Source organism: Cuspidothrix issatschenkoi CHARLIE-1 (genome assembly GCF_002934005.1).
Taxonomy (GTDB): Bacteria; Cyanobacteriota; Cyanobacteriia; order Cyanobacteriales; family Nostocaceae; genus Cuspidothrix; species Cuspidothrix issatschenkoi.
Genome location: NZ_PGEM01000029.1, coordinates 5,593 through 50,049 on the forward strand (window position 1 = coordinate 5,593; position 44,457 = coordinate 50,049).

37 protein-coding genes and 1 pseudogene are annotated in these 44,457 nt (G+C 36.5%); 24 read left to right on the plus strand and 14 right to left on the minus strand.

Annotated features, from left to right (window positions below):
* Positions 1-114 precede the first annotated feature (114 nt).
* The 5 genes from CUN59_RS05065 to CUN59_RS05085 all read left to right on the plus strand — a co-directional run bounded on the left by CUN59_RS05065 (position 115) and on the right by CUN59_RS05085 (position 4,034).
* The gene (locus tag CUN59_RS05065; protein ID WP_207765367.1) at positions 115-738 is read left to right on the plus strand and encodes a TRAP transporter small permease subunit; all 624 of its coding nucleotides are present in this window, start codon (positions 115-117) and stop codon (positions 736-738) included.
* Positions 739-746: 8 nt separating this feature from the next.
* Positions 747-2,081: a TRAP transporter large permease gene (locus CUN59_RS05070; RefSeq protein WP_104386814.1), complete on the plus strand. Its 1,335-nt coding sequence runs from the start codon at positions 747-749 to the stop codon at positions 2,079-2,081.
* Between the two features lie 115 nt (positions 2,082-2,196).
* The gene (locus tag CUN59_RS05075; RefSeq protein ID WP_104386815.1) at positions 2,197-2,562 is read left to right on the plus strand and encodes a Lin0512 family protein; all 366 of its coding nucleotides are present in this window, start codon (positions 2,197-2,199) and stop codon (positions 2,560-2,562) included.
* A 205-nt stretch (positions 2,563-2,767) separates the two neighbouring features.
* Positions 2,768-3,301, plus strand: a complete 534-nt coding sequence (locus tag CUN59_RS05080) for a PM0630 family protein (protein ID WP_104386816.1) — start codon at positions 2,768-2,770, stop codon at positions 3,299-3,301.
* Between the two features lie 52 nt (positions 3,302-3,353).
* Entirely contained in the window at positions 3,354-4,034 is a 681-nt protein-coding gene (locus tag CUN59_RS05085; protein ID WP_104386817.1) for an SDR family oxidoreductase, read from the plus strand.
* A gap of 232 nt (positions 4,035-4,266) precedes the next feature.
* Here CUN59_RS05085 and ptsP read toward each other — a convergent pair whose 3' ends face one another.
* The gene (gene ptsP / locus CUN59_RS05090) at positions 4,267-6,765 is read right to left on the minus strand and encodes a phosphoenolpyruvate--protein phosphotransferase (protein WP_104386818.1); all 2,499 of its coding nucleotides are present in this window, start codon (positions 6,763-6,765) and stop codon (positions 4,267-4,269) included.
* 235 nt (positions 6,766-7,000) lie between these two features.
* Positions 7,001-9,181, minus strand: a complete 2,181-nt coding sequence (locus tag CUN59_RS05095; protein WP_104386819.1) for a lytic transglycosylase domain-containing protein — start codon at positions 9,179-9,181, stop codon at positions 7,001-7,003.
* Between the two features lie 554 nt (positions 9,182-9,735).
* Between CUN59_RS05095 and CUN59_RS05100 the strand changes: the two genes are divergently transcribed.
* Together CUN59_RS05100 and CUN59_RS05105 are read left to right on the plus strand one after the other, a co-directional pair.
* The gene (locus tag CUN59_RS05100) at positions 9,736-10,029 is read left to right on the plus strand and encodes a hypothetical protein (protein WP_104386820.1); all 294 of its coding nucleotides are present in this window, start codon (positions 9,736-9,738) and stop codon (positions 10,027-10,029) included.
* On the plus strand, positions 10,010-10,384 hold the full coding sequence (locus CUN59_RS05105) for a type II toxin-antitoxin system PemK/MazF family toxin (protein ID WP_438501800.1): 375 nt from the start codon (positions 10,010-10,012) through the stop codon (positions 10,382-10,384). Before CUN59_RS05100 ends, CUN59_RS05105 begins: the two co-directional genes overlap by 20 nt.
* A gap of 286 nt (positions 10,385-10,670) precedes the next feature.
* Here CUN59_RS05105 and polA read toward each other — a convergent pair whose 3' ends face one another.
* Positions 10,671-13,622 (minus strand): DNA polymerase I, encoded by a 2,952-nt coding sequence (gene polA / locus CUN59_RS05110; RefSeq protein WP_165790157.1) that lies wholly within the window; start codon positions 13,620-13,622, stop codon positions 10,671-10,673.
* A gap of 113 nt (positions 13,623-13,735) precedes the next feature.
* Between polA and CUN59_RS05115 the strand changes: the two genes are divergently transcribed.
* Positions 13,736-14,581, plus strand: coding sequence for a Cof-type HAD-IIB family hydrolase (locus CUN59_RS05115; RefSeq protein WP_104386822.1), 846 nt, complete (start codon positions 13,736-13,738; stop codon positions 14,579-14,581).
* A 131-nt stretch (positions 14,582-14,712) separates the two neighbouring features.
* Here CUN59_RS05115 and CUN59_RS05120 read toward each other — a convergent pair whose 3' ends face one another.
* A complete protein-coding gene (locus tag CUN59_RS05120; RefSeq protein ID WP_104386823.1) occupies positions 14,713-15,570 on the minus strand; it encodes a DALR anticodon-binding domain-containing protein in 858 nt (285 codons plus the stop codon).
* Positions 15,571-15,882: 312 nt separating this feature from the next.
* Between CUN59_RS05120 and CUN59_RS05125 the strand changes: the two genes are divergently transcribed.
* Complete coding sequence (locus CUN59_RS05125) at positions 15,883-16,602, plus strand: Crp/Fnr family transcriptional regulator (protein ID WP_011318554.1); 720 nt, start codon at positions 15,883-15,885, stop codon at positions 16,600-16,602.
* A gap of 336 nt (positions 16,603-16,938) precedes the next feature.
* Here the strand turns inward: CUN59_RS05125 and CUN59_RS05130 are convergent, their stop codons facing one another.
* Both CUN59_RS05130 and CUN59_RS05135 read right to left on the minus strand, forming a co-directional pair.
* On the minus strand, positions 16,939-17,079 hold the full coding sequence (locus CUN59_RS05130) for a WD40 repeat domain-containing protein (RefSeq protein ID WP_165790158.1): 141 nt from the start codon (positions 17,077-17,079) through the stop codon (positions 16,939-16,941).
* Positions 17,080-17,151: 72 nt separating this feature from the next.
* A complete protein-coding gene (locus CUN59_RS05135; protein ID WP_104386826.1) occupies positions 17,152-17,580 on the minus strand; it encodes a hypothetical protein in 429 nt (142 codons plus the stop codon).
* Between the two features lie 169 nt (positions 17,581-17,749).
* Between CUN59_RS05135 and CUN59_RS05140 the strand changes: the two genes are divergently transcribed.
* Positions 17,750-17,935 carry a hypothetical protein gene (locus CUN59_RS05140; protein WP_104386827.1) on the plus strand — a complete coding sequence of 62 codons (186 nt, stop codon included), beginning with the start codon at positions 17,750-17,752 and terminating at the stop codon, positions 17,933-17,935.
* Between the two features lie 7 nt (positions 17,936-17,942).
* Positions 17,943-18,413 carry a type II toxin-antitoxin system VapC family toxin gene (locus tag CUN59_RS05145; RefSeq protein WP_104386828.1) on the plus strand — a complete coding sequence of 157 codons (471 nt, stop codon included), beginning with the start codon at positions 17,943-17,945 and terminating at the stop codon, positions 18,411-18,413.
* 40 nt (positions 18,414-18,453) lie between these two features.
* Here the strand turns inward: CUN59_RS05145 and CUN59_RS05150 are convergent.
* The 3 genes and pseudogenes from CUN59_RS05150 to glyS form a co-directional block, all read right to left on the minus strand.
* Positions 18,454-18,630 (minus strand): annotated as a pseudogene (locus tag CUN59_RS05150) (TIGR02391 family protein); the annotation flags it as partial.
* Positions 18,631-18,714: 84 nt separating this feature from the next.
* Entirely contained in the window at positions 18,715-20,079 is a 1,365-nt protein-coding gene (gene murD / locus CUN59_RS05155) for a UDP-N-acetylmuramoyl-L-alanine--D-glutamate ligase (protein ID WP_104386830.1), read from the minus strand.
* A gap of 80 nt (positions 20,080-20,159) precedes the next feature.
* Positions 20,160-22,310: a glycine--tRNA ligase subunit beta gene (gene glyS, locus CUN59_RS05160; protein ID WP_104386831.1), complete on the minus strand. Its 2,151-nt coding sequence runs from the start codon at positions 22,308-22,310 to the stop codon at positions 20,160-20,162.
* A gap of 250 nt (positions 22,311-22,560) precedes the next feature.
* Here glyS and CUN59_RS05165 point away from each other — a divergent pair, with 250 nt between their 5' ends.
* Entirely contained in the window at positions 22,561-25,710 is a 3,150-nt protein-coding gene (locus CUN59_RS05165) for a hypothetical protein (protein ID WP_104386832.1), read from the plus strand.
* A 112-nt stretch (positions 25,711-25,822) separates the two neighbouring features.
* Positions 25,823-29,659 (plus strand): helicase-related protein, encoded by a 3,837-nt coding sequence (locus CUN59_RS05170; RefSeq protein WP_104386833.1) that lies wholly within the window; start codon positions 25,823-25,825, stop codon positions 29,657-29,659.
* 134 nt (positions 29,660-29,793) lie between these two features.
* Here the strand turns inward: CUN59_RS05170 and CUN59_RS05175 are convergent, their stop codons facing one another.
* Both CUN59_RS05175 and CUN59_RS05180 read right to left on the minus strand, forming a co-directional pair.
* Positions 29,794-30,288 carry an HD domain-containing protein gene (locus CUN59_RS05175; RefSeq protein ID WP_104386834.1) on the minus strand — a complete coding sequence of 165 codons (495 nt, stop codon included), beginning with the start codon at positions 30,286-30,288 and terminating at the stop codon, positions 29,794-29,796.
* A gap of 168 nt (positions 30,289-30,456) precedes the next feature.
* Positions 30,457-31,095 carry a histidine phosphatase family protein gene (locus CUN59_RS05180; protein ID WP_104386835.1) on the minus strand — a complete coding sequence of 213 codons (639 nt, stop codon included), beginning with the start codon at positions 31,093-31,095 and terminating at the stop codon, positions 30,457-30,459.
* Positions 31,096-31,523: 428 nt separating this feature from the next.
* Here CUN59_RS05180 and CUN59_RS05185 point away from each other — a divergent pair, with 428 nt between their 5' ends.
* From CUN59_RS05185 to chrA, 4 genes are read left to right on the plus strand one after another with little or no spacing between them, the layout of a single operon-like run.
* The gene (locus CUN59_RS05185; RefSeq protein WP_104386836.1) at positions 31,524-31,745 is read left to right on the plus strand and encodes a hypothetical protein; all 222 of its coding nucleotides are present in this window, start codon (positions 31,524-31,526) and stop codon (positions 31,743-31,745) included.
* Positions 31,735-31,938 carry a putative toxin-antitoxin system toxin component, PIN family gene (locus CUN59_RS05190; RefSeq protein ID WP_243406877.1) on the plus strand — a complete coding sequence of 68 codons (204 nt, stop codon included), beginning with the start codon at positions 31,735-31,737 and terminating at the stop codon, positions 31,936-31,938. The genes CUN59_RS05185 and CUN59_RS05190 overlap by 11 nt, the downstream gene beginning before the upstream one ends.
* A complete protein-coding gene (locus tag CUN59_RS05195) occupies positions 31,928-32,905 on the plus strand; it encodes a glycerophosphodiester phosphodiesterase (RefSeq protein WP_104386837.1) in 978 nt (325 codons plus the stop codon). Before CUN59_RS05190 ends, CUN59_RS05195 begins: the two co-directional genes overlap by 11 nt.
* A complete protein-coding gene (chrA, locus tag CUN59_RS05200) occupies positions 32,898-34,088 on the plus strand; it encodes a chromate efflux transporter (RefSeq protein ID WP_104386838.1) in 1,191 nt (396 codons plus the stop codon). Before CUN59_RS05195 ends, chrA begins: the two co-directional genes overlap by 8 nt.
* A gap of 87 nt (positions 34,089-34,175) precedes the next feature.
* Here chrA and CUN59_RS21650 read toward each other — a convergent pair whose 3' ends face one another.
* Positions 34,176-34,349, minus strand: a complete 174-nt coding sequence (locus CUN59_RS21650) for a hypothetical protein (protein WP_207765368.1) — start codon at positions 34,347-34,349, stop codon at positions 34,176-34,178.
* A gap of 410 nt (positions 34,350-34,759) precedes the next feature.
* Here CUN59_RS21650 and pruA point away from each other — a divergent pair, with 410 nt between their 5' ends.
* The gene (gene pruA / locus CUN59_RS05210; protein WP_104386839.1) at positions 34,760-37,738 is read left to right on the plus strand and encodes an L-glutamate gamma-semialdehyde dehydrogenase; all 2,979 of its coding nucleotides are present in this window, start codon (positions 34,760-34,762) and stop codon (positions 37,736-37,738) included.
* A 97-nt stretch (positions 37,739-37,835) separates the two neighbouring features.
* On the opposite strand, the gene CUN59_RS05215 is transcribed toward pruA, so the two are convergent.
* A complete protein-coding gene (locus CUN59_RS05215) occupies positions 37,836-38,453 on the minus strand; it encodes a TMEM165/GDT1 family protein (protein WP_104386840.1) in 618 nt (205 codons plus the stop codon).
* Positions 38,454-38,732: 279 nt separating this feature from the next.
* Here CUN59_RS05215 and arsM point away from each other — a divergent pair, with 279 nt between their 5' ends.
* The 5 genes from arsM to fabG all read left to right on the plus strand — a co-directional run bounded on the left by arsM (position 38,733) and on the right by fabG (position 43,412).
* Positions 38,733-39,701 carry an arsenosugar biosynthesis arsenite methyltransferase ArsM gene (arsM, locus tag CUN59_RS05220; protein ID WP_104386841.1) on the plus strand — a complete coding sequence of 323 codons (969 nt, stop codon included), beginning with the start codon at positions 38,733-38,735 and terminating at the stop codon, positions 39,699-39,701.
* A gap of 331 nt (positions 39,702-40,032) precedes the next feature.
* Positions 40,033-40,923 carry a hypothetical protein gene (locus CUN59_RS05230; protein ID WP_104386842.1) on the plus strand — a complete coding sequence of 297 codons (891 nt, stop codon included), beginning with the start codon at positions 40,033-40,035 and terminating at the stop codon, positions 40,921-40,923.
* Positions 40,924-41,082: 159 nt separating this feature from the next.
* On the plus strand, positions 41,083-42,078 hold the full coding sequence (gene arsS / locus CUN59_RS05235; RefSeq protein WP_104386843.1) for an arsenosugar biosynthesis radical SAM (seleno)protein ArsS: 996 nt from the start codon (positions 41,083-41,085) through the stop codon (positions 42,076-42,078).
* A gap of 169 nt (positions 42,079-42,247) precedes the next feature.
* Positions 42,248-42,565 (plus strand): thioredoxin, encoded by a 318-nt coding sequence (gene trxA, locus CUN59_RS05240; protein WP_104386844.1) that lies wholly within the window; start codon positions 42,248-42,250, stop codon positions 42,563-42,565.
* A 151-nt stretch (positions 42,566-42,716) separates the two neighbouring features.
* Positions 42,717-43,412: a 3-oxoacyl-ACP reductase FabG gene (gene fabG, locus CUN59_RS05245; protein WP_104386845.1), complete on the plus strand. Its 696-nt coding sequence runs from the start codon at positions 42,717-42,719 to the stop codon at positions 43,410-43,412.
* A gap of 34 nt (positions 43,413-43,446) precedes the next feature.
* On the opposite strand, the gene CUN59_RS05250 is transcribed toward fabG, so the two are convergent.
* Positions 43,447-43,587, minus strand: a complete 141-nt coding sequence (locus CUN59_RS05250; protein WP_438501801.1) for a M28 family peptidase — start codon at positions 43,585-43,587, stop codon at positions 43,447-43,449.
* 99 nt (positions 43,588-43,686) lie between these two features.
* Here CUN59_RS05250 and CUN59_RS05255 point away from each other — a divergent pair, with 99 nt between their 5' ends.
* Entirely contained in the window at positions 43,687-43,950 is a 264-nt protein-coding gene (locus tag CUN59_RS05255) for a hypothetical protein (protein WP_104386846.1), read from the plus strand.
* Positions 43,951-44,457 lie beyond the last annotated feature (507 nt).

The following is a 44,457-nucleotide window of genomic DNA, read 5'->3' on the forward strand; positions in this document are numbered from 1 at the left end:
GGTGTTCCCTGTTAAGAGTTCCCTGTTCCCTTGCCCCAACGACAATTTTTAACGCCTACCTACTTAATCCTGTATTCTCAGTTATTATTTATTATCCTTAATTTATTATGTTGTATGCGTAACTCAAAAAGATTTGCTTTCATCGGTAGACTGTTAAAATTTTCGCAATTTGTTGATAAGTTTGCTGATAAATTGGGATGGTTATCAAATTGGCTGGTTTTACTCACCATTGGCGTTGGTTTCTTGAATGTTGTCGCCCGTTATATGGGGCGCTTTATTGGCGTTCAATTATCTTCTAATGCCTTATTAGAACTGCAATGGTATTTATTTTCTCTCACGTTCTTATTAGGCTTTGTTTATATTTTACGTCATGGAGAAAATGTCCGTGTTGATTTTCTTTATGCCAATATGAATGAAAAAAAACGTGCATTAGTTGATTTTATCGGGACAATTTTATTTTTAATTCCCTTTTGTATCATTGGTATATGGGTTACATTTAACCCAGTATTACAATCTTGGGGAAGATTAAGTAATGGTAGTTGGGGAACGTGGGAAATATCTTCTGATGCCAATGGTTTACCCCGCGCACCGATTAAAACTGTTGTTCCCATAGCGTTATTATTGCTGCTTTTACAAAGTATTTCTCAAACAATTAAATATTTAGCAGTATTATTAGGCTATCAACAAGTAGCAGAACAAATTCGTTTAGAAACTTCAGAAAATATCAATATTGAATAGGGGAAAATATGGGTTTTGAATGGTTAGCTATTTTAATGTTTGTTGGCTTTTTCTTGATTTTAATGAGTGGCTATCCTGTCGCCTTTTCTTTTGCGGGAACAGCCATTATTTTTGGACTAATTGGTACAGCAGTCGGGGCTTTTAATCCTGCACGTCTTCTCCTATTACCTAATAGTTGGTTCGGCACAATGTCGAATTTTACTCTATTAGCAATTCCCTTTTTTGTCTTTCTCGGTGCAGTTTTAGAAAAATCAGGATTAGCCGAAGAATTATTAGAAACAATTGGTATTCTTTTTAGTCGTGTTCGGGGGGGGTTGGCCTTAGCAGTCGTTTTAGTGGGAACTGTTTTAGCCGCCACAACTGGAGTAGTTGCCGCTACAGTAATTGTCATGGGAATGTTATCATTACCTGTAATGATCCGCTATGGCTATGATAAGAAATTAGCGGCAGGGGTGATAGTTGCTTCTGGAACTTTAGCCCAATTAATTCCTCCCAGTTTAGTATTAGTAATTCTCAGTGATCAAATTGGTGTTTCCGTTGGTGATTTATTTTTAGGAGCATTAATTCCTGGATTAATGTTATCTGGTTCTTATATTCTCTATATTTTGGGACTAGCTTTTTTTCAACCCGAAAAAGTGCCACTTATTCCTGATGATGTAGAAATTCCTCAAGGTAGTAAATTAATTAAACAAGTTTTTAAAGCCGTTATTCCACCTATTCTCTTAATTTTTGCGGTCTTAGGAAGCATTTTTTTTGGTGTGGCTACTCCCACGGAAGCAGGTGCAGTTGGTGCGGTTGGGGCTTGTGTGCTGGCTGCTTTTAATAAACGTTTAACACCCCAATTAATTCGTGATGCAGCCCATTCCACAGCCATAATTACCGCCTTAGTGGTGATGATTTTATTCTGTTCTTCAATGTTTAGTTTAGTATTTGATGCTTTAGGTGGCAAAACTCTGATTACTAATTTATTAACGGGTTTACCTGGAGGATATTGGGGATTTATAATTGTGAGTAATTTAGCAATTTTTGCTCTGGGAGTTTTTCTAGAATTTATTGAAATTTGCTTCATTGCTATGCCTTTATTTGTGCCTGCTGCCCAGGCTTTAAATATTGATATGGTCTGGTATGGTGTGGTAATGGCAATTAATTTACAAACTGCTTTTATTTCTCCACCTGTGGGCTTTTCTTTGTTTTATTTACAAAGTGTTGCCCCTAAAGAGTTAAGTACATTTGATATTCATAAAAGTGCAATTCCTTTTATGATTTTACAGTTTATTGTGTTGTTAATTGTAATTGCTTTCCCCCAAACAGTTCGCTGGTTAATTGATATTTCGGCAACGTAAGGATTTAGTTATAAGCATCTTTTTTGTGGAGTTCTCTAACTTGTCACCAACGCCCATGTTTTGTATATCATATAAAACGATAGAGTAAAAAGTATAAAATTTACAAAAAACCGTTATGTCACTAAAACGCTTTATTATTGAAATGGGAATGGGTATAGACCAGCACGGACAAGAACCGACGGTAGCAGCAGCAAGAGCAGTCAGAAATGCGATCGCTCACAATGCCCTTCTTGGTATTATGGAAGTAGCTGGTTTAACAGATCCTAATGAGATGATTGTGGAAGTTAAAGTTGCAGTTCCCTACCCGGAACAAGTACGGGAAGCAGATGTATTAGCTGTTCTTCCCTTTGGTAAAAAAACTCTGATATTAGAAGCAGGAGGAATGGTAGTAGATGGTTTAGCTATTGCTTCTTTGAACGATAAAAATGATGAAATGTTGATAGCTGTAGCGGCAGTTACAGTTTTTGTAGAAACTAAATAATTGAAGTCAATAAGTTGATTTTATCTGGATTTTGTGCGTTAAACAGTTAACTACAGAAACTCGCATTTGGTTTCTAGAAAATAAAAACAGATTATGGCAATCTGAAGAAATGTTAACTGCACTTGATGAAGATTAACGATTGCCAAAAATACTTTTTTTAAGTAGGATATATACATTTTGTATCCTACTTATTTACTAAAGAAGTATGTTAATTAAAATTCTCAATACTCAGCTTTTATTATTTGGTCTTTCTTGTAGTTTAGGTTTAATAATTCTGGTTTTAGATCAATCTAATATGGCTTTAGCAGAAACTATAGCAAAATCTTCTGATTTCACAACTACTCAGCAAATAGTTGTAGATCAAAAAGAATTTGGTGTGAAAATAATTAACTCAAATGGAAAAGTCAATTTTTTCCCCACTAACAAAGTTCCTTTAAAACAAGGTGATGCTTATGGATGGAGAATTAAACTGGATAATTATCAAGGTCAAGTCAAATGGCGGGAAGTTTTAACTTTACCAAAACCTCCTGAAATTTGGATCACACAAGATGATAAAAATTTCTCGATATCAAAAGATGGAAAAACAGCAATTTCCCAGCGTACAACCACACCTGTGAATGGTATAATCGAAAATTTCTGGACTATTTACCCTGGTGATCCTGTGGGTCAACATCAAATACAAGTCTATATTGATGAACGTTTGATTGCTACTTTTGAATTTGAAATTGTGCCATTTTAAAATTGCAGTTTTGTGTTAGATATAAACATAGTATCTTTTTTACACAATAATTATGTCAACCACATCTTACATTTTTCTGGCTGGTGCAAGTCGCGGTGTTGGAAAAGAAATTGCTAAATATTTGATAGAAAAACAAATTCCAGTTAAAGCACTTTTAAGAACGGAAGCTGCTGCTGTTGAACTAAAAACAATGGGTATTTATCCAGTTTTAGGAGATGCGTTAAATGTAACTGATGTTGAACAAGGAATTTTGGGAAATGAACCTATTCAAGCTGTTATCAGTACATTAGGTGGTTTACCAACAGATAATATTAAACCTGATTATATTGGCAATAAAAACCTCATTGATGCAGCAGTTAAAGCAGGAGTACAAAAGTTTATTTTGGTAACTTCTATTGGTAGTGGTAATAGTGTTGTAGCTATGCCTCCGCAAGCTTTAGAAGCACTGAAACCAGTTTTAATTGAAAAAGAAAAAGCTGAACAATATCTAATTTCCAGTGGACTTAACTATACAATTATCCGTCCTGGTGGTTTAAAATCAGAACCAGCAACTAACAACGGAATTATCACGGAAAACCCCCATATTGTTGGTAGTATTCATCGCGCAGACGTGGCCGAATTAGTTTGTCGCTGTTTAAATTCTCCTAATACTAATAATAAGATTTTCTCAGCCATAGATCGGAATATGGTATACCCAGGATTACCGGATTTTGTGGAATTTAATTTGGATTAACATGACTTCGACAAAAATAATTTGACCCCTTTGATAAACCTCTCCTCGCACCTTGTGAAGGGGAGGCACAACTTACGCAAGTGTCACACCAAAAATCTGTTTATTTGCAGGATTTATGCAGTCTGACGCGGTTGGTAAGCTTGTCGAACCACACCCTACCAATGTGCTGAAAGCTTTTCAGTGTCTAAGTTTTACTTCATAGCCTAATAGTATTGTTTATGACTATGGTTAATTATAAAGCTCTGACACTGGAAGCAGAATCTTGTTGTAATGCTAAGGATGCAATAGTTTTTGCTTGCATCATTGTTAATCTAGTAATTTCTTGTTTAAGTGGGGCTATGGCTTGGGGATTAACACTTAATTCATCTAAACCCAAACCTAATAAAATTGAGGTACTCATAATATCAGCAGCCAATTCTCCACATAAGCCTACCCAGATATTTGCTGCATGGGCAACTTGCACTGTTTGCTGAATCATGCGTAATACAGCAGGTTGTAAGGCATCAGCTAAATTTGCTACTCTGGGATTATTGCGATCGCCCGCCATGACATACTGACTTAAATCATTAGTCCCAATACTAAAAAATTGTACTTCCTTGGCTAACTGATCAGCGATCGCTACTGCGGCGGGTGTCTCAATCATAATTCCCACTTCCATATTTTCATCAAAGGGGATTTTCTCTTGGCGCAATTCCCCCCGCACCTGGGCTAAAATTACCTTCGCTGCTCTGACTTCTGTTAAAGTAGCAATCATCGGCAACATAATTTTAATATTATTGCCAGCACTGGCGCGTAAAATTGCCCTCAAATGAGTTTTAAACAATTGCGGATTTTCTAAACAAAATCGTATTCCCCTCACTCCCAAAAAAGGATTCGCTTCTGTAACCCCCGTACTCATATAAGGAAGCGGTTTATCTCCACCCACATCAAGAGTACGAATAATTAAAGGCCGATTTTCCAGAACCTTGGCAATAGACTGATATACTTTTAACTGCTCTTCTTCATTTGGCAATCTGTCACTATCAAAGTATAAAAACTCAGTCCGCAGCAGTCCTACCCCTTCCGCCCCATGACTAATTGCTACTTGAGCATCCGCAATACTATTGATATTACTTAAAACCGTAATTCGTTTTCCATCCAGAGTAATAGCTGGTTGATGTGCCTGTTTTCGTGTTTGAACTTGGGCAGTTTGCCAAGCTTGAGCTTTAGCTTCTAAAGCCTTTAAAATTCCAGGTTCTGGACTAATCCAAGCTTTGCCACTCTCTCCATCCAAGCCTATTAAAGTACCATTTTCTACCTTTAATATCTGGGCATCTACACCCAAAACCGCCGGGATTCCCAAGGTGCGGGCAATAATAGCACTATGTGAAGTAGCACTACCATAAGTCGTACAAATACCTAAGACTTTCTGAGGATCTAATCTTGCAGTATCAGAAGGAGTTAAGTCTTGAGCCAGAATGATGGATGGTGTGGTGATTTCCAAAGGTGGTGGAGCATTTCCTAGTAAAATTCGTAACACTCTCCTCCCCACATCTACCAAATCATCTACCCGTTCTTGTAAATAAGCATCCTCAAGTTGTTGATAAGAGTTGGCAACTTCATCTACTACTTCTTGCCAAACTGCTTCTGCATTAATACGTTTTTGAATAATTCGCTGATGTGCAGCTTCTAGTAATACGGGATCTTCTAAAAATAGCAAATGGGCATCAAAAATTGCTGCTTCGGCATCACCAATTTGCACATAAGTATGGGATAATAGGGTTTGAATTTCCTCTTTAGCTATTTGAATCGCTTCCTGTAGTCTTTGCCATTCTATTTCTAAATTTTCTATGTGATATTGGTTAATAGAAATGGGTACAGACTCATAATGAATTGCTGGAGCAATGGCTATTCCCCCCGAAGCACCAATTCCCACCAGTTCTCCTTCCGTCGCTGGAGTTACTTCCTGGGGTACAACTCGCCGAACTTTCACAGCACTATCATCTTCACCAAAATTATTGACAATTAAGGCTTGTAATGCCGTCAAAGCGGCTTGAGCATCTGCACCGATGGCGGTAATGAGTAATTCATGGCCTTGACGTGCGCCCAAAGTGGCCACTTGATTAATGCTGTCACTGCGAACTGCTGCTGTGCCTCTTGTGATATTTTGTACTTGAATTTGGGATTTATAGCGAGATGCTGTCGCTACAAATTGGGCGGCTGGTCGGGCGTGTAAACCTAAGCGGTTCTTGATAGTGAGGCGAATTTCTCGATAGTTGTCAGTTCCTACACCCTGTTTTTTGGCTAAAGGGCAGGTGTGGGGCTTAAGGTGATCGGCACTACCTAATAATGCGGCTTTCCCTAATAATGCTCCCTGGGCTTCAGCAATAACTGTGGGGATATTATTCCCAGCAGCAGCAGAAACAGCCGCCGCTATTGTCCCCTCTACTAAAGGTGCTGAACATAAATATACTTTAGAACGTTTGTCTAAATCGAGTAATTCTAAAGCCATTTCCGTACTCATGACGGCACTACCTAAATCCATTAATATTAAAACACCATGATCTGAAAATACAGAATTAATTGCTGCATATACCTGCATTGGATCTGTACCCAGAGGATTTTCAGGATCTTCTATCCCCGCCGCAATGGCTATGGGAACTGTGTCATGAACCATTTGCATGGCTAGTTCCCGCACTCCCACAGCTAATTGTTGACTGTGAGAGACTATAACTAACGATATGATTCCCATATTTCCTTTATTCTACTACTGCTATTAAGAATTGAGCTTTTAGGATCAAAATACGGAGAATTTCTGACTATAGATAATGTTATATTTTTAACTGTGAATAAGTACATCTAGATTGATTGTTTCGACATCTACTTTCATGTTATCAACTTAGCAATTACCACCCTCAATTTTGAAGATTCACTTAATATTAGGGGTAGTTGTTGACTGTTCACTGATAACTGATAACCGTTCACTGTCATCTATCCGTTGGTAATTTGGGGTGTTCTTCTGAATATTTGCTAACTAGGGCAGAAATTTCTGGGTTATAAAGTCGGAGATAATTCCAGTAGTTACCGAATACTTGACGGACGTAGTTTCTGGTTTCATCAAAAGGAATTTCTTCGACAAATTCATCTGGATCTTTTTTGGGTATGGTTTGCAGCCATTTGGCGACGTTACCCGGGCCTGCATTATAACTAGCGATCGCTAACATGGAATTATTACTATACTGTTGATGGGTATAATCAAGATACCAAGTCCCCAACATGATGTTATCATTAGGATTTTCTAGACTGATTTTTTTAAAATCTACACCAATTTTTGGGGCTATCCAGGCTCCTGTGCTAGGCATAACTTGCATTAAACCAGTTGCACCGACGGGAGATTTAATTTTTGATTGGAAACGTGATTCTTGCCGCATCAAAGCTGTCACTAATAAAGGATTTAGTTGACGGGAAGTAGACCATTTTTCAATTTCTTTAAAATAGGGAAAGGGATAACGAGCTTGCCAATAAATGCTTTGTTGACTTAAAGCTTGATATTCCGCTTTTTCAGTGGGTGTTTCTCGATCTTCTAATTTGGCAATTTTATCAATACCAATCAGATAGTCACCTTTTGTTAATCTCATTAAACCTTCTGTAAATTGTTCAGCTACAGTAGGCTGATTTTTCTTTTTAAATTCTGTTTCCCATTGATACCAAGCATCACGATCTTGTCCCAGTAAATATAATTCATGGAAAGTCTCAGAACCGGCTGGAGGAACTGGACGTTGGGGGGGGATAATTGTCGGGTTCATCGCGCGCAGATTGTCAAAATTACCCACATTCAAACCCAAAATACTCGCAGATCGCCAGGCATAATAGGACTGAGGAAATTCACTAATGACAGATTTGTAAGCGGTCATAGCTTCCTGTTGCCTACCTAGCATCATTGACCATTTACCAATCCAAAAACCGGCTCTGGGGGCTAAAATGTTGCTTTTGTTATTAACAGTGATTGGGTGCGCCCATTGCCACGCACCTAAATAATCATTATTTTTAGCTTTAGTTTCGGCTCTTTTCCAGCGAAATTCTGCTGCTTCATCGGTTTGGCTGTATTTACCTAGTAATATTTTCCAGGTATTATTAGCGCCTTGATTATCCTTGAGATTGTCGAGTAAAGTAGCTTTTTTAACTAATGCTTGTGGAGCTTGTTCAGGAAATTTGTTAATAATTTGATCAAGATAGGGGATGGAGTCTTTACTTTTGGTAATGTCTGATAATCTTAATAGGGCTATACCTGTTTCTTTAGCGGTAGGAAATTTTTGTAGGAGTTGTTTATAAACAGCGATCGCTTGATCTTGTTCTTTATTTAATTGTAATCCTCTGGCAATGCGATAGAGACTAGTCGCTGTTTTGGGGGCTTGAATATAAGCATTTTTAGCTTTGGTGAATTCATTATTGTCCCAGTAAACTGAACCTATCAATTCCCAGTCTGTGGGTTGCAGTCCTGGTTGTTTAACTAATTGATCCAATACCCCAATAATACCAGGTTCGTCACTGGCATATTTAGCCAAGACTAATTTTAATTGAGGTTGATTAGGATTTTGTTTTAAGCGGTTGCGAATAATTTCCCAGGTGAGGGGATGGGAGGGAAATTGGGCGATCGCTTTGTCTTGTAGCTTAGGTTGAGCGATCGCATAGATAGCTTTAACTACCGCCGCTTCTTGAGGATATTCTCGGAGTACCTTTTGCCGTACATCGGAAGCTTGCCTATCTTTGCCTAAAAGATCATAAGCTTGAGCTTGTTTGAGTAAAATATAAGGACCTAAAGCAGGATAGTCTTTTTCTAGTCCTGTCAATAAACTCAGAGCTTTCTCCCCTTGAGAAGTTTCTACATAATCACTAGCTAACAGATAACGAGCGCGTTCTCGATCTGGGGAACTGCCTTTATCAGCAATTTCCGTGAGTTTTATTAATCTTTCTGGTACAGATTGAGACAATAGAGAAAATACAACTGACTTAACCTTGTTAGCCTCAGATAGTTTTTCTGGCTTACTCTGACTCAAGTTCAACCATTTGCCAGCTTGGGGGGCTGACACTATTGCTCCGGCTAAAAAGGCACATAGTCCAGCACCAGCAAGCAGATAAATTTGTGTTTTCTGTAGTTTTTTCAACATTGATACTCGCTGATTGCCTAGCGTCTCACAAAGAAAGTTGCTAATTCATACTCTTTGCAACTTTAACATTAGGGTAACACCCATGACCAACTTTTACGGCTGTGATGGTCCAGTTTCCGCCAAGTTGGAGAAATATAATCTTTAGGACTTACGCATTGACAGGATCAACCAAATATGAGGTATGGGTTTCGGGCATTTTAACGTGATTTTTTAATTATTTTTGGGCGATAGTGAAGCGCTGCTGCAAGCAGTTCGCTATTGATCGGAAGTTAATCGCCAAAAGCCTGAAACGACGGATTTTCGTTCATGCACATCATGGTGAATTTGTACAGTGCGTAAGTCCTAATAACTTACTCATTGAGAAAAAATAATATACAGCAGTTCCCGGTGTTATGAGGTACAGCCTTGAATGATGAAAACACTGTCGGCATACTATGGCTAACGCCACGCTACGCGAAGGACAAGCTCAGTACAAGTCTTGCCCGCTATGTGTACCTCATAATAGAAGGATGCTACTATTAAATATTGAAACTCCTTAAAGGTAAATTTAAGTCGTGAAATCAACTTTATATCTCAAGGCTAAAGTTTTGCCAGGAAATAAAATTGAAATTGAAACTCCCGACCTTATCGTAGGACAAACTGTGGAAGTGGTGATACTAATCCCAAATGATACTCCTGATTCTGTGGAAAAGCAATCTCTTTCTTTAGAACAACGTATAGCTTTCTTAAAGTTACCAATGGCTGAACGTAGACGCATTCTTGAAAGTCAGACTGAAACCATGATTACTCATTATCAACAAGATTTGGAATGGAAGGAGTTAATGTCAGGTGACATCATTGACTACTAACCGTGATCTGCCTAAGCGTGGAGAAATTTGGTTAGTTAATTTTGATCCTACTATTGGGGCAGAAATTAGGAAAGTGCGTCCTGCTGTCGTCATTAGCTCTGATGCGGTAGGTAAACTTCCCATTAAACTTATTGCTCCTGTTACAGACTGGAAAACATATTTTTTACAAAATTTCTGGAACGTAAAAATTGAACCTGACACTACAAATAGTTTGACGAAAATTTCTGCAATTGACGTTTTACAACTGAGGGGTGTAGATTTACAAAGATTCATTCGCAAACTTGGTGATGTTTCTGAGATGAAAATGTCAGAAATTAATGCGGCAATTCTTGCTGTTATTGAATGGGAGTTTTGATTATATCAGCGATCGCTTATAATACATACTTGATATAATACGTAAATTTTTGTAAATTTGCTACTATTAAATATTGCAAATGAATAAAATGATACTGTTTAATTATACTTAATAAATAAGTAAGTACGTAAGACACAAGCGAGAAAAGGTTGTATCCAATATATTTTTTGTATCTGTAATTGGAGTTTAGACTAAATCTTTTCTTGTAGGCTCAATCCCTTGCTGTATAAGGTTTATGACTTACAAGACGTAAAATAACTTGGAAACCTGAATATCCTGAGACGGTTTACTTCGTCTCCATCCAATTATCACCCGCACGCACATCAACCACCAAAGGTACACTTAAACTAACCGCATTTTCCATCATTGACTTAATTTGTGGTTGCAATTCTTCCCACTCTTGAGGAGGAACTTCAAACACTAATTCATCATGCACTTGTAACAACAAACGCGCTTCATAATTCTTTAAAACCTCATGTAATTGCACCATGGCAATTTTAATAATATCCGCACTTGAACCTTGAATTGGTGCATTTGCAGCAGAACGTAATAAACCCGCATCAATAGCACCCAAATTTTTTAACTTACTCACATCAATTTCTTCAAAACTTCTACCTTTTAACTCTTGTAAACTTTTGGTAGTAAAATCAAAATACCGTCTCCTTCCTAAAATAGTTTCTACATAACCTTGAGAAATAGCTTGTTTTTTCACACTTTCTAAATATGCAAATACCAACGGATATCTTTGATTAAACCGCTTAATAAATTCATTTGCATTAGCTTTATCAACACCCGTTGAACGTGCAAACTTCAAAGAACCCATTCCATAAATCACACCAAAATTAATGGTTTTTGCAAAACGTCTTTCTTCTGATGTCACTTCCTCTTTTTCAAAAACTAATTTTGCAGTGACAGTATGAATATCTTCATTATTTTGATAAGCTTCGATTAATACAGGTTCTTGACTCAAATGGGCTAAAATTCTTAACTCAATTTGCGAATAGTCAGCAGCAACCATTAACCAACCAGACTCAGGTAAAAATGCCTTTCTAATTTGACGACTAAACGCGGTACGAATGGGAATATTTTGTAAATTGGGATTAGAAGAAGATAACCGACCGGTTGCAGTTGCAGTTTGATTAAAATTAGTATGAATTCTGTGGGTTTTTGGATGTACTAATTCTGGTAAAGCATCTACATAGGTAGATTTTAATTTTGATAAAGTCCGATTTTCAATAATTAAATCTACAAAACCAGTATCATCAACTTCCTGGAGTTTTTCTAAAGTTGCTGCATCAGTAGAAAAACCTGTTTGAATTTTCCGGGAGTATTTGGTACTTAAACCGAGTTTTTCAAACAAAATATAACTCAGTTGTTTGGGAGAACCTAAATTAAATGTTTCTCTAGCAATTTCTGTTGCTTGTATTTCTAATTTTCCTAATTCAGATTCTAATTGTTGAGATAATTCTTGTAAATACTCAGAATTAATTCTCACTCCTGTATATTCAATTTCCGCTAATACTACTTCTAGCGGTTGTTCCACTTCTACCAAGAGTTTATTTAAAGCGGGTACTTTTGCTAATTCATCCCGCAATTTACCAACTAATTGAAATGTAGCATAAACTTGAGTACCACAGTAATAAGCTACTTTATTAATAGTAATATCAGAAATATTTTTTTGTGGTTCTTTTTTCCCAGTTTTGGGGACAATATCATTATATTCTGTAAGTTGTAAACCCAAATGTCTTAAAGATAAATCACTTAAATTATGGGTATGATCAGGATTTAGCAAATAACTTGCTAACATCGTATCAAATACTACACCTGCCAACCTAACTCCCTGACATTTAAAAATCAACCTATCAAATTTTGCATTTTGAAAACTTTTGGGATAATCTGCACTTTCTAAAATTGCACGCAGTTCTGATAAAACTAAATCTGATTTTAGATTATTACCGATTTTATGACCAACGGGAATATAAGCAGTTTCATTTTCTCCTATTCCCCAACAACAACCAATTCCCACTAAATCTGCATCTCTGGGATCTAAATCTGTAGTTTCTGTATCCCAAGCAACGGGATTTTCTGGGTTAGTGCATTGTTTGAGAATGCTAACTAATTCTCTTAATTTATCTTCTGTATCAATGATGCGAATTTGAATTGATGACTCTGGTAATTTTTCTGCGTTAGCTGTGTCTTCTGCACTAAAAAACCATAAATCATTATCTTCTTCTTCAATTTTATTAGTTTCTTCGGTTTTTGTTTCTGGAACTTCACCGCCAAATTTTTGCTGTAGTTCGTTAATTTGTTCGATAAATTTCTTAAATTCTAATTTTTCTAAAATCGGAATTAAATTAGTAGTATTAAAACCTATTAATTGACAATCTTCTAAATTTACTTCTAGCGGTACATCTACAATTATCTTAGCTAAATATTGAGAATGAAGCGCATCTTCTTTACCCGCAATCAATTTTTTCTGAGTTGCACCTATAATTTCATCTAATTTTGTGTAAATTTCTTCTAAAGAATTATAGGTATTTAATAATTTTACTGCTGTTTTTTCCCCAATTCCTTTAACTCCAGGAATATTATCAGATGTATCACCACAGAGAGCTTTAAAATCTACAATTTGTGTAGGTAAAACACCTAATTTTTCTTTAACTTGTTCTGTTTGAAATTCTGTGATACTATTTGTTGAACGTTTTAAAGCTTCAGGACTAAAATTTAAAACGGTAATGCCTTTTTTTTCATCAATTAATTGAAATAAATCCCTATCTCCTGATAAAATCTTGACTCGATAACCAGCCGCAGATGCTTTTTGTGCTAAAGTTCCTAAAACATCATCCGCTTCATAACCTGGTTGTGTAATAATCGGTATATTTAAAGCTGTTAATAAATCATTCAGGTTTTCTACATCGGGAATAAAATCTTCCGGTGTTTCTGCCCTATTCGCTTTATAATTATCATCTGCTTCATGACGAAATGTAGGCGCAGCTAAATCAAATGCTACAGCAATTGCTTCTGGTTGTTCCGCTTTCATTACTTCCAACAAGCATTTAATAAATCCAAAACAGACGCTAGTAGGAATACCCGCTTTTGTACGCAGTCCACCTCCTCTACTTTTAGAAAAAGCAAAGTAGGAACGAAATGCTAGTGAGTGTCCATCTACAAGGATGATGGTAGGATTTGTTTTAGTTAAAGAATCTGAAATCACTGAATTAGCTGAATTTGGGAACATAGACCTATTTTAGAGTAGGGGCGAAGCATTCGGACGGAAAATCAATGGTTTCAACGATAGGTTATCGCCCGAATGCTTCACTCTTTTACTGGAACTTCAATGCTGGGGAATTTATGCACAAAGCATCTACTGATAATCAAGAGATTAAATTATTAGTTTTAGATATAGATGGGACTATTGCCGGACATTCTAATCATATTAATGGCAGAGTTCAAGAAGTTATTTCTGCGGTGCAAGCAAAAGGGGTTAAGGTGGCAATAGCGACGGGAAGAATGTACTGTTCTGCTTTGCGGTTTCATCAAGAAATTGGTTCTACTCTACCGTTAGTCGCTTATCAAGGTGCTTGGATTCAAGATCCCAATACTGGTAAAATTCACCGTCATTTACCTGTATCTAGGGAAATTGCCTACAAGTTACTAGAATACTTTGAACAGCCAGATTTGCGATCGCTTCTCTCAGTCCATTTTTACATCAATGATCAGCTTTACGTGCGGGAAATAACCCAAGAAACCGCAAGTTATCAAGAACGCTGTGGTGTGACTGCTATTCCCGTCGGTGATTTACGCCAAGTATTATTAAATTATGAACCGACTAAAGTTTTAGCTTTGTGTGATGACGCAAATTTAATTCAACAACTTTTAGCTAATTTACGTCGTCAATATCCACCCACAGAAGTATATATGACTACATCTGTGGCCACGTTCCTGGAAGTAGCTAATACTGATGTAAATAAAGGCAATGCTGTCCGTTACCTAGCGGAAGAAATGCTAGGTTTAGAAAGTCATCAAGTGATGACGATTGGTGATAACTTCAATGATGTAGAAATGCTCAGTTATGCTGGCATTGGTGTGGCCATGGGTGATGCACCTGCGGAAGTTAAAGCACTAGCTGATTGGATAGCACCTAATGTAGAGTCAGATGGTGCAGCAGTTGCCATAGAAAAATTCTTACTGAACTAATACCCACTCATCAGAAAAGACACCGACGACTGGCCGTGTTTCGTCTCGGTGCCTTTACTGGTTCGCTCCTCACACATCCTATATTTTAGCCAAGGATATTTATTGTGTCAAGAGATTTTTTCAAAGATTTTTTAAAGTTTTCTAGGGGCAATAATTCCCAATTTATCTTCTAATAGAGACTTTAAAACCAACTGAGTCGCCATTACTAATCCTAATCTCGCTTGTGCCAATTCTAGAGAATTGATTTTTACTTCCCCCCAAATTCGACAACTACCCCAAAACTTCTCAAAAGCTTGACTTAATTTTTCACCCGCTTTTTCCCAATTAATTGAATTATAATTAGTTATAGCCAAATTATCTACTAATCTGACTAATTGGTAAATTAAAAAACTCTCATCAATGTGTTGAAGATAAAGCTTTTGATCACCATCGAGCCAAGGTATAGATTGTACAGAATTTTCTATACCTGTAGGTGTGGGTGTGCATTGAATTAATCCTTCCTGGTGTCCCTGTCGTAATAAAGAACAACAACGTGCGTGAGCGTATTGAATAGTAAAACAATTTGGTGACAGATGATCACCATAATTATTTACAAAGTCTCTAGTTTGCGGGGAAATGATGAGAGTTTGTAACCAAGCTGCCAAAGTAGAGTCAAAGAGTTGTAGATGAATTTCACCAGGGGGGACGATTTTGATAGAAAATAGATGATTACTGTGCTGGGATAAATACTGGGCAATGTCTTTGGTAACAGTGGCTATGATCTGAGAAATTTCCATAGCAGGTGAATTATGAGATTTTGATATCCCTAGTTCCACCTTAGAGATATATAAAATTTTTTGATTGTATCCTCCTTGATATACAGGAACTTTTTTCACTTCTATGCCTGCTATTTTCCCATTATTGGTAAAATTACCGGATGCGACATCTAAATATTGAGTTATTAACTGTTTAATAGCTTTATTTTGGATAAAAAGTAGTTGAGGATACACGTATTTTTTTGTAGAAAATTTATGGGGTGCATCATTCTATCCTGTTCCATCTGCCTTGAGGTAGAAGTTTAATCTATGTAAAGAAAAATGAGAGTAGGATAAAATTTGATGAATAATGTATAAAAGATGGGTAAATTTTACTACCCTCGTTGTACAGTAGGAAGTATAAGAAAAAATAGAAAGCAATTTAGCTTTTTATTCTTATCGGAGGGCTGGCGCTGTAGGGCGTTATGCCTACCCCATTAACACAAAGACACTCCTTACACTTTTCTTATTTCGTCTTTGTTTTCAGCCACACGTTCTTTGTTAATTATGCAATCTCCATCCTCCTTTTCCGAAGCTTCACGTCCTTTCTTGACTTGGCAACGTATTCTTGACTGGGCCCAAGAACACTACCGTTGCCGCACCTTCAGTAAAGATGAGCGCATTCCAGCTAGACCTGGTTTACTCTATTTAGTCCAAAGGGGTGCTATCCGCATGGTAGGAACTGCCCAAGTTAGTGCTACCGCCAGTCAGTTAACTTCCCGACGCATTAACAGAACTCCAGAAGAAGCTTTTTTGGGTTTTGTTGGTGCAGGACAACCCTTTGAAATTGTCGCCCAGTCTCCATTCACACTCCAGTCCTACGCCCACGTTGACCAAACAGCAGTTCTGTGGATGTACTGGCATGACCTAGACAACTGGCCTCACTTCCGTCGTGAAGTTATGGATGCTTTTAGATATCAGCATCAACGCAAGTTGCTCTGGTTAAGCGCTTTGGGACAACGCCGCACAATTGACAGACTTTTAGGATTTCTCACCTTACTGATTGAGGAGTATGGAGAGCCAGCCATGAGTGAAACTGATCCTGATGTCATTCGTGGTTATTGCTTACCTTTCCCCCTTACCCATGCCCAAATTGGTAGCGCCATTGGTTCTACCCGTGTGACTGTCACTCGCTTAATGGGTAAATTACGTCAACGCGGCTTAATCCTTACCCAAGGAGATAATCTGATTTGCTTACCTGCAGAATCTATCAATAGAGCCAGCTAAAGGGTAGTTGGAATCTCTAATGAGTAGCAGATTAATCAATGTTGGCTGAGATTTTGCCACTCTCGGATACACCAATGGCAGGTATCAGTGGATCTTTGCCAACGCTGTTGGTGTAATTAGTTACTGAACCTGCTCCTAATCTTTACTAAGTCTGTTTGACCACCACAAACAGATTTTGGGTAATCGGGTATAAAATAATATGTCTTGAGTTCCTTGGTTATGAATGCTCATAGGGCTAGATCGGCAAATTGGGGCCATCCACCAGGTTCCAATTATTGATCTTGCCTGGTTCAAAAATGAACAGGGAACAGGGAACAGTCAACAGGGAATAGGAAACTATATTTCCCACACTTTAATATATTTATCCCCACTAGAACTACATAAAGTCTTGTCATCACGACTTAATGCTAGTCCATAAATTCCTCCGCCGTGTCCTTTGAGTTCCTTGACGGGATCACCTGTTTTTATGTCGCGCAATATGATTTCTCTATCTAAACCACAATGTAAAAATTACTAACTTTTAAAAAGATAATTTTAATATTTTTCTCTTTAACATTTAGTAGCATTGGGATCTTCAAATTCTCCAGGTTCACGAACAAGAAATTGATTTAAAATCACCTTACCTGAAGGATCTATAACTTCTAATCTTATCAATTCTGGTTGAACTATTTGCCAAGAAACGCGATACTTATATTTATTATTAGTCCAAGTAAAAACAGGACGCGCTTTAGTACCTGATGCTTTCGCACCTATTAAACAGAGTTTTTTACCTGTTTTTAAATTTAAGTTTTTGTAGTAATATTGACCTTTAGTTTGCCAAAGCGTTAAATGCCAATTACGCGGTTGTCCCTCAACATCAAAAAATTCTCCCTCTGGAAAAGCAAGATTAGCTACAGCTTGACTCTGAATGGAAATATCTGCAACTATGGGTAAAGAAAAACCCAATGCTAAGGAGATAGCTATTCTTTTAATTTGCATATTTTTACCTCGAAGATTACAAGTCACGGAAGAATGAATCACGTTCCTGTAGCGTCCCGTAGGGATATGACACAAAGGAAAGAGACTTTCAAAGAAATTTTGCGTAAGTTCTGTTAAAGTTAGTGTACAATAATATTATAATCTATAAATTAACACATTGGTGATAGTTATGTTAGAACAAATGTTGTTAGTGGCTTTTGCTCAAGCTCAAGCAATTTTAGAAATTGAACAACAAAAAAAACAGCATCAAAATACTGTAGAATCATTATTAGATTTCCTGAAAACATCTCCAGCATGGGCAGGAGACGATTTTGAAGAATGTTTAGAATATGTCAATCAAGTAAGGAAAGAGTGAAGTTAGGGTGTATCTGCTAGACACAAATCATTGTAGTTTTATTATTATTCAAAAAGACTTAACCTGCATACAAAAGTTAACCTCACTGCCCAAAGAAACAGAAATATTTATCAACGCCATTATATATGGTGAATTGATATTAATGGCAGAAAAGTCAAACCAAAGAGAAGAAAATATACAAATAGTTAATCGGTTTAGTCAAAGTTTAACAAAGATACATCCCATAGATGAAGAAACATCTCAAATTTATGGTCAATTTCATGCAGAAATAATTAATACTTATGCTCCTAAAGAAAAGGAAAAAAGAAGAAAATTTAAAATCAAAGATGCAGGAATACATCCCAATGATTTGTGGATAGCTTGTACAGCAATACAACACGATTTAATTATTGTATCTCAAGATAACGATTTTAAACAGATGAGTAAAGTAAGACCTCTAAAATTAGAATGTTGGAAACCTCAAAGTACATCAATTTGATTGATGTTGGGTTGCGCTTTGCTTAACTCAACCTACGGTACTATGGATTTACTTTCTTTGTATCATTTATACGTCTACAAAATAAGGAAGCCATAGCTAAATACTCAAAAGCTTTTTGAGGATCTTCATCTTCTACAATATTATGAGCTAAAACGTTTCTCACTCCTCTAGAAAATCCTTGTAATAGAGTCATAAATCCTTGTTGTTCATTATATAATGTAGGGGTTTCATTTTTATCTCAAAAATCAGCAACACCGTAATTCTGCCTTGATAGATAGAAAAGATGGAGTTTCATTTGACTCTAGAGAAGTAAATATTTTTGACACAATTGCCGAAAGTCTTCACCCCGCATTTCAAAGTTAGGATATTGGTCAAAACTAGCGCAAGCCGGAGATAATAATACTACTGAAGCTTGATATTTTTTGGCTAATTCCGCAGACATGGGTAAAGCATTTTCCATTGTTTCGACTATGTGATAATTGCTATATCCCACCTCTTCCAGCCGGTTCGCAAATGCTGGCGCTGCATTGCCAATGAGTAAGACGGCGGCGGCTTTGGCTTGAATTTGTGCTAACCAGGCGGTATCATCTCCCGCTTTGGCTTCTCCACCGGCAATTAAAATGGCGGGACTTTGTACAGAGGCTAAACCGACTTCGGCCGCGTCGTAGTTGGTGGCTTTACTATCGTTAATAAAGTCAATTCCTTGCCAAGTGCAGATATGTTCTAGGCGGTGGGGAACGCCAGGAAATTCACGGACAGCTTGAGAAATGGCGGTAATATCTATACCTGCTAATCTGGCAGCGGCGACGGACATGAGGAGATTTTGCTGGTTATGTTCCCCTACCATTCGCAATGCAGATACCTCTACAATGGCTTGGGGTGTGGGGGTGATTTTTTCTATTACCCAACCATTTTCTATATAAAAGCCTTTTTCACCTATTAGGAATTTTTCACCCTTAACGCTTGTCCAATAGGCATTTGGCCAATGATTTAATCCTAATTTGCTCAAATAAACATCATCACCATTAAATATTTGAATTTGGCAATTATGTAATAATTTGGCTTTGATATTATAGTAATTTTCTAATGTTTTGTGACGGGCTAAATGATCTGGTGTGAAGGTTGTCCAAATCCCAATCCGAGGCGCTAAAGTTACAGAAGATTCGATTTGATAACTACTAAGTTCCCCGATTATCCAATCTGGTTTTTTCGCAGATAAAGCAACTTCACAAGTAGCGTAACCAATGTTACCACAGGCGGGAGCGTTCAATGCTGCTGCTTGGAAAATGGCCGCAGTTAAGGCAGTGGTGGTGGTTTTACCATTTGTACCAGTGATTGCTACCCAAGGAATATCTTGTAAATGTCGCCAAGCGAGTTCCATTTCGCCAATAGTTTCTATACCTAGTTCTCGCGCTTTGGCTAAAATAGGAATATCCCAGGGAACTCCGGGACTGACAACTATTAGTTTGGATATATCAGAATTAGTGAATTCTGGTGTATTTCCTAGTTTAACGGTAATGTGTTCACTGGCGAGTTTTTGTTGTTGTTCGAGGAGGGCTAGGGAGGTGCTACTATCACAAAGTTCAACCTCCCAGCCTTCCTGTTTCAACAATCTTGCCGCAGCAACACCGGACTTTCCGAATCCAATAATTAACGCTTGTGGCATGGACTGTGTAGCATTTCTGGTTAAGCTTCACTATAGTAGCGTCAATTGGCAAAAATTACACCACTTTTTGTTGATTTATGCTACAAATTTTTGACGATAGCGCCAAAGTCCGCCAATACACGGGCGTGATTTCGCAATAATCCGAGCAAATTTAAGCGATTTTGCTTAATATCGGGATTTGGGTCCATAACTAAAACGCTATCTTCACCATCAAAAAATGTGCTGACGGTGGGGGTGATTTTTGCTAGTGCGGTTACTAACAGTTGATAATCCCGATTTTTCTGTGCTGCTTGGGTTTGGGGGACTAACTCAACCAAGGCGTTATAAAATGCAGATTCAGATTTTTTCTGGAATAGTTCGGGATTAATTAAAGATTGTGGTTCTAGTGCTTGTAAGTCTAGATTTCCCTGTGCTGCTAAACGGGTAGAACGGTTGACGGTTTCGTATATTTTATCTAATGTACCATCTTGGCGGATTTGTTGTAAATAGAGAGCGCGATCGCGCACATCTAATAAATCAGTTAATGCACGTTCTGTATATTCGGGATCATTTTCTCCCAGAACTGCATTTACCAAATCGTAATCTATCTGTTTTTCATCTTGTAATAAGGTGCGAATCCGTTGCAGGAAAAATTTTTCCAATTCGACTAATAAAGAACTACCATTTTTACCAAAAGTAGCGTTGAACTCACTGGTGATCTCTACCAACAAGGTTGATAAATTAATTTGCAAATTCGCTAACCAGGTAATATTAATAATTGCATTTGCGGCACGACGTAATGCAAAAGGATCTGATGAACCAGTCGGAGTACCAACTACACCAAAGATACTCACTAAAGTATCTAATCTATCCGCTAAACCGACAATTTGACCTGTGAGAGTTTGGGGGAAAATATCATCAGCGTTTCTGGGTAAATAATGCTCAAAAATCGCTTTTGCAACTTCTGGATTTTCGCCATTTGCTAAGGCGTATTTTTCGCCCATGATTCCCTGTAATTCGGGAAATTCATAGACCATTTGCGTAACTAAATCGGCTTTACAAAGTAATGCGGCTCTTTGTATATTATGGGTTTGGGCGGGATTTAATTGTAATTGAGTAGTGATTTTTTCGGCATTTTTAACTATTCTTTCGACTTTAGCACGAACTGAACCTAAATCTTCTTGAAATGTGACTTTTTCTAATTGGGGTAAATAGCTTTCTAAGGGTTTAGCTAAATCAGCTTCACAGAAAAATCTGCCGTCTGCTAAACGCGCTCGAATTACTCTGGCATTACCGACAGCGATAATATCAGCTTTGGCGGGATCTCCGTTACTAATGGTGATAAAATTGGGTAATAATTCCTGGCAATCAGCATTTTTAAAGACGGGAAAATAACGCTGATGACTTACCATAACTTCGGTAATTACTTCTTTTGGTAAGTTGAGAAATTCTGCTTCAAATTGTCCGATAACTGCTGTTGGATATTCAACTAAATTGACAACTTCTGCTAATAAATCGGGATAAATTGGGGTATATCCGCCCAATTTTTCGGCGGCGGCTTTGACTTGTTCTGTGATGACTTCGGCTCGGTTTTCTGGGGTAACATTTACATAACCGGAAGCCAATGTTTTAACATATTCTGTAGCGTGGGAAATGCTAACGGGTTTGGGGTGTAAGACTCTATGGGTGCGAGAGGTGCGATCGCTTTTAACAACTTTTGCGCCATTTTCTAATTGCAATGGTAAAATTTCCCCATCTAACAATGTGACTAACCACCGAATTGGCCGGGAAAATCTGCCGTCACCATGTCCCCAGCGCATTAACCGCTTGCCTTCTAAGTTCCAGACCCATTGGGGTATAAGTTCGGTTAAAATATCGGCGATGGGACGACCGGGAATTTGTTTGTTCACAAAAACGAAATCCCCTTTTTCTGTAGGACGAATTTCTAAAGCGGAAATATCTACACCTTGCTTACTCGCAAAACCAATGGCGGCTTTAGTAGGTTGTCCATCTTTAAAAGCTGCTTGTGCGGGTGGTCCCTTAATTTCTTCTTCTCTGTCTGGTTGTTGCGAAGGTAAACCAGTAATGAGAACTGCTAACCGACGGGGTGTTCCATAGACTTCAACCACAGCGTCGTGGAGACTTTCAGTTTCTAGGCTTTGGGGAATGCGCGATCGCCATTGTACAATAGCATCACTCAAAAAACTGGCGGGTAATTCTTCTGTACCGACCTCTAATAAAAATGCTGGCATAAGATACTGTTTTTAACTTGGCGTGGCTTAATATTAGTCAATTCCAGTATTGTACGCCAGTTCCGACTCTTGGGGAAATCTGGAATATACTACCAACACCAATTGAAGAGTATAATTGTTGATTTTTATATTCTTATCCTTGACAAGTTGTGTATAATTAAGTAATTTAGGGGAAAGATTCCATTTGTTCAAATTATACAATTTGAACAGGTGAAGCAGTTAAAAAACTGGTGTAAAGGAAAAACAAATTATGTCTCCAGAAAACAATGGTGGTGCTAAAATTCAGGCACGTTCACCAAAGCCTTCTATTGATTTGGTTACCGTTGTAGAATTACTGGCTAAAGCTATTCCTCCCAAAAACAATAGTGTAAATACTGATAAATTACATCCTGACTATAGACAAGCATTTGTTTTTGATGCTAAAAATAATCGTCTCAGGATATGTACTTCAGCAATTATGCGGAGATTATTTGGAAACAAGGATTTTAAAGCAGCTTTTCATCCCAATGAAGGTGGGGGTTTTACTCAAGATTTAATACCTCCCCGTTATGGTTCAAGGATGAGAATTGGTGGTACTTTAAAGGAAGATAATAAAGACAAATTACCTCAAGCTTTAGATCAGTTAATTTCAACTATTGATGCAGCATTACCTCCAGAAACTCAATTATCAGCTTTGTTGTTAAATGAACCAGATCAACAACTTCAACAATTAGCAAGAAAAACTGGGACTGTTTTCCAAAACCAAGCTCATAATGCAACTCTTGTACCCATAGCATTTCCTAATCAAGATACTCAGAATAATCCTGAACATAAACCGATAGCTAAAGTAATTTCTGCATTAGAAATAATAAACTCTGATGATTATTTTGTGAAGATGTCAAATGCAGTTCAAGAGTATTTAGAAAATCGGGAATTAGAAGAAGATGAAATTGAAACTTCTCTGGAAACTTTAAAATCACAAAACAATAAATTAGAAAGCCAGTTAAATCGGTTTTTAACATTCTTAGATGATGAAGCCTTAGCAAGAGTTAGATTGTTAATTACCTTGCGAATTATGATAGCAATTGCCGAACATAGTCCGACTAAACACCAGATATTAAAAGAGTATGTTCATCGGGTTAAGACATTTTTTAATGCTGCGAAAGAAGATATTTTTGAAGTTAATTTATCCGCTCATTTTGGTACTGGTGGTGATTTTGAATTATCAACATATTTGAATACCGCAAGTTTCTATTTTTGTCTATCGGTTTGGACAGAATGTGAAGCGCAAATCTTTGAAGAAAAGGGGAAAAATCAAGAAAAAACTCACTTTGGAGTGATGCGGGAAGTTATTTATCACTTTCGGATAAATGGACAAAACCCAAAAGTAGGTAAACCTGCTTTTGAAGCACGACTTGATAAAATTGAGGAAGAATTAAGTCTAAATGATGAAAATGCAATTATTCAAGAAAAATTAGTTCGTCGTCGTTTAGCTGAATTGATATTTTTAGCAATTGTTATTCCTTCTCAAATAGGAGAACATATAAGTGCAGAAGATTTATCAAATTCAGTACAGCAACTTCTGGAAAATTTAAAATCTGGCGGAAAGAACGCTGTTAAACAAGTTATAGCTGATTTGCGAAATCGTGCTAAAGTAATGCAAGCAATAGCTACATCTTTAATTGCTGTGATTAGTAGCAAAGGTGAAAAGATAATTTCTCAAGTTCAACGTCAATCTTCTCAACAATTCATCTGTGTGAAACGTGATATTATAGAATGGTCACGGTTAACAGCAGGAGCATCTGGAAATTTACTTGTTGGTGAAAAACAAGACTTAGAAACTGTGGAATGGTTTAAACATATTGAAGTTTGTGATACTCCAGAAACACCAGGACTTTTATTTTCAGTTCAGGTAAATACAGAACTTTCTGAACATAATTTAGTCCCTAAAGGTAAGCCATATTCGATTCAAGCACAAAGAAAATTATCAGAAAATATTTTACAAATTGTCTGGCTTCCTTGTAATTTTGAAAATCAACAAAATCAGTGGGAGTATAAAATATCTGTAAATTCTGCTGAAGCAAAATATTGGGCATTACCAGCAGCAATTCTTGTCGAATATGAAGCTAAAACTCTCACAAGAAGAGATAAAGATAAAGGAAGTGAAGAAAATAAACAATATCATGGGGCTGCGGTTGCAGCTTTTCAAGTATTAGTTTATTGTTGTTTATGGCGTATTATTAACAAATTGAAACAAGAAGTTAGTAATGATTTTACAACTTTAATGTTGAGATTACAAGAACAAGGAAGAAAAAGTGATGATACAAGTGGTGATGCCTATGTTTATGCAGCTTCCCAAACTTTAGAAGCAATATTAGCAGAAGATACTAATATTAGAATGCAGGGAATTGTTCTTGAAAACTTAAAAGGATCTTCATATATCAAACAGGGAATTTTTAATGCTTTATTGAGTGCATTTCCTATCTTTACAAGTACACCGAAACCCCCAACAGTTCCCAAAATTGGTTTAATTTCCTACTCAACTCGTCCCTGTGATGATTCTAGTTCATTAAATGCAGATGAGAAGAGTTATCTTTTTCTCACTCAAAGTTATATTGCTACATCTGTTTTACATCCGTTTTCTGGTTATGAATTGAAAACAGCAAGAAAACAATCTGATATTGTTGACACTCCAGAAAATTTAAAAAAGCAACGTTTAGTTCAAGAAGAAATTCGTTATCTGGAAAATCAAGGATGTCAACACATTATTTTACTTTCTCATGCTTATGGTGGGAGAAGATTTAACCGCATTGCAGATTATAATGCTGAGTTAACACCAAAAGAGTTTTTAGAAGATGTTTTTCGGACTTTTCCTGATTTAACTATTTACACTTTATTACGTGATATTTTTCCTGCAACAAGATTGCGTCAACGGGGAACAAATGAAGCTGCATTTGAGATTTTACAAGCAGGAGATTATACAAACTTCTTCCGTTCTTTAGAAAGAGTACGTAATTTGATTCCGGTTTATACTTTTGCAACTCTATTTTCAATTGAAAAAGAGAAGTGTCCACAATCGGGTTTTTGTGTGTATTTTCTAGTATCAGATCAGCGTGTGAGTAATATTAATTGGACTGAACGCGCACGTCAACATTTAATAAATCCAGAACATGAATCTAAAGTTAATTCTGATTTAATTTCTGTATTGCGTGGTTTACATTTTATTGAAGCAGAAAAAGGAGTACAAAATAGGCAACTTCTCCCAGTTTTAGATCCCTTTCCTTGGATATCTCCTGATACTGTGAAAGCTGCGGGAGATGTGCAAATTTTACATACTCCTCGCGCTGGTAAAGTATATCTAAGTTATCCCGCTTTGCTGACTCATGTTTCCCAAGTTTTACATCGGCTTCGTAAATCATAAATGTCGGTTTGAGAAAGCCCAAAAAAATTGTGAGGAAATTTTTACTAATGTTGGGTTACGCTGTCGCTAACCCAACCTACAATTTATCATTTGTATCAAGGAAATGAATAAAATGGAAATATCGTTTTTAGATCAAGCATCTTTATGGGGACAAGTATTTGAAATTGCTGTAAAACGCGGCGTTTTACAAAAATTGATTCATGAAAAATTACTGTTTGAGGATCATCCACTTGTGGAACATTGGCGAAAATTTAAAAATTCTGATATTAAACAGCAATTAATCAAAAGTCTGAAATTAACAGATGAAAATTCCCAAGCATGGGTAGAAAGTATGGTACGTCATTTGTTAGTTTTAGGTTATGGTTTAGGGTGGACAACTACGCGGGAATCTCTCAAAGAAACTCCAGTTTCTAAATTAAAATTAGCAGCTATTTGGTGTCCATTAGTCTTACCAGGAGAGGTACAAAAACCTGATGTGGAACCAGAAAAAACTACTCAAGAATTTAAAGATACTTTTAATTTACCAGGAAATCCAGATTTAGGATTAGTTCAAAAAGGACAACCAGCAAGAGCAGATTTTTTATTATGGTTATCACCTGATGAAAATTCAACTTCTAAAAAACGTGACCATTTTATTTTCTGTTTTGAATTTTCTTATAATGTACCCAGTAAATTAGCCGATTTTAGCCATGAAAATGCTCACAGGGAAGAAGTAAGTCGTTATGCTCGTTATATTGATTCCCGAGGCGTTTTTTCTAGGATTTGTGCTGAGGTAGAAGGTGAGGAATTTTCTATTTCTGAAAAGATTAAAAATCATTTATTACCTTTTAGTGGTTCTAATAAACCTTTTTACAAACTTTGCCAAGCATCCTCTTATACTGAAAGATTAATTCACTTATTAAAAACTAAAGGAAGATTAGAAGGTGATTGTATTACTCGCGCTATAGCTATCACATCAAACGGATGTGAAAGTATCGCAGCTAATTTTAATAATCAACCAGATCCTAGAATTGAATTAATGAAATCTTTAGGTGAAGCATATCGTAATCTAATTAAACTAGAAAATGATGCAGCAGATAAACTTAATGAGGAAATTCTTACAGTATTTAATAATTTACTGTTGTCACTTCCTGGTGATTTTAGAAAACAAGCAAAGCAACTTATTCCTGAACCTAATTTAGAGACAGATATTAACTATAGATTTGAGGAAAATATCGAGGGATTTTATAACCCTAATCAAGAAGTATCACGAGAAGAGGTAATTTCAGCAGTTGAAGAAACAGAAGCATTAGATAAATTTTTCGGTGGTAATCCTCAAGAACATTTTATTAAGGAACTTTCACAAAGAGAAAAAATTGAATTAAGAAAAGTCCATGAATCAGCAGTTATAGCAGGTTTAAATTCTGCTCAACCTGGAAAAATTAATGTGATTGCTTTAGAAGGAAACCCAGGAATTGGTAAAACTACTGCGGTGATGAATTTCCTAGAAAAACAATCTCAGGGTTTTATGTTTTTATATATTAGTCCGCGAGTTGTCATTAATCGAGATGTGACTGATAAACTAGCGAGAAAAAATATGGGTATTTTAACTCTCACTACTAATGCAAATCTGATTAATTTAGCACCTAAATGGTATAAGGAAAAATTTAGTTCTCAAGTTAATGCTCAACGATTTATTGATAGTGCTGTGGTTTTTGATGGGGTAGAAAATCTTAATCATCCTGATGGTAAGACCATTTTTATCACACCTATACAAGAACATGAAATTGATGATAATGTTGTATCTGCTAGTAAAACTAAAAATTCTCTCAATGAACGAGATTACAAAATAGAATCAATTCGTCGTCCAGGAGTTTTAAAAACTCTCGCAACTTCCGCTAGAAAATTACTAGAAGTTAATCCAAAAATCAATCAGTTAGTTATGACTGCTGCTACTCAAGGTTATCGTTCTCTGGATGATAAAACTACAATTGATGCTTTGGAAAAGTTATTTAAAAATAAAGCTGATAGTAAAGCAGGGATAAAAGAACGTACAGAGTTTTCTAAGCGTATTCCTACTATTATAGCAATGGTTGATGAAGTAACAGGTGATGGTGCAGGAGCGTTATTTGTGCATAAGTTAGGAGAGTGGTTACATCAACAATTTATTGCACCTTTTGAGGGGAAAAAATCACCTTTTAAAGTTATCTTAATTATGGCTGATGCTTCTTTGAGTAATGAAGTTGTTTTGAATAATTATTTAACTCATAGAATTAAAGCTCCTGATAAAGTTTTATTAAGTAAAAGTAGAGGTAATGAACCTTTTAGAATGACGGGAACTGATATTAAAGTTGGTATTAGTAAATATCCTACTTTACATATTATGACTAATAGTTATCCAGCTTCTCAACTTACGGTTGAATATAGTATGCAACTAGCAAAAATTACTCCTGGATTAACAAAAGATGGTAGAAAACAAACTATTCGTCAAGCAATTCGAGAACAATTAGATCAAGAAAATTTAGATAATGCTTATAGAGAAATTCAACGAGGGTTAAACAAAGGATCAGAACAATTAATTTTCTTTGCTCAAGATAAAGCATTTCTGCGACAATTAAAAAGTAAGTTAATAGTAGGAAAAGATGCTCTTTGTAAAAGTCAAGATGTGGCAATTTTAGATCAAAGTGTACCTCCTAATCAAAGATTAGAATTAGTACAAGAAAAAAGACGTGATCAAATTCGAGTTTTCTTAATGACTTCTTCTGGTGCTAGAGGTGTTTCTTTCCCCAAAACTGATTGGATAATTGCGACAGTTCCCAGATTTAATATTGAATCTGCTTTAATGGAAGTAGCACAACTTATTTATCGCGGTAGAGGAATGTACACAGATTCAGAAACAGGATTACAAGTTTCTGGAGATGATAGAAACAGAACATTAGTAATGTTAATAAATGACTGTATTATTGTTGATGAAGAAGATGATTTTTCTAGACGTTGGTTACGTCAATCAAGTGATTTATTAACTTTATTAATGATGCTACGTTCTACCATTCATACACGCATTAAAGGTGATGCTGGATTGAAAAGACAACGGATTGCATTTGTTCCAGTTGGTTCTATTAGTGATGAAGAATTACTAAATCTCATGTCTGATGATGTCCAGAGTTTTTTACAAGAAGCGCGAGTTTTTATTTATGATCATCACTCAGAAGATAATAAAGGTATTGTCAAGAAAACTCAACAGTTAATAGAAGAAATATTTGCTGATTTTAAATTAACTGGTAAAGCAGCAGATAGAAATACTAAATCTTATGTTGATTATAACACTTTAAGAACATTTGTAGAAACTGTTTCTGATTTTGCTAGTCAGTTATTACCATCTTTAGAAAATCCAGATTTAATCATTCCTAAAAATTTAACTTGTATTGGTACTTTCTGGATAGAAGATTGGGGACAAAGAAAAACAGAGGAAAGATTCAATTTTGAAGGATGGCGTAAAAATACAGGTAAAAAAATTGATGAACTTTTAAAATTACTCTACTTTATTTATAAAGATGAAAAACGTAAATTTCCTCCTAAACTTAAACGTCCAGCAAGAGAATTATATACTATTTTACAGCAAGAACAGGAAGCATTAACTCAAGAATATTCAACATTACAAAATTTACAAACAGAAAATATTATTGTCAGTCTTCCTCTAGACTATCCCCATTTTTGGCACAAACAAGCTCCAGATACTCCAAAACAGAGATTAGAAGACCCCGAATCATGGCAAAAATCATTAGGAAGAACTTTAACACCTCAAGGTTTAGTAATACCAGTTATACCCAAATACGAGGACATTCCTTGGGTTGCTGTCGCAGGTAGAAGGGCTTTAAATCAGTTAGAAATTATTTTTAGCGATCGCTATTTTATGGTATCCAGTGAATTAAATTTACTTAACACTATCTTATTAGAAGATAATTTATAATATTCGTAGCACCAAAATTCTAATGATTAATTTACCAAGTGATATTCCGGGATTAGAAGTAGGCAAAGATTATGAATAATTATTGGCATTACTCACTCAAATCCATTGATTTGCAGGATATTTCCCAACAACCTTTACCGAAATAAACTAATTAATCTATTCCACATTGGCAATATATCAATATCCTGTTCTCTGTATAAAAGTTGTTTAAATTGTGGAAACTCCCGACAATATACTTGATAGATTCTAGAATCATTCTCAAGATTAAATTCTGTGTTGGTAATTCTATCTGCTAATTTAAGTATTAAGGCTTTCTTGTTGGCTATAATTTTGGGTGCTGTTTTAGCAAATTTCTCCATTCTATTTTTTCCTGGTTCATTAGTTACAGCATAAACTGTGTCAGCTATCTCTTGATTAAATTCGCTGACTAACATTTCATAAGTTGTATCTGTATCCTCTATGGTATCGTGTAACCAAGCACTACAAATTATGATGTTATCCTCTCCATAACCATATTCTTTTAAAATATTAACTACATAACTAAGATGATATGAGTATGGGTATTCTCCATATTTTTGATTAGTATGTTTAGAGATCGCAAACTGTTGTGCTTTATCTTGTATATTCATAATTTGTCAAGTTTCCTGGGAAAAAGAAAATATTTAAGAATCAATCAATAAGTAAATTTTACCTTAATTAATAAGCTGTCACGCATTTAAATTTTTGCTTGAGACAAGGCAACAGTGAACAGCAATGATCAGATAAGAGTTTCATTGCTGAATTTTCTGAAGGTGCTATTATGTTCCTGGACGAGAACGCAGATGATCAGGTATATGATAGCGATCGCCTAATATTTCTAACAATGGACCATTAACATCAAATTTCACCTTAGTGACTGAAGCAACCAAAATATTTACTCGATAACGGTAGCATCCCAAATCAATTCCTAGTAAACTGCAAAGCATAATCCGAATCGTGGCTTTATGGGAAACTACTAAAACATTACCATCGGTATATTTGTCTATAATTTCACTAATCACAGGCATAGAACGGTTAGCAATTTGTACCGCAGTTTCTCCACCAATGGGCGCATTCCAAGCAGGTTCTGACAACCATTTGATATAGTTTTCTGTGTAATTCTCTTGCACAAAAGATTTACTCTTAGTTTCCCATTGTCCATAACTACCTTCTCTGAGTCCTTCCCTTATTTGCATCTGTAAACCAGTAGCATCACAAAAAGGTTTAGCGGTGGCAAGGGTGCGTTTCATAGGACTAACATAAACCGCTTCCCATTTCAGTTTTCTATAAACATTGGCAAAACTTTCTGCCATCTGTATTCCTTCTTTTGTTAATTCTGCATTAGTTTCACCGCAGAAATTACCACTTTGACTAAAAGTAGTTTCACCATGTCGCAGTAAATATAAATTGAGTACCATAGTTTGTATTGCGATAAGGACAAAAGAGCTTGTACAAAAATAAAATACTATTAATCTCCCAATCAAGTATGTAACACCAGGACAAAGTAATTAGTCAAAGAAGTCAATTGCCTCACAAATTCAAAAATGGGTTTTCCTCACTCACTTGTATACTGTAATTAAACTTTCATCTGGTAACTTAGTGATGACTTCAATCACCGGAACAATTAAGATTAATGTACAGAATGATGATACAACCAAATGAGATACAACCATAATCAAACTTTTGTGGCGCGGGCATCTTGCCCGCAAAATGTGTACCTCATACCTTCGCAAACTGCTGTATATGGGTTAATAGAGGAAGATATGAGAATAATTGAGGAGAGTGTAACACAGAAATAACTGGCGATCGCTATAATAAAAATAGACTAATTAACTTGTAATTTATCATGGAAAATATTACCATTCAAGTTGACCCTGACATTGCCAAAGCATACCGAGAAGCAGAACCGAAGAAACAGCAAAAAATCCAAATATTTCTCAACATAATGCTGCAAAAAGCAATCAGTCAAAAACCACTCTTAGATATCATGGAAGAAGCGAGTCAACAAGCCATTGCTAACGGAATGACCCCAGAAATTTTAGAATCAATTCTCAACGATGAAAACTAACCGTATCGTAATTGATACAAATGTAATTGTCAGTGCATTAATCTTCTCTAAATCTACCACAATGCAAGCTCTTAGAGAAGCCAAACAAAACGGATTAATCTTAATTTCTGTGGAAATTTTATCAGAATTAATTGATTTACTCAGTCGTCCAAAATTTGACCGCTACAAGGAAGATTTGGAAAATGGTAAATAAATTCTCCCTTAAACCTCCAATTATTATTGCTCATCGAGGTGCAAGCGGCTATCGTCCTGAACATACTTTAGCTAGTTATGAATTAGCAATTGATTTAGGTGCTGATTATATTGAACCTGATTTAGTCATGACTAAAGATGGTGTTTTAATTGCCCGTCATGAAAATGAAATATTAGCAACTACAGATATTATCAATCATCCCAAATTTGCTGATTTAAAAACTACTAAAATTATTGATGGTGAAATTAAAACAGGTTGGTTTACTGAAGATTTTACCATTGCGGAAATCAAAACTTTAACGGCTAAAGAACGTATTCCCCAATTACGACCGCAAAATATAGTTTATGATGGCGTGTTCCCGATTCCCACTTTTGCTGAAATTATTGATTTAGCCCAGCAGAAAAGTGCAGAAATTGGGCGTAATATTGGCATTTATCCAGAAACAAAACATCCTAGTTATTTTCAGAGTATTGGTTTACCATTAGAACCAACTTTATTATTGAATCTACAGAAAATTAATTTACCTATCTTTATTCAATCTTTTGAAGTTAATAACCTCAAAGAATTAGCTAAAACGACAGATTTACCTTTAGTGCAATTAATTAATGATACTGGCCGACCCTACGATTTTACGATTAATCATGATCCTCGCACCTACACAGATTTATTACATCCAAAAGGATTAGAAGAAATTGCTGAATATGCCCAAGCAATTGGTGTAAATAAAAACTTATTGATTCCTAGAGATAATTATGGTAAATTATTATCACCAACATCTTTAATTAGAGATGCCCATACCGCTAATTTACAAGTTCATGCTTGGACTTTTAGAAATGAAGATTTTTTCTTACCTTTCGACTGTCAAGGAAATCCAGAAAAAGAATATCGACTATTTTTTAGTTTAGGTGTAGATGGTGTCTTTAGTGATTATCCTAATATAGCTTTAAAGATGAAAAAATATGAGTAATTTATCATTAAATCGTTTAACTGAAATTGCCCAGCTTTTCCTCAAATTAGGTATTATTGGTTTTGGTGGCCCCGTTGCCCATATTGCCATGATAGAAGATGAAATAGTTAAACGTCGGCAATGGTTAACGCAGGAATATTTTCTAGATTTGTTAGGGGCAACTAACTTAATTCCTGGACCCAATTCCACAGAAATGGCTATTCATATCGGATATATTTATGGAGGGTGGTTAGGGTTAATTGTTGCTGGAGTTTGTTTTATTTTACCTGCGGTTTTAATTACAGGTTTATTTGCTTGGATATATGTCCATTATGGAAATTTACCCCAATTTGCACCTATACTTTATGGAATTAAACCTGTTGTTTTAGCCATTATTATTAATGCTGTTTGGGGTTTGGGAAAAAAAGCGATAAAAACACGAAAATTATTGATAATTGCTGTAGTGGTTGGCTTAATAACTGCGGTAGCAAAAGTTAATGAAGTTCTGGCTTTATTATTAGGAGGAATATTAGGGATGATTTGGTTACGTAGTAGTAATCAAACTCATTTAATTCTGACTCTTTTAACTACAGGGACATTTTTTCCCAATACTATAAATGTGAATACAGCTATCCCTATTCATGTATCTGTACCTTTATGGCAATTGGGTTTATTTTTTCTCAAAGTTGGTAGTATTTTATTCGGTGGTGGTTATTTGTTAATTGCTTTTTTACAAGGAGAATTAGTAAAAGAATATGGTTGGTTAACACAACAACAATTATTAGATGCAATTGCTATTGGTCAATTTACTCCAGGCCCGGTACTTTCTACTGCTACATTTATCGGTTATATAATTTCTGGATTTCCTGGGGCAATTGTGGCTACAGTGGGAATTTTTCTACCTTCATTTTTGTTTGTAGCGGCTTTAAATCCTTTCATAGATAATCTGCGTAATTCACCTTGGACAAGACCTTTTTTAGATGCTGTAAATGTTAGTGCTGTATCCTTAATGGTGTTAACTACTATACAATTAGGAATAGCTACTTTAACATTACCAAAAACCCCTTATATAGATTTTTTAGGTTTAGGAATTGCTGTTACGTCGGCAATTTTAGTAATTCGCTATCATATTAATGCGGCTTTTTTAATTTTAGCCGGTGGGATTATTGGTTGGGTTGCCGTGATATTTGGTTATATCAGGTGAGGGGATAATATCCCCGATTTATAAGATCAATTAATGATTTATAGGCACAATAGATAAAAAGCCCAAAATCTCTCATTGTATTTCTGTCTAAGTTCGGGATACTGAGTATAGGTAAAGATTAAATAAATTAGCCCTCCCTTGATCGCGCTGAATGGGTTTATTATCTTTGGCTAGTGCTAAAATGATTGGATAATTGAGTAAATCTTCTATTTTTACGGTGACATAATAAACGTCGTCACAGACAAAAGTTATTTCTGTCACCCCTGGTTAAATACCAAAGTTTTTTAGCAGTGCGGATACAGCTATTCCTCTAAATTTAAAGATTTTTTTGGTATCAATAATATTGATGTTAGTTCTAACTTTAGCAACTGTGGTCAACTCAATTTTTCTGATTTATTATTTGCCGTCTCACCTTGAATAACTAAATTCCATTCACGTTGTGGGTTCTTTTTGGTTTTATCTGCTAGAATTTCCGCATTATGATCGGTTGCTTCCTTCTGCCATACTTATAATTGTTTATCCGGCGGTCTTTTTTTACAACCTCCCCAGCAAACTATACCTGTCCCCAAGGATACTAAAAGCAGATTTTTCCAGACACTCAAGACAACCACGATTATAAATATTTATTACTGACAACGGACAACTGACAAATTAAACAACTGGCAAAATTTATGGTTTTACAAATACAAAACAGCACCTACGAAGCGAAAACCCAGGAAATTGCTAAACAGGTTCTCACTGCTACTGGAGAAAGTCGCTCTTTTTTTTCGGCTATACGGGATCAAATGCGCTGGGATGATAAGTTACTCGCTTGGGCTATGAGTAACCCGGGGTTGCGTGTACAATTATTTCGGTTTATTGACACTTTACCCGCTCTACATAGTAAATCAGAAATTGCCTCCCATCTCCAAGAATATTTGGGTGATGAGTCCGTAGAATTACCCACAGCTTTAAAAAGTTTGCTTAACTTTGCTAACCCTGATTCTATGCCAGGACAGGTAGCAGCGACAACTGTGGAAACTGCGGTACAAACTTTAGCACATAAATATATTTCTGGGGAAAATATTCAGCAAGTGATCAAAACGGTCGAAAAGCTGAGAAAAGAAAAGATGGCTTTTACGATTGATTTGCTTGGGGAAGCGGTAATTACGGAAATAGAAGCCCAGTCTTATTTAGAAAGATACATGGAACTGATGCAGCAGTTAGCGGAAGCATCAAAAAAATGGTCGCATATTCCCGCAATAGATGAAGCTGATGGGGAAGTGATTCCTAAAGTACAGGTTTCTGTAAAGTTAACCGCGTTTTATTCCCAATTTGATCCGTTAAATGCTCAAGGTAGTGAGGAAAAAGTTAGCGATCGCATTCGTATTCTATTACGTCGCGCCAAAGAATTAGGTGCAGCAGTCCATTTTGATATGGAACAATACGCCTATAAAGATATCACCTTCAAGATTCTTAAAAACCTGTTATTAGAAGAAGAATTTCGTGAACGTACTGATATCGGGATGACAATTCAAGCATATTTGCGTGATAGCGAACAAGATGCGAGAGATATTATTGCTTGGTTAAAGCAGCGCGGTTATCCCTTAACTATTCGTTTAGTTAAAGGTGCATATTGGGATCAAGAAACAATTAAAGCTGCTCAAAAACACTGGAAACAGCCTGTTTATAATGATAAAGTTGCCAGCGATGCCAATTTTGAAACCATAACTCAGATATTGCTAGAAAATCATCAGTATGTTTATTCTGCCATAGGTAGTCATAATGTGCGATCGCAATCTCGCGCCATAGCAATAGCAGAAAGCCTCAATGTTCCCCGTCGTCGTTTTGAAATGCAAGTTCTTTACGGCATGGGTGATAAAATAGCCAAAGCCTTAGTAGATAAAGGTTATCGCGTCCGGGTATATTGTCCCTACGGTGACTTATTACCAGGAATGGCCTATTTAATTCGCAGATTATTAGAAAATACCGCCAATAGTTCCTTTTTACGCCAAAATCTCGAAAATCGCCCAATTGAAGAACTACTAGCACCCCCAATTCCCATTCTAGCCTCCCCCTCACTTGCAGGGGGGACTACAGGGGGGTTCTCAGGTGTAGCAGATACAGATTATGCTCAAGAAGAGAAAAGAAAAGTTTCTCAGCAAGCTTTCCAAAAAGTCCGTCAGCAGTTGGGTTTAACTTATTTACCTTTGCTGAACGGCGAATATGTCAACACTACAACCTTTGTAGATTCTTTAAACCCTTCTAATTTTAATCAAGTAGTTGGCAAAATTGGACTACTCAGCATTGAACAAGCTGAGGAAGCAATGAAATCTGCTAAATCTGCCTTTCCTGCTTGGAAGAAAACCCCAGTTAAACAACGCGCCGATATTCTGCGTCAAGCTGGGAAGATAATGGAACAAAGACGCGCCGAACTTTCGGCATGGATAGTTTTAGAAGTTGGTAAACCAGTTAAAGAAGCTGATGCAGAAGTTTCCGAGGCAATAGATTTTTGTCTATATTACGCTGATGAGATGGAACGGCTAGAAAAAGGTGTAATATATGACGTATCAGGCGAAACTAATCGTTATATTTACCAACCTAAAGGAATTGCGGTGGTAATTTCTCCTTGGAATTTTCCATTAGCGATCGCTTGCGGAATGACCGTTGCTGCCTTAGTTTCCGGCAATTGTACCCTACTCAAACCTGCGGAAACTTCTTCCGTTATTACTGCCAAGTTCACAGAAATCTTAATGGAAGCAGGAATACCCAAAGGTGTTTTTCAATACGTTCCCGGTAAAGGTTCTCAAGTCGGTGCTTATTTAGTGAATCATCCTGATACCCATGTCATAGCTTTTACTGGTTCTCAGGAAGTAGGATGTAGAATTTACGCAGAAGCAGCAATTCTCAAACCCGGTCAAAAGCATTTGAAAAAAGTAATTGCAGAGATGGGAGGTAAAAACACCATCATTGTTGATGAAAGTGCTGATTTAGACCAGGCTGTTGTGGGCGTTGTGCAATCTGCTTTTGGTTATAGTGGTCAAAAATGTTCTGCTTGTTCACGGGTAATTGTTTTGCAACCTATTTATGATGCGTTTGTAGAAAGGTTGGTAGAAGCAACTAAATCTTTAAATATTGGGGAAACAGAATTACCCAGTACCCAAGTTGGACCAGTGATTGATGAAAATGCTCAATCTCGCATTTTAGAATATATTGAGATTGGGAAAAAAGAAGCGAAACTAGCTTTGGAGTTACCCGCACCCAGTCAAGGTTATTTTATCGGACCCGTGATTTTTTCCGAAGTTCCTCCGGATGGGGTCATAGCACAACAGGAGATATTTGGTCCTGTTTTAGCAGTAATCCGAGCAAATAATTTTCAAGAAGCTTTGGAATTTGCCAATGGTACAAACTACGCTTTAACAGGTGGTTTATATTCTCGTACACCTTCCCATATTGCCCAAGCACAAGCAGATTTTGAAGTAGGTAATTTGTACATTAACCGGAATATAACCGGGGCAATTGTCGCCCGTCAACCTTTTGGCGGATTTAAACTTTCTGGTGTGGGTTCAAAAGCAGGTGGACCAGATTATTTATTGCAATTCCTAGAACCAAGGACAATTACAGAAAACATCCAACGTCAAGGTTTTGCACCCATTGAAGGTAATGAGTAATTAACTTATAGGGGTTTAGCACTGCTAAACCTGATAGATTATAAATATCCCCGACTTCTTTAAGAAGTCCGGGATCTGAACTCTGGCCAAGTTCAGTTTATTTCCCTTCTATGGCGGCGACTATGCCGAAGATAATAAATAGAAAACCACCTAAAAAAGTAATTTGTCGTTCGGAAATTTTACCTGCAATTAATTTACCACCGATAACGGCGATCGCTGCACAAATAGAATGTCCTAATATTGCTCCCAGTGTCACACCAATGGGGTTATTGCCAGCAGCTAAAGCTATGGTGGCTATTTGTGTGCGATCGCCCCATTCTGCTATAAATGTTAATATGAAAGATTTCAGTAAAATTGACCAAACACTTTTTTGCTGGGAGTTATTTAACTCTGCTTTGTCTACCGCCTCTTGTGCCTCTTCTGCGACTTCTTCGGTAGCAGATACAGCCATTTTATTGGCATCATAAATTAACTTCAAACCAAAGGCAATAAACAAAACTATTTCCGCATAATGAATATAGACTTTTGGTAATAAAGATACTACCTGTCCAAACATCACCGAAAGGATAGTCATAGCCGCTAAAGCAGCCACTACACCAGCAAATACCAAACGCCGGGGGTGGTGCATGGACAATATCACAGCAATAAAAAATGTTTTATCGCCTAACTCGGAAATGGTAATTAGTAATAAACCCGCGGTAAAAGCTGTTAACACTCTCTCAAACTCCTAAAGGATTTTTTACCTGTGTGGAGTATCAATGAGAGCCATTAAACCTCACTGTACTCCACATAGTTAAATGTGTAGTCAGTGAAGGTCTCGCTTTCAAATACTTTATTTATTCGCTATCTAAACCAGGCTCATCACCAGTATGTTGACTTAGATACACTGAACAGAAAATTTTGATTTACTGCCAGGAGCTACTCCCCTTCTATTAGTTGTGTATAATAATCTTTCTCACAGTAAAAGTCAAGCCATAAACCCTAATTTGAGATTATGACCTATTTAGAAACCGCAGCCGAATTTTACAGCCAAGTTGCTCAAACACCAGAAATAGGTCTTTGTTGTGTCCAAAGTACACCCTTACAACTACCAGGGCTGAAAATTCCCCTAGCGATGCAGGAAATGAATTATGGTTGTGGAACTACAGTGCATCACAATGAACTCAATAATGAACCTACAGTTTTATATGTTGGCGTGGGTGGTGGTTTAGAAGCTTTACAATTTGCTTATTTTTCCCGTCGTCCTGGTGCAGTTATTGCTGTTGAACCAGTGGCGGCTATGCGAGAAGCCGCAACCCGTAATTTACAACTTGCTGCAACAGAAAACCCTTGGTTTGATCCTAGCTTTGTTGAAATTCGTCCGGGAGATGCTTTTAATTTACCCGTTCCTGATGCTTCTGTAGATGTGGTAGCGCAAAATTGTCTGTTTAATATTTTTGAACGGACAGATTTAACTCGCGCTTTAAAGGAAGCATATCGGGTATTAAAATCAGGTGGACGCTTGCAGATGAGTGACCCCATTGCTACAAGTCCAATTCCTGCCCATTTACAACAAAATGAACATTTACGCGCTCTTTGTTTATCCGGCGCACTTACATATCAAGAATATACTAACTTAATTATTAATGCTGGTTTTGGACAAGTTGAAATTCGCGCCCGTCGTCCTTATCGCTTATTAGATAAACACAATTATCAATTACCGGAAAATCTACTGTTAGAAAGTCTCGATTCTGTATCTTTTAAAGTAGATATTCCGACCGATGGTGCTTGTATTTTTACTGGTAAAACAGCGATTTATGCAGGTAAGGAAGAATTTTTCGATGATAAGAATGGGCATATTTTACAAAGAGGAATTCCCGCCGCAGTTTGTGATAAAACAGCTAAAAATTTAGCAGTTGTCAATCCTGAAGAAATTATAATTACTGATTCTACTTGGTATTATGATGGTGGAGGATGTTGTTAATTTATCTATTTTTTTAACCAACCACAGAGGAAACAAATACGTAGGGTACGTTAGCGACAGCGTAACGCACCCTATAAATACTAGCTTCATTAGTCTCCTTTTCGGTGGACGACTATCATGCAGTCCTGCATAAATACTTGACCATTGCCGTCGGCATACTGGGCTTTGTAACAAACTCACAAATGATGAGATACTTGGACTTGTCAATACTGTATCTCTCAACTTCCCTAACGAGTCCTAGATACCTTGGCGGAATTTTTCTAGTTGTGCCAGTATCATCATTGAGTTCAAACTTAAAGAAAAAAGATAGTTTCAAGAAAAGGAGATAAACATGGGATCCAATCCATTCAACAAGATAGGTAAAGACCTTAATAATGCGGTAAAGGAAACAACTAAAGCAGTTAATAATGCGGTCAATGAAACAACTAAAGCAGTTAATGCCGGGGTAAATGAAACAACTAAAGCTATCAATGTAGCTGGTAAAACCATTGTTGATACTTCCGGTAAATTAACCAAGGAAGCAGAAGACTTAGCTAAAAATACAGTAACCTCAATTAACAAGGAAGTGGTCAGCAAGTCCGTACAAGCCTATACCAATACGACCATCTCCGCTATGTCCGCGGCCAAGGTTTCTGGTGCTGCTATGAATGATATTGAAGTAGGCGCCAAACTTGCCGGACAAGTACTAGAGAAAGGCGTTGAAACAATAGAAGAAGGCGGCGAACTTATCAAAGAATGGGCTGAAAAAAACGCTTGCCAAATTGGTGTTAGTACTGCATTAGGTAAAATCTTTGCGGCATTGTTATATCGTCTAGAGTCTAGCAGCGTAGCAACAACGACCGCTGCAACTGCTCCTTTGAGCGGTGTTGCTATTACATATCTTGCCGCTAAAGAGACTGTTAGTGCTGTATCACTAGGTACAGCCTGTGACCTAACAGCCGCGGCATTCGTGGAATTAATATGGACTTCACCGGATGTACAAAAAGCCATTGGTAAGAAGAATAAACAAATTCTAACAGATGGTATTGCATTTTCATTATGCGTAGCAATGGATAAAGCGGCTGGTGCAATGGTTGTTCCACAAACTTCTGCGGGAGTTGTTGCAGGTATTGTAACAACATTGGTAGCACAAATAGCCTGCGAACGCACCTTACCAAAAGGTTCTCGTGAATGGGCTACCGTAGGTGCAAGCAGATTATTAGGTGTAGGTAAGAAAAAATAGTTCAGATACGTAGGGTGCGCGACAGCGTAACGCACCGTAAATTTGATAATGGTGCGTTACGGCTTGGTATTATGATGGTCGAGGATGTTGTTAATTTATATAGTTTTTTTAACAAACCACAGCAGAGGACACAGAGAGGAAGAGATATTCACATCTATTATGTTACAAACACCAATTACCCCTTTTCATCACCAGCTAAATTCACCTTTAACAAAAAAGGAAATTAACGTTTTACAAATTAATTTGGGAAAGCGTTGTAATTTAGCTTGTCATCATTGCCATGTGGAAGCTAGTCCGAAAAGAACTGAGGAACTCACACCGCAAGTTTGTCAAGATTTAATTACTTTAATTGAGAAGTTTCCCCAAATCAAAACTGTTGATTTAACTGGTGGCGCACCAGAAATGAATTATGGTTTTAAGTCGTTGGTAAAAGCTGCTCGAAAATCAGGTAAGGAGGTCATTGTGAGATCAAATTTGACAATTTATTTTGTGGAGGGATTTGAGGATTTACCAGATTTTTTTGCTCAAAATCAAGTCAGAATTGTGGCTTCTCTTCCCTGTTATTTAGCTGATAATGTTGATAAGATGCGGGGAAATGGTGTGTTTCATCAATCTATTCAATCTTTGCAATGGTTGAACAAATTAGGTTATGGTCAAAACCCAAATTTAGTTTTAGATTTGGTGTATAATCCTCAATTACCAAATAGTGAAGATTTTTCTTTAACTCCCGAACAAGTAAATTTAGAAAAGGCTTATAAAAAGTTTTTATCTGAAAAGTTTGCTATTGTTTTTAATCACCTTTTTACGATCACTAACATACCTGTGGGGAGAACCAAGTTTCATTTAGAACGAAAACAACTTTATTCTACATATTTACGTTTTTTAGAGTCTCATTTTAACCCTAAAACAATTGATGGTTTAATGTGTCGTGAGCAAATTTCTGTTGATTATTTAGGGAATGTTTATGATTGTGATTTTAACCAAATGATGAATTTATCTGCCAAAACCAGCAAGGGTGAAAATTTGACGGTGAGTAAATTGTTAGAAGTTGGTAGTTTAGATATAATTAGTGAAATCCAAACTGCTGAATACTGCTATGGTTGTACTGCGGGGTGTGGTTCTAGTTGTGGTGGTGCTATTAGTATCACTTCATAAAAATTAATCTGTGATGATTAGCAGTCGCAGTTATGCAGACAAAATATACATACGTGGATTTAAATTCTTTGATTGACCGATGATTTTCCGAAAAAAATATAAAAATATACAGATTTTAGATTCTAAGAACTAAGATGAAAAGAAACAATTAAAAATCTGTGTGTGTATTATGGCAACTAAAAAAGAATTCAACAGCTTTGAAGAAATGCTATCTGGTTCAGATGTACCTGTATTAGTAGACTTTTATGCTGACTGGTGTGGTCCTTGTCAAATGATGACTCCAATTTTACAACAGGTTAATCTGCAATTGAAAGATAAGTTACGTATTGTGAAGATTGACACGGAAAAGTATCAAAATTTAGCAAGTCAGTATCAAATTTTTGCCTTACCTACCCTGGTTCTATTTAAAGAAGGAAAACCTGTAGACAGAATTGAAGGTGTGATGCAAGCGCCACAATTAGTACAGCATCTAAAATCATTTGTGTAAAGAATTATTGCATCTAGAAATGGGAGTAGAGATGTGATATTTCATGTCTCTACTATAGTCAGGAATAGAGAATAGGAAGATAAATCATGAAATTGATATTCAAAATCCGCGCTATCTTGAATTAAGAATAACTTAAGGATTGCATCTGTTTATGAAAGGCAAACAAGTTTTACTTACAGGTGGTACAGGTGGACTTGGTTTAGGTGTCACACCCGCAGTTATCGCCCAAGGTGCAGATGTCACTATTCCTTATCGTAATCCTAAAGATGTAGAACGGCTCAAGGGAATTATATCACCTGCGAATTTTGCGAGAATTCATTTTATTCCTGCTAATTTAGAAGATGAAGCATCAGTAGATAAACTTGTCACTCGGATGGGAAAAGTAGATGTATTAATTCATTTAGTCGGTGGTTTTTCTATGGGAAAAACCCAAGACTACAGCTTTTATGATTGGAAACAACAGATAGATTTAAACTTAAATACAACTTTTTTAACCTGTAAATATAGCCTCAAAAGTATGTTAGAAAATGGCTATGGACGCATTGTAACTGTAAGTTCTCGTGCTGGTGCTGAACCTGCGGCACAGTTAGCAGCTTATTCTGCGGCAAAAGCTGGGGTAATAGCCCTAACAAAAGCGATCGCAGAGGAAACTAAAAATACTAATATTACTGCTAATACTATCCTCCCTAGTGTCATTGATACCCCCACGAATAGGGCAGCTATGGGTGCAGAAAACGCTGATAAATGGGTAAAACCAGAATCTATTGCCCAAGTTATTTGTTTTTTAGCCTCAGAAGCTGCTATTGATGTTCGTGGTGCAGCAATTCCTGTTTATGGTAGTTTCTAAAAACTTACAAAGAGTAGCTTTATGATGGGGTAAATTATAATAAAACCTCCACACCTGTGGCATTATCATCTACTGCTACAGTACCAGGTACACCATCATAGTGAGTGCCAATTAAAATAGGTGGTAAATCGGTTTTCTGGCTTGCTGTTGCACCAGGTAAATTTAAAATAATCAATTACGTATTTATACTGTTTTCAAATCCTTGTTAATCCTAAAGGATAACTTAGCAACAAAAAAACATCATAACTTCTATTTTCTATAGGAGTCCTAATATATGCTATCTCAACGCAAGTGCAAAAAAAAGTTATCTATTTCGTTGATTTTAAAATTATCTAGTAGCTTATGTGCGTTATGCGGAGGAGTTTTATTAGCATCAAAAACAATAATTAGTGGATATGGATTTATTTTTTTAGCCATGAGTTCTAGTCAATTATTAGTAGCAAGTATTTTGCTGAAAGATAAAGTTATGATTTTTTACGCTGCTTCTGTCTTTATATTTGTTGATTGTTTTGGAGTTTACAGATGGCTATTGAACTAACTAGTACCGCAAGGCGGAAGTCAAAAGTCAAAAATAATATGGCATAAGCTTTTTAGTGATTGAGAACGGTTGTTTTGTTTACGCCGTGCTGTAGTGTACATATTAGTAATTATACTGACAAATAGACATTAAAAAATATTTATGGTTGGGTTATTAGAAAATCCTAAAAGTTTTGGTTCTTCAGTACCTAATATGCAAAATCAAGTCCAAAAAATTTCGGAAAGCTTGTTATACATAAGAAATAAGCCATAATTTTGAACATTATTACAAAATATTGCCTCTTTACCCTGTTCCCTCTTTCAGGCTGGTTATTTAGCATAACAAGTACGGTAGAACCAAAGTTTTTTAAATATCGCTGAAAAATGGTCAGATATATGAATCAGATGGAGAACAGCTAAAGCAGATATGGAAGGATTATATCAAACCTCAGTTTTAAAATCTCCTAATCCCCTGTTCTAAACCCTCACATACACCTGCAAGAAAATCTAAATCCAAGGTGGCAATAGT

Coding starts and splice junctions, on each gene's coding strand:
- CUN59_RS05070 (WP_104386814.1), top strand. CDS start 747: ATGGGTTTTGAATGGTTAGCTATTTTAATGTTTGTTGGCTTTTTCTTG.
- CUN59_RS05085 (WP_104386817.1), top strand. CDS start 3,354: ATGTCAACCACATCTTACATTTTTCTGGCTGGTGCAAGTCGCGGTGTT.
- trxA (WP_104386844.1), top strand. CDS start 42,248: ATGGCAACTAAAAAAGAATTCAACAGCTTTGAAGAAATGCTATCTGGT.
- arsM (WP_104386841.1), top strand. CDS start 38,733: ATGACCTATTTAGAAACCGCAGCCGAATTTTACAGCCAAGTTGCTCAA.
- CUN59_RS05175 (WP_104386834.1), bottom strand. CDS start 30,288: ATGAATATACAAGATAAAGCACAACAGTTTGCGATCTCTAAACATACT.
- pruA (WP_104386839.1), top strand. CDS start 34,760: ATGGTTTTACAAATACAAAACAGCACCTACGAAGCGAAAACCCAGGAA.
- CUN59_RS05125 (WP_011318554.1), top strand. CDS start 15,883: ATGCAATCTCCATCCTCCTTTTCCGAAGCTTCACGTCCTTTCTTGACT.
- CUN59_RS05080 (WP_104386816.1), top strand. CDS start 2,768: ATGTTAATTAAAATTCTCAATACTCAGCTTTTATTATTTGGTCTTTCT.
- CUN59_RS05170 (WP_104386833.1), top strand. CDS start 25,823: ATGGAAATATCGTTTTTAGATCAAGCATCTTTATGGGGACAAGTATTT.
- CUN59_RS05140 (WP_104386827.1), top strand. CDS start 17,750: ATGTTAGAACAAATGTTGTTAGTGGCTTTTGCTCAAGCTCAAGCAATT.
- CUN59_RS05180 (WP_104386835.1), bottom strand. CDS start 31,095: ATGGTACTCAATTTATATTTACTGCGACATGGTGAAACTACTTTTAGT.
- murD (WP_104386830.1), bottom strand. CDS start 20,079: ATGCCACAAGCGTTAATTATTGGATTCGGAAAGTCCGGTGTTGCTGCG.
- polA (WP_165790157.1), bottom strand. CDS start 13,622: ATGTTCCCAAATTCAGCTAATTCAGTGATTTCAGATTCTTTAACTAAA.
- CUN59_RS05185 (WP_104386836.1), top strand. CDS start 31,524: ATGGAAAATATTACCATTCAAGTTGACCCTGACATTGCCAAAGCATAC.
- CUN59_RS05065 (WP_207765367.1), top strand. CDS start 115: ATGCGTAACTCAAAAAGATTTGCTTTCATCGGTAGACTGTTAAAATTT.
- CUN59_RS05195 (WP_104386837.1), top strand. CDS start 31,928: ATGGTAAATAAATTCTCCCTTAAACCTCCAATTATTATTGCTCATCGA.
- fabG (WP_104386845.1), top strand. CDS start 42,717: ATGAAAGGCAAACAAGTTTTACTTACAGGTGGTACAGGTGGACTTGGT.
- arsS (WP_104386843.1), top strand. CDS start 41,083: ATGTTACAAACACCAATTACCCCTTTTCATCACCAGCTAAATTCACCT.
- chrA (WP_104386838.1), top strand. CDS start 32,898: ATGAGTAATTTATCATTAAATCGTTTAACTGAAATTGCCCAGCTTTTC.
- ptsP (WP_104386818.1), bottom strand. CDS start 6,765: ATGGGAATCATATCGTTAGTTATAGTCTCTCACAGTCAACAATTAGCT.
- CUN59_RS05115 (WP_104386822.1), top strand. CDS start 13,736: ATGCACAAAGCATCTACTGATAATCAAGAGATTAAATTATTAGTTTTA.
- CUN59_RS05135 (WP_104386826.1), bottom strand. CDS start 17,580: ATGCAAATTAAAAGAATAGCTATCTCCTTAGCATTGGGTTTTTCTTTA.
- CUN59_RS05095 (WP_104386819.1), bottom strand. CDS start 9,181: ATGTTGAAAAAACTACAGAAAACACAAATTTATCTGCTTGCTGGTGCT.
- CUN59_RS05190 (WP_243406877.1), top strand. CDS start 31,735: ATGAAAACTAACCGTATCGTAATTGATACAAATGTAATTGTCAGTGCA.
- CUN59_RS05075 (WP_104386815.1), top strand. CDS start 2,197: ATGTCACTAAAACGCTTTATTATTGAAATGGGAATGGGTATAGACCAG.
- CUN59_RS05165 (WP_104386832.1), top strand. CDS start 22,561: ATGTCTCCAGAAAACAATGGTGGTGCTAAAATTCAGGCACGTTCACCA.
- CUN59_RS05230 (WP_104386842.1), top strand. CDS start 40,033: ATGGGATCCAATCCATTCAACAAGATAGGTAAAGACCTTAATAATGCG.
- CUN59_RS05255 (WP_104386846.1), top strand. CDS start 43,687: ATGCTATCTCAACGCAAGTGCAAAAAAAAGTTATCTATTTCGTTGATT.
- glyS (WP_104386831.1), bottom strand. CDS start 22,310: ATGCCAGCATTTTTATTAGAGGTCGGTACAGAAGAATTACCCGCCAGT.